Origin of the sequence: Treponema socranskii subsp. socranskii VPI DR56BR1116 = ATCC 35536 (genome assembly GCF_000468115.1) — a bacterium.
Classification (GTDB): domain Bacteria; phylum Spirochaetota; class Spirochaetia; order Treponematales; family Treponemataceae; genus Treponema_D; species Treponema_D socranskii.
The window spans coordinates 1-57,671 of sequence record NZ_AVQI01000056.1; the positions used below are offsets into that span (position 1 = coordinate 1).

The 57,671-nt window shown below is 50.0% G+C and carries 55 protein-coding genes and 1 pseudogene (1 of these 56 running past the window's edge); 35 read left to right on the top strand and 21 right to left on the bottom strand.

Annotated features, from left to right (window positions below; genetic code table 11):
• Positions 1-210, top strand: a pseudogene (locus tag HMPREF0860_RS14035) (hypothetical protein); the annotation flags it as partial.
• Positions 211-336: 126 nt separating this feature from the next.
• Here HMPREF0860_RS14035 and HMPREF0860_RS07235 read toward each other — a convergent pair.
• A complete protein-coding gene (locus HMPREF0860_RS07235; RefSeq protein WP_021331010.1) occupies positions 337-1,206 on the bottom strand; it encodes a TP0183 family DNA metabolism protein in 870 nt (289 codons plus the stop codon).
• Positions 1,206-1,670: an SsrA-binding protein SmpB gene (gene smpB / locus HMPREF0860_RS07240; RefSeq protein WP_021495643.1), complete on the bottom strand. Its 465-nt coding sequence runs from the start codon at positions 1,668-1,670 to the stop codon at positions 1,206-1,208. The genes HMPREF0860_RS07235 and smpB overlap by 1 nt, the downstream gene beginning before the upstream one ends.
• Positions 1,671-1,736: 66 nt before the next feature.
• Here smpB and lepB point away from each other — a divergent pair, with 66 nt between their 5' ends.
• Together lepB and hemW are read left to right on the top strand one after the other, a co-directional pair.
• Entirely contained in the window at positions 1,737-2,432 is a 696-nt protein-coding gene (gene lepB, locus HMPREF0860_RS07245) for a signal peptidase I (protein WP_021330996.1), read from the top strand.
• Positions 2,433-2,436: 4 nt separating this feature from the next.
• Positions 2,437-3,678, top strand: a complete 1,242-nt coding sequence (hemW, locus tag HMPREF0860_RS07250; RefSeq protein WP_021330978.1) for a radical SAM family heme chaperone HemW — start codon at positions 2,437-2,439, stop codon at positions 3,676-3,678.
• Between the two features lie 33 nt (positions 3,679-3,711).
• Here hemW and HMPREF0860_RS07255 read toward each other — a convergent pair whose 3' ends face one another.
• Together HMPREF0860_RS07255 and HMPREF0860_RS07260 are read right to left on the bottom strand one after the other, a co-directional pair.
• On the bottom strand, positions 3,712-5,097 hold the full coding sequence (locus HMPREF0860_RS07255; protein ID WP_021330993.1) for a HAMP domain-containing sensor histidine kinase: 1,386 nt from the start codon (positions 5,095-5,097) through the stop codon (positions 3,712-3,714).
• Positions 5,094-5,870: a response regulator transcription factor gene (locus HMPREF0860_RS07260; RefSeq protein WP_331270937.1), complete on the bottom strand. Its 777-nt coding sequence runs from the start codon at positions 5,868-5,870 to the stop codon at positions 5,094-5,096. The genes HMPREF0860_RS07255 and HMPREF0860_RS07260 overlap by 4 nt, the downstream gene beginning before the upstream one ends.
• Positions 5,871-6,098: 228 nt before the next feature.
• Between HMPREF0860_RS07260 and HMPREF0860_RS07265 the strand changes: the two genes are divergently transcribed.
• The 20 genes from HMPREF0860_RS07265 to HMPREF0860_RS07360 all read left to right on the top strand — a co-directional run bounded on the left by HMPREF0860_RS07265 (position 6,099) and on the right by HMPREF0860_RS07360 (position 24,626).
• A complete protein-coding gene (locus HMPREF0860_RS07265; protein ID WP_021331023.1) occupies positions 6,099-6,296 on the top strand; it encodes a flagellar FlbD family protein in 198 nt (65 codons plus the stop codon).
• A gap of 6 nt (positions 6,297-6,302) precedes the next feature.
• Positions 6,303-7,085, top strand: a complete 783-nt coding sequence (locus tag HMPREF0860_RS07270; protein ID WP_021331024.1) for a motility protein A — start codon at positions 6,303-6,305, stop codon at positions 7,083-7,085.
• A 2-nt stretch (positions 7,086-7,087) separates the two neighbouring features.
• The gene (motB, locus tag HMPREF0860_RS07275) at positions 7,088-7,816 is read left to right on the top strand and encodes a flagellar motor protein MotB (RefSeq protein ID WP_021331026.1); all 729 of its coding nucleotides are present in this window, start codon (positions 7,088-7,090) and stop codon (positions 7,814-7,816) included.
• Positions 7,817-7,879: 63 nt separating this feature from the next.
• Positions 7,880-8,425, top strand: coding sequence for a flagellar basal body-associated FliL family protein (locus HMPREF0860_RS07280; protein WP_021331029.1), 546 nt, complete (start codon positions 7,880-7,882; stop codon positions 8,423-8,425).
• 23 nt (positions 8,426-8,448) lie between these two features.
• Positions 8,449-9,486, top strand: coding sequence for a flagellar motor switch protein FliM (fliM, locus tag HMPREF0860_RS07285; protein WP_021330986.1), 1,038 nt, complete (start codon positions 8,449-8,451; stop codon positions 9,484-9,486).
• Positions 9,479-10,594: a flagellar motor switch protein FliN gene (fliN, locus tag HMPREF0860_RS07290; RefSeq protein ID WP_021495647.1), complete on the top strand. Its 1,116-nt coding sequence runs from the start codon at positions 9,479-9,481 to the stop codon at positions 10,592-10,594. Before fliM ends, fliN begins: the two co-directional genes overlap by 8 nt.
• A 24-nt stretch (positions 10,595-10,618) precedes the next feature.
• Entirely contained in the window at positions 10,619-11,257 is a 639-nt protein-coding gene (locus HMPREF0860_RS13270; RefSeq protein WP_021330969.1) for a flagellar biosynthetic protein FliO, read from the top strand.
• A gap of 1 nt (position 11,258) precedes the next feature.
• Complete coding sequence (fliP, locus tag HMPREF0860_RS07300) at positions 11,259-12,128, top strand: flagellar type III secretion system pore protein FliP (protein WP_021331036.1); 870 nt, start codon at positions 11,259-11,261, stop codon at positions 12,126-12,128.
• A 40-nt stretch (positions 12,129-12,168) separates the two neighbouring features.
• The gene (gene fliQ / locus HMPREF0860_RS07305) at positions 12,169-12,438 is read left to right on the top strand and encodes a flagellar biosynthesis protein FliQ (protein ID WP_021330976.1); all 270 of its coding nucleotides are present in this window, start codon (positions 12,169-12,171) and stop codon (positions 12,436-12,438) included.
• 17 nt (positions 12,439-12,455) lie between these two features.
• On the top strand, positions 12,456-13,253 hold the full coding sequence (fliR, locus tag HMPREF0860_RS07310; protein ID WP_021331001.1) for a flagellar biosynthetic protein FliR: 798 nt from the start codon (positions 12,456-12,458) through the stop codon (positions 13,251-13,253).
• 5 nt (positions 13,254-13,258) lie between these two features.
• Positions 13,259-14,371: a flagellar biosynthesis protein FlhB gene (flhB, locus tag HMPREF0860_RS07315; protein ID WP_038081537.1), complete on the top strand. Its 1,113-nt coding sequence runs from the start codon at positions 13,259-13,261 to the stop codon at positions 14,369-14,371.
• Positions 14,372-14,389: 18 nt separating this feature from the next.
• Positions 14,390-16,567 (top strand): flagellar biosynthesis protein FlhA, encoded by a 2,178-nt coding sequence (locus HMPREF0860_RS07320; protein ID WP_021331019.1) that lies wholly within the window; start codon positions 14,390-14,392, stop codon positions 16,565-16,567.
• Positions 16,560-17,813: a flagellar biosynthesis protein FlhF gene (locus tag HMPREF0860_RS07325; protein ID WP_021331016.1), complete on the top strand. Its 1,254-nt coding sequence runs from the start codon at positions 16,560-16,562 to the stop codon at positions 17,811-17,813. Before HMPREF0860_RS07320 ends, HMPREF0860_RS07325 begins: the two co-directional genes overlap by 8 nt.
• Positions 17,814-17,816: 3 nt before the next feature.
• On the top strand, positions 17,817-18,704 hold the full coding sequence (locus tag HMPREF0860_RS07330) for a MinD/ParA family protein (protein WP_021330989.1): 888 nt from the start codon (positions 17,817-17,819) through the stop codon (positions 18,702-18,704).
• Between the two features lie 323 nt (positions 18,705-19,027).
• Positions 19,028-19,753, top strand: a complete 726-nt coding sequence (locus tag HMPREF0860_RS07335) for a hypothetical protein (protein WP_021495638.1) — start codon at positions 19,028-19,030, stop codon at positions 19,751-19,753.
• 60 nt (positions 19,754-19,813) lie between these two features.
• The gene (gene whiG, locus HMPREF0860_RS07340; RefSeq protein WP_021331007.1) at positions 19,814-20,602 is read left to right on the top strand and encodes an RNA polymerase sigma factor WhiG; all 789 of its coding nucleotides are present in this window, start codon (positions 19,814-19,816) and stop codon (positions 20,600-20,602) included.
• Positions 20,602-22,566: a FapA family protein gene (locus HMPREF0860_RS07345; RefSeq protein WP_021330983.1), complete on the top strand. Its 1,965-nt coding sequence runs from the start codon at positions 20,602-20,604 to the stop codon at positions 22,564-22,566. The genes whiG and HMPREF0860_RS07345 overlap by 1 nt, the downstream gene beginning before the upstream one ends.
• Complete coding sequence (locus tag HMPREF0860_RS13275) at positions 22,547-22,879, top strand: hypothetical protein (RefSeq protein WP_021330992.1); 333 nt, start codon at positions 22,547-22,549, stop codon at positions 22,877-22,879. Before HMPREF0860_RS07345 ends, HMPREF0860_RS13275 begins: the two co-directional genes overlap by 20 nt.
• Before the next feature lie 2 nt (positions 22,880-22,881).
• Positions 22,882-23,556: a hypothetical protein gene (locus HMPREF0860_RS07355; protein ID WP_021331006.1), complete on the top strand. Its 675-nt coding sequence runs from the start codon at positions 22,882-22,884 to the stop codon at positions 23,554-23,556.
• An 8-nt stretch (positions 23,557-23,564) separates the two neighbouring features.
• Positions 23,565-24,626, top strand: coding sequence for an aldose epimerase family protein (locus HMPREF0860_RS07360; protein WP_021330991.1), 1,062 nt, complete (start codon positions 23,565-23,567; stop codon positions 24,624-24,626).
• Between the two features lie 46 nt (positions 24,627-24,672).
• On the opposite strand, the gene HMPREF0860_RS07365 is transcribed toward HMPREF0860_RS07360, so the two are convergent.
• From HMPREF0860_RS07365 to tmk, 5 genes are all read right to left on the bottom strand, one after another.
• Positions 24,673-25,110, bottom strand: a complete 438-nt coding sequence (locus HMPREF0860_RS07365; protein WP_021330963.1) for a DUF3276 family protein — start codon at positions 25,108-25,110, stop codon at positions 24,673-24,675.
• Between the two features lie 123 nt (positions 25,111-25,233).
• Positions 25,234-26,427: a cysteine desulfurase family protein gene (locus HMPREF0860_RS07370; protein WP_021330984.1), complete on the bottom strand. Its 1,194-nt coding sequence runs from the start codon at positions 26,425-26,427 to the stop codon at positions 25,234-25,236.
• A 5-nt stretch (positions 26,428-26,432) separates the two neighbouring features.
• The gene (locus HMPREF0860_RS07375) at positions 26,433-27,545 is read right to left on the bottom strand and encodes a 3-dehydroquinate synthase (RefSeq protein ID WP_021331012.1); all 1,113 of its coding nucleotides are present in this window, start codon (positions 27,543-27,545) and stop codon (positions 26,433-26,435) included.
• An 11-nt stretch (positions 27,546-27,556) separates the two neighbouring features.
• Positions 27,557-28,186, bottom strand: coding sequence for a hypothetical protein (locus HMPREF0860_RS07380; RefSeq protein WP_021330974.1), 630 nt, complete (start codon positions 28,184-28,186; stop codon positions 27,557-27,559).
• On the bottom strand, positions 28,183-28,800 hold the full coding sequence (gene tmk, locus HMPREF0860_RS07385) for a dTMP kinase (RefSeq protein ID WP_021331005.1): 618 nt from the start codon (positions 28,798-28,800) through the stop codon (positions 28,183-28,185). Before tmk ends, HMPREF0860_RS07380 begins: the two co-directional genes overlap by 4 nt.
• Before the next feature lie 75 nt (positions 28,801-28,875).
• On the opposite strand from tmk, the gene HMPREF0860_RS07390 reads away from it, so the two are divergent.
• The 4 genes from HMPREF0860_RS07390 to mutS all read left to right on the top strand — a co-directional run bounded on the left by HMPREF0860_RS07390 (position 28,876) and on the right by mutS (position 38,995).
• Positions 28,876-33,261, top strand: a complete 4,386-nt coding sequence (locus tag HMPREF0860_RS07390; protein WP_038081515.1) for a translocation/assembly module TamB domain-containing protein — start codon at positions 28,876-28,878, stop codon at positions 33,259-33,261.
• 109 nt (positions 33,262-33,370) lie between these two features.
• Positions 33,371-35,800 carry an outer membrane protein assembly factor BamA gene (gene bamA, locus HMPREF0860_RS07395; RefSeq protein ID WP_021495640.1) on the top strand — a complete coding sequence of 810 codons (2,430 nt, stop codon included), beginning with the start codon at positions 33,371-33,373 and terminating at the stop codon, positions 35,798-35,800.
• Positions 35,801-35,874: 74 nt separating this feature from the next.
• Positions 35,875-36,408, top strand: coding sequence for an OmpH/Skp family outer membrane protein (locus HMPREF0860_RS07400; protein WP_021330981.1), 534 nt, complete (start codon positions 35,875-35,877; stop codon positions 36,406-36,408).
• Positions 36,409-36,412: 4 nt separating this feature from the next.
• On the top strand, positions 36,413-38,995 hold the full coding sequence (gene mutS / locus HMPREF0860_RS07405; protein ID WP_021495645.1) for a DNA mismatch repair protein MutS: 2,583 nt from the start codon (positions 36,413-36,415) through the stop codon (positions 38,993-38,995).
• Positions 38,996-39,009: 14 nt separating this feature from the next.
• Here the strand turns inward: mutS and murD are convergent, their stop codons facing one another.
• Positions 39,010-40,560 carry a UDP-N-acetylmuramoyl-L-alanine--D-glutamate ligase gene (murD, locus tag HMPREF0860_RS07410; protein ID WP_021330971.1) on the bottom strand — a complete coding sequence of 517 codons (1,551 nt, stop codon included), beginning with the start codon at positions 40,558-40,560 and terminating at the stop codon, positions 39,010-39,012.
• Between the two features lie 82 nt (positions 40,561-40,642).
• Between murD and queD the strand changes: the two genes are divergently transcribed.
• Positions 40,643-41,044: a 6-carboxytetrahydropterin synthase QueD gene (gene queD, locus HMPREF0860_RS07415; protein ID WP_021495648.1), complete on the top strand. Its 402-nt coding sequence runs from the start codon at positions 40,643-40,645 to the stop codon at positions 41,042-41,044.
• 41 nt (positions 41,045-41,085) lie between these two features.
• On the opposite strand, the gene HMPREF0860_RS07420 is transcribed toward queD, so the two are convergent.
• The 3 genes from HMPREF0860_RS07420 to HMPREF0860_RS07430 are packed head-to-tail and all read right to left on the bottom strand — an operon-like array spanning position 41,086 to position 44,800.
• Positions 41,086-42,495: a gluconokinase gene (locus HMPREF0860_RS07420; protein WP_021331028.1), complete on the bottom strand. Its 1,410-nt coding sequence runs from the start codon at positions 42,493-42,495 to the stop codon at positions 41,086-41,088.
• The gene (gene gnd / locus HMPREF0860_RS07425; RefSeq protein ID WP_021330994.1) at positions 42,492-43,946 is read right to left on the bottom strand and encodes a decarboxylating NADP(+)-dependent phosphogluconate dehydrogenase; all 1,455 of its coding nucleotides are present in this window, start codon (positions 43,944-43,946) and stop codon (positions 42,492-42,494) included. The genes HMPREF0860_RS07420 and gnd overlap by 4 nt, the downstream gene beginning before the upstream one ends.
• Positions 43,943-44,800, bottom strand: coding sequence for a MurR/RpiR family transcriptional regulator (locus HMPREF0860_RS07430; RefSeq protein WP_038081526.1), 858 nt, complete (start codon positions 44,798-44,800; stop codon positions 43,943-43,945). The genes gnd and HMPREF0860_RS07430 overlap by 4 nt, the downstream gene beginning before the upstream one ends.
• A gap of 92 nt (positions 44,801-44,892) precedes the next feature.
• Between HMPREF0860_RS07430 and HMPREF0860_RS07435 the strand changes: the two genes are divergently transcribed.
• From HMPREF0860_RS07435 to HMPREF0860_RS07445, 3 genes are read left to right on the top strand one after another with little or no spacing between them, the layout of a single operon-like run.
• The gene (locus tag HMPREF0860_RS07435; protein WP_021331038.1) at positions 44,893-46,029 is read left to right on the top strand and encodes a Gfo/Idh/MocA family protein; all 1,137 of its coding nucleotides are present in this window, start codon (positions 44,893-44,895) and stop codon (positions 46,027-46,029) included.
• 9 nt (positions 46,030-46,038) lie between these two features.
• Positions 46,039-46,914, top strand: coding sequence for a sugar phosphate isomerase/epimerase family protein (locus HMPREF0860_RS07440; RefSeq protein ID WP_021331039.1), 876 nt, complete (start codon positions 46,039-46,041; stop codon positions 46,912-46,914).
• Between the two features lie 23 nt (positions 46,915-46,937).
• Entirely contained in the window at positions 46,938-48,410 is a 1,473-nt protein-coding gene (locus tag HMPREF0860_RS07445) for a GntP family permease (protein WP_081670788.1), read from the top strand.
• 47 nt (positions 48,411-48,457) lie between these two features.
• Here the strand turns inward: HMPREF0860_RS07445 and HMPREF0860_RS07450 are convergent, their stop codons facing one another.
• The 4 genes from HMPREF0860_RS07450 to HMPREF0860_RS07465 all read right to left on the bottom strand — a co-directional run bounded on the left by HMPREF0860_RS07450 (position 48,458) and on the right by HMPREF0860_RS07465 (position 51,623).
• Entirely contained in the window at positions 48,458-49,207 is a 750-nt protein-coding gene (locus HMPREF0860_RS07450; RefSeq protein WP_021331015.1) for an acyl-[acyl-carrier-protein] thioesterase, read from the bottom strand.
• Positions 49,207-49,971 (bottom strand): imidazole glycerol phosphate synthase subunit HisF, encoded by a 765-nt coding sequence (gene hisF / locus HMPREF0860_RS07455; protein WP_021330977.1) that lies wholly within the window; start codon positions 49,969-49,971, stop codon positions 49,207-49,209. Before hisF ends, HMPREF0860_RS07450 begins: the two co-directional genes overlap by 1 nt.
• Positions 49,965-50,606: an imidazole glycerol phosphate synthase subunit HisH gene (gene hisH / locus HMPREF0860_RS07460; RefSeq protein ID WP_021330968.1), complete on the bottom strand. Its 642-nt coding sequence runs from the start codon at positions 50,604-50,606 to the stop codon at positions 49,965-49,967. Before hisH ends, hisF begins: the two co-directional genes overlap by 7 nt.
• A 120-nt stretch (positions 50,607-50,726) precedes the next feature.
• Complete coding sequence (locus HMPREF0860_RS07465) at positions 50,727-51,623, bottom strand: glycoside hydrolase family 113 protein (protein WP_038082334.1); 897 nt, start codon at positions 51,621-51,623, stop codon at positions 50,727-50,729.
• Positions 51,624-51,794: 171 nt separating this feature from the next.
• Here HMPREF0860_RS07465 and HMPREF0860_RS07470 point away from each other — a divergent pair, with 171 nt between their 5' ends.
• The 4 genes from HMPREF0860_RS07470 to HMPREF0860_RS13815 all read left to right on the top strand — a co-directional run bounded on the left by HMPREF0860_RS07470 (position 51,795) and on the right by HMPREF0860_RS13815 (position 55,088).
• A complete protein-coding gene (locus tag HMPREF0860_RS07470) occupies positions 51,795-52,808 on the top strand; it encodes a FecCD family ABC transporter permease (RefSeq protein WP_021330966.1) in 1,014 nt (337 codons plus the stop codon).
• On the top strand, positions 52,805-53,590 hold the full coding sequence (locus HMPREF0860_RS07475; protein ID WP_021330965.1) for an ABC transporter ATP-binding protein: 786 nt from the start codon (positions 52,805-52,807) through the stop codon (positions 53,588-53,590). The genes HMPREF0860_RS07470 and HMPREF0860_RS07475 overlap by 4 nt, the downstream gene beginning before the upstream one ends.
• Positions 53,591-53,688: 98 nt before the next feature.
• A complete protein-coding gene (locus HMPREF0860_RS07480) occupies positions 53,689-54,819 on the top strand; it encodes an ABC transporter substrate-binding protein (protein WP_021330998.1) in 1,131 nt (376 codons plus the stop codon).
• Positions 54,820-54,860: 41 nt separating this feature from the next.
• The gene (locus tag HMPREF0860_RS13815) at positions 54,861-55,088 is read left to right on the top strand and encodes a hypothetical protein (RefSeq protein ID WP_021331030.1); all 228 of its coding nucleotides are present in this window, start codon (positions 54,861-54,863) and stop codon (positions 55,086-55,088) included.
• Between the two features lie 109 nt (positions 55,089-55,197).
• Here HMPREF0860_RS13815 and HMPREF0860_RS14125 read toward each other — a convergent pair whose 3' ends face one another.
• The 4 genes in view from HMPREF0860_RS14125 to HMPREF0860_RS07500 are tightly spaced (at most 27 nt apart) and all read right to left on the bottom strand, a layout consistent with a single transcriptional unit that may run on beyond the window.
• Positions 55,198-55,809 (bottom strand): LacI family DNA-binding transcriptional regulator, encoded by a 612-nt coding sequence (locus HMPREF0860_RS14125; protein ID WP_231364422.1) that lies wholly within the window; start codon positions 55,807-55,809, stop codon positions 55,198-55,200.
• Complete coding sequence (locus HMPREF0860_RS14130) at positions 55,716-56,234, bottom strand: LacI family DNA-binding transcriptional regulator (protein WP_021331008.1); 519 nt, start codon at positions 56,232-56,234, stop codon at positions 55,716-55,718. The genes HMPREF0860_RS14125 and HMPREF0860_RS14130 overlap by 94 nt, the downstream gene beginning before the upstream one ends.
• A 6-nt stretch (positions 56,235-56,240) precedes the next feature.
• Entirely contained in the window at positions 56,241-57,593 is a 1,353-nt protein-coding gene (locus tag HMPREF0860_RS07495) for a family 4 glycosyl hydrolase (RefSeq protein WP_021331035.1), read from the bottom strand.
• Positions 57,594-57,620: 27 nt separating this feature from the next.
• Positions 57,621-57,671: the 3' portion of a carbohydrate ABC transporter permease gene (locus tag HMPREF0860_RS07500; protein ID WP_021330980.1), read on the bottom strand. Its footprint extends 816 nt past the window's final position; the window shows 51 of its 867 coding nt (coding positions 817-867); the start codon falls outside the window, past its right edge — the gene reads right to left on this strand; the stop codon is at positions 57,621-57,623.

Genomic DNA, 57,671 nt, shown 5'->3' on the forward strand with positions numbered 1-57,671 from the left:
AAGCATTTGCGCGGTGATTTCTGTAAAAACTGTACGGCATTGGAAACCGTTACCTGCAAGGCGGTAAGCCCTCCCGCACTGGGAAGCGATGCTTTTAGCGGCGTAACCTTGTCCGGCGTAGAATTAAAGGTGCCCGCCGCCTCGGTCAGCGCCTACGAAAATGCTCCGTACTGGAAGGACTTTAAAAAGCCGTTTGTGACGCTGCCGTAAGCAATCGGCATACGGCGATGCTCGCTTGAGCTGCGATGGGCTGTCGAAAAAATGATCGATTTTTGAGACAGCCTCATTGCACGATACGATTTGCCGTTCTCGCGCCCCTGTCGTACATTCGCGCAATCACTTTCGTTTCCACTCGATCCGCACGTCGCCCGAGACGATATCGCCGTTCGTTTCTACGAGCGTCGTTTTTATGCCCGACAGCGTCGAACTGTTTTGTACGGTGAGTTTCCACGTGAGGGGCGGGGCGTCCGTCGCTGCGAGGAGGGCGGCTTCGCGCGGCAGTTCGGGAAAAAACGATGCGTTCGATTTTCCCGCCTGCGTTACGGTTACTTCTTTTCCCGTAACCGTAACGGAAATGTTCATCGTCGCCCCGTTTTTGTAGATGATGAATCCGCGCCCGCCCCGGAGAATGACGATTTTATCGATAGAATCTTCGCCGCTCCACGTTCCCGCGATCGAATCGGTCGAGAGAGTAGGGCTCCGATTATCGGGTATGTTTGTGTCGTTCGTCCGATCGGCTTCTTTCGGGTTTCGGTTATTCAAAAGATTTTCGAATATCGACTGCAGAGAGGCTTTCGATTCCATGAGGATTTTATAATACGAATCGTAGGTTTGGGTATACGAATGGATATCCTTTGTCCCTATGTCGGCGACGCAGATCGTGCAGTTCCATTTTCCGCCGGACGGGTCTTTTTTGCCGATGAGCGCGTAAAACGCAAGGGGAGCAGCGGCTTTTGAAAAATCGGGAGCGCCCTGCGCTTTGTATGATTCGGCAAAACCGCTTTGTCGTCTGTCGGTAACCGAAATACCCGGCACTTCGCCGAGCTGCGTGAGGTAGAGGGTTTCCGTCATTTGAATCATATTGCCGTCGGCATCGGAAGATATGACGCCGAAAAAATCGACATTGCGGGAAGGTTGGCTTTGAGCTCCGAATGCGGCGAGCGACAGGACGAAGACCGCCGCCGCACGGCGTAAGGCTCTCTTCATCAGCCGTTTATCTCCCTGCGGAACTCTCGCGCGGCTTCCCGGTCCATGTCCCGAGCGCGGATCGTATCGCGTTTATCATACTGTTTTTTGCCTTTGCAGACGCCGAGCTTCACTTTGACGCGGCCGCCTTTCAAATAAAATTCGAGCGGAACGAGCGTGTAGCCTTTTTCTTCGGTTTTCCGCGTAAGCCGCTTTATCTCGTCTTTGTGCAGCAAAAGCCGCTTCGGCCGATCGGGAGAAGGGGTAAACGCCGACGAATAGGAATATTCGGAAATGTGCAGATTTTGCACCCACACTTCGCATCCTTTGATTTCCGCAAAGCCGTCGGGAAAGGAAAGATTGCCCGCTTTTATCGATTTGACTTCCGAACCGCGCAGTTCTATTCCGCATTCGATCGAGTCTTCGATAAAATAATTGAAACGGGCTTTTCTGTTTTCCGCGATGATCTTTTTTCCGTCAGCCATACCTTTTCCATTATATGAAATCGCCTATATATTGTAAACTCGCGGCGTTTGTGTTATGTTACACGCATGAAACAAAAACTGTACGACTATTCTTTCGACGTAAAAAAACAGCGCCAACGTACGATTGTTTCGGTGATCCTTTTTTTGCTGATCATCTTCGCGGGCATTTCGCTCGTGCGCACTTTTGCGCTCTTTACCGTCCGCTCCCGCTCGGTTTCCATGCAGCCCGATATCCCTTCCGATTCGTGTACCGTATTTACGCCGATCGTGAAAAATCTTTTGCGCGGTGACGTCGTTATGCTTAAGCCCCGCCGCGCATCTTCTCCGTCCGTTTTTATGGCGGCCGCCGACGCGGTATCGCGGTTTTTTACCGCACAGCAGTATTCGCTTTTCGGAAGCGATACGGCAAGCGAACAGCCTGAAATCCGCCGCGTCGTCGCTTTGCCCGGCGATACGATCTACATGCGCGGCTACGTCGTCTTTGTGCGGCCTGCGGGGGACAGCCATTTTCTTACCGAATTCGAACGATCCGAAAAGCCCTATAACGTACACATCGTTTCCGTGCCCTCCGATTGGGACAGCGCGATCGGCGTGAGCGGCAGCTTCGAAGCGCGTACGCTCGGAAGCGGCGAATATTTTGTGCTCGGCGACAACCGTACGAGCGCCGTCGATTCCCGTCTGTGGGGTGCGGTGCATATTGAAGATATAAAAGCGAAAGGGCTTGCCGTGTATTTTCCGTTTGCGAAATTCCGTCTTTTGTAGAACCGTGGGCGTGTCTTTTCCGCTGTACGTGCACATTCCGTTTTGCACTTCGAAATGTTCCTACTGCGATTTTTTCAGCGTACCCTGCAACGAAAAAATCGCCGACGAATATATCGATGCCGTTTTGAATGAAGCGGCATGTACGACTTCGCTTTGGGATATCGATTCGTGGAAGACGATCTACGTCGGAGGCGGGACGCCGAGCCTGCTTTCCGAAAAACAGATCGACCGTCTCTTTTCGGGATTGTTAAAAATGTCCCGCAAGGCGCCGCTTGAAGTGACGATGGAAGTGAACCCTTCCGACGTAACGGAAAGCCTCCTCGATGCGGCGTCCGCTTCGGGCGTAACGCGTATTTCGTGCGGCATTCAATCGTTCAGCGACACTTCTCTTTGCCGCGTGCGGAGACGGAGCCGCGCGAGCGATGTGTACCGCGCACTTTCGCTTTTTGAAAAAAAACGGCTGCACTCGCTGTCGGTCGATATGATTGCCCGTCTTCCCGAAGAGACGGATGCATCGTTCGCTTCGGGCTTACAGACGCTCATCGCGCATGCGCCCGATCACATTTCACTTTATTCGCTCACTGTCGAAGAAGGCACGCCTCTTTGTTCGGAAATCGAAAAGGGAAACATCCTGCACGACATCGATACGTCCGATGCGCTTTGGATTTCGGGGCGCGATCTTTTATGCGGTGCGGGGTATGAACAGTACGAAGTGTCGAATTTTTGCCGCAGGGGAGGCGAATGCCTGCACAATCTCGCCTATTGGAATCTCGAAAGCTATGCCGGCATCGGCGCGGGCGCGACGGGAACTTTTTACGGAAAAAATATGTCCGCGAGATTTACGAATACGCGCGATATCGATTCGTATACGCGCTTTTGGAAAAGCAAAAAAATCGATGCGGACGATTTCCGTTCGCGCATCTTTTTTTCGGACGATTTCCGCACGGTACAAGTGCGTGCGGAGCGGGAACGTAAATTCGCTGAGCTCCCTTTTTCCGTCGAATATATAGATAAAAAAACGGAAGCTTTTGAATTTTTTATGATGGGACTTCGGATGACGCGCGGCATCTGCCGTGAAACGTACGAAGCGCGATTCGGTGCTTTTCCCGAAAAGGCTGAAGCGCTCTTTACAGCGTGGGAAGGGCGGGGCTTGGCTTTACGGCGGAAAAAAAATGGTGCGCACTTTTATGCGCTCACAAAAGAAGGGCTTTTGTTTCTCAACGAATTTTTGGAAGCGCTTTTATAAGGAAGCACTTTGCTCGTTTCCTAAACGTATCGCTTAAACGTCCCGCTCCGCTTTTTTCGGAATCGTTATCGTAAACGTCGAGCCTTTGCCCGCTTTCGACCTTACGCCGATTGTCCAGCCGTGCGTATCGACGATGCTCTTTACGACGGAGAGTCCGATGCCCATGCCTTCTTCCCGACGCGAATCGGTCGCTCGGTAAAACATATCGAATATGTGATTGAGGTCTTTTTGCGCTATGCCGATTCCGGTGTCGCTGACGTTTATGACGCATGCGTCTTCCGTCTCCGTCGCCGAAATTGCAATCTCGTCTCCGTCTTTCGAATAACGTATCGCATTGCTCAAAAGGTTTTCGAGTGCGCGGGAAAAAAGCTGTCTGTCCATCGGTACTTTGCATTCGGGGGAGAGGGCGATCGACGACGTGATTTTGCGTTTAAAAACCGCACCCGTCATTTCGGCGCTTTTTGCGAATTCGGAAACGACGGAAAGGACGCTTTCAGGGACGAGCTTTTGCCGCCAATCCGCGCTGTCGAGCTTTACAAAGTTGATGAGCGTGTCGATCATGCCTTCGAGCTGATTCGTCTTCGTCGAAATGATTTCGAGCGATTTTTTGATTTCGTTTTTGTCGGTGACGACATCGTCCGAAATCGCTTCCGTGTAGCCTTTGATGACGGCAACCGGCGTGCGGAGGTCGTGACTGATTCCCATGATAAATCGCGTGCGCCGCTCGTGCGCGTCGAGGAGGGCGCTCCGCATTTTTTCAAGGTTTTCAGTCAGCGAAATGATTTCGTTGCTCTTTGTTTTCGACTGTTTCGTATCGTCGGTGAGCGGCACGCTCAAATCTCCGTCTGCGATCTTTTGCGTTCTCTGTTCGAGAATCGTGATCGACGTAAATATGTCACGGGAAATTTTTGCGATGATGATGAGTACGAGGGCTGCAAAGCACAGCAAAATGCCGACCAAATAGTTGACGTAGTCCATGCCGCGCCTTTCGTGCTTGGTGAATTTATCGACGCGCGTTAAAATAATGATCGTATCGTTTCGTCCGGCAAAGCGGAAACTCGTAAATTGATAAAAATACGTATCGCTCGTCGAAGATGCGAATCCCCACAGCACGAGCGGAGAGAGAGAAGTGCCCGCTTTGAGTTCGGTGATCGATGAAATTAAAATATCGGCCGAAGTGGAAAGCGAAAAGACGGCGACTTCCACATCCGGCGGCAGGCGGCGGATATAATCGTGGAGCTTATTCCATTCACGCACCGAAAGTTTAAACGTATCGTTTTTGCGCAGCTCTTTATAATCGTGGATGAGCGCGCGTCCCGGCGACGTAAAATAGTGATACGACGGAATAAAAAGCGCGCAGCATATCGGAATGACGATGATCGCTGCGAGAAGGATATGAAATTGGCGCCTGATCGTCATGCGTCTTTTTTCGCTCCTTGCCGCGAGGCGATCGATTCTTTTGAAAAGCAATAGCCGAGCCCGAACACCGTTTTAATAAATTCCGGATTCGACGGATCTTTTTCGATTTTTTTGCGAAGCCGCTGGATGTACACTGCGACGGCGGTTATGTCTCCGTACTGCGCTTTCCACACGTCCGCGTAGATTTTTTCCGGTGAAAGAGATTCGCCTGCATGTTTGACGAGGTATTCGAGGACGGCGTACTCTTTTGCCGACAGGGCGATTTTTTGGGCGCCTTCTTTGAGCACACAGCTGTTTAAAAGCAGCGTGTACGTTCCGAATGAAATCGTCTCTTCTGCAGCGGCTTCGGTCGCTGCCTGTCTCCGCAAGTTTGCCTGAACGCGGGCGACGAGGACGCGCGGCGAAAACGGCTTTGTAACGAATTCGTCGGCTCCGAATCCGAGTGTTTTGATGATGTCTTCATCGGCGTCGCGCGCGGAGACGATGACTACGGGTATCGTCGTTTTGTATTCGGAGCGGAATTTTTCGAGGAATTCGAAGCCGCTCATGCCCGGAAGGTTTAAGTCGAGGATGACGAGATCTGGCGGGGGATCCGACCGCAGCTTTTCGAGCGCCGCTTCCGCCGTCCCGAAAGAAAGCGCATCCATGCCCGCTTTTGACAGGTACATTGCGATGAGATTGGCAATTTCGGAAACATCTTCTATAATAAAAATACGGGCGCCCATAAGCTTTCCTTTTCCGGTTTCGATTTCAAGTTTGATGCAACTCGGCATTCGACCTTTTAATAATTTAATGTAAAACGGAAAAACGCGCAACGGAAACGTATGACCTCGCGCGGTAATAACAGTTTTTTTATATTCAAAAAACGGAAAATTATCCGTAAACAAGTATATCGGCTTAACCGATAATGAAATGACGCGATTTTTTCATTCGACGAAGGGGCAGTCTGCCGATGCGTTGAAATACTTGACGGCTCGAAGCAATCGGAGCATTATATAACGATGATCGAAGTGATGCGTTTAAACGGAAAAAAGTATTGGATTAATCCGCACATGATCGAAAGCATGGAAGAAAATCCCGATTTGACGCTTGCGATGCTGTCCGGCAGAAAAATCGTCGTAAAAGACAAACCCGAAGATATCATCGAAAAGATCATAGCCTATCGGAAAAAGATCGGCATCAATACGCAAGAGGTGTGAGAAAGTATGGATATAGCGACAATAATCGGAATCGTAGGCGGCGGCGCGTGTATCATGGTGTCGGTTATCTTTTCCGGCGGTTCTCTGGGAGGGATTTTCGATGTGCCCTCTATTTTTATGACGATAGGCGGTTCGTATTTTTCGTTGTGGCTCTGCGCTCCGATTTCTCGCTGTATCGGTCTCTTCCGCATTATGGGGCGTGCCTTTAGAATTTATGATTTCGGCGAAAAGCAGATCATCCAAAATATGGTCGCTCTTTCCGAAAAAGCCCGTCGCGAAGGCATCCTCGCACTTGAAGACGGACTTGACGATATCGAAGACGCGTTTATGAGAAGCGGACTCCGGCTTGTCGTCGACGGTACGGACGGGCAGGTTATCCGCGCGATTATGGAAAACGAAATGAATCAGTGTGAAGCGCGCCACATGACGTGGATAGGACTTGTAAACCAGTGGGCGGGTCTTGCGCCGGGTTTCGGCATGATGGGAACCGTCGTCGGTCTTATCGGTATGTTGCGCAATATGGAAGACAAATCGGCTATCGGTCCGAACATGGCAGTCGCTCTTATCACGACGCTCTACGGTTCTTTGCTCGCAAACTGGATTATCGGTCCTATCGCACAAAAACTCATCGGCCATAACGCCGCTGAAATGCGGACGAAGGAGATGGTTATCGAAGGCGTGCTTGCGATTCAAGCGGGAGAAAATCCGCGCATCATGGCGCAAAAGCTGCTCACGTATCTCGACCCCGTTGCGCGGCACGCGATCGAAGCCGACGTTTTGAAGGATTGAGTATGGCGCGGAAAAGCAAACAGCCCGAAAAGCCGTCAACGGCATGGCAAACCACGTACGGCGATATGATTACGCTCATGCTCTGTTTTTTCGTCATGCTGTACAATCCGACGGAAGTCGATATAACGCAGCTTGCGACGATTACGCAGGCGCTGCAGATGCGTGAAACGGAAACGACGGCGGGCGGTCTTTCGCTTGCGACGGGACGGCTTGCGGATTTGGGAAACAATATCAATGCGCTTCCGGCTATGGAAAAGGGACGCTCGCTTGCAAACGCGCGAAAAAAAGCGGTAAGCCTCTTTGCGCCCGATGTCAAATCGAACAGGATAACTATAACGAGCGACGAGCGAGGACTCGTCATAACGCTTGCATCCGACAGCTTTTTTGCCGAAGGAAGCGCCGCCCTCGACATCGACGAAACGCGCGAAACGCTTTTGCGTCTTTCGGAATTTTTCAGGGATCCCGAACTGCGATCGAGGAGATTCCGCATAGAAGGGCATACCGACGATACGCCCGTTTCTTCGTCTTCTCCGTATGCAAGCAACTGGGAGCTTTCGGCCGCCCGCGCCATGAACGTGCTTCACTACCTTGCCGACTTCGGTGTAAACGAGAGTCGGTTTTCGATAGCGGGCTACGCCGATACGCGTCCGATGTTTTCGAACGATACGGCGGAAGGCCGGGCGTATAACCGGCGGGTTGACATAATTATCCTAGACGAAGGACATTTTTGATGGTACAATATACCGTTAAATATTCCTTAAAATGTAGACCGTGCGTTTGTATAGGTGGGGATCATGGCAGACAACGATATTAATTTCGATGAAAGCGCATCCGACGGCGGAAGCGGCGTAAAAGGAAAAGGAATCGGCGGGCTTGTTCCCGGATTATTAAAATGGATACTCATCGCGCTCGGCGCCGTCATCCTCATCGTCGTCGTCGTGTTTGTTACGGTGCGCATCGTTTCGAGCAATACGTCGGCGCAGACGGCGATCCCGATGAGCGACGAATACCATGCGCAGAGGGAAGTGCTCGATTGGTACTCATCGCTCGGAGCTATCAGGACGAGAACGAGCGACGACATTCCCGCAAGCGTTGTCGTCAACGTGTTCCTCGGCTATAAAAAAGACGACAGGGTTGCGGCGACGGAAATAACCGAACGGCGAGTCGAGCTCACCGATTATCTGCGCCGGTATTTTACACAGAAGACGATCGAGGAATTGAAGCCGCAAAACGAACAGAAATTGAAAATCGAATTGCGCAACGCGATCAACGATGAAATTTTAAGCGGTTCGAAGATCCGCGACGTTTCGTTTCAGCAGCTCGATGTCATCGAGCAATAAGACGGTTTGTATCGGGAAAGGCCATGAACGAAGTTCTGTCACAGGATGAAATAGATCAGCTGCTCACCGCGATAAGCTCGGGCGATTCCGATACCGACGATTTTAAGCCGGTCAGCGATACGCGTAAAATCAAGATTTACGATTTTAAGCGTCCCGATAAATTTTCGAAAGAACAGCTGCGCACCGTGTCGAACATGCACGAAACCTTTGCGCGTTTGACGACGACGAGTCTTTCCGCTCAGCTGCGGAGTCTCGTACACGTTCACGTCGCTTCCGTCGATCAGCTCACGTACGAAGAGTTTATCCGATCCATTCCGACACCGACGACGCTTGCCGTCGTCAATATGGATCCGCTGAAAGGAAACGCGGTGCTTGAAATCGATCCGACGATTACGTTTTGCATGATCGATCGCCTGTTCGGCGGACGCGGTTCGACGACCGGAAATAAAAATCGCGATTTAACCGATATCGAGCAGTCGGTTATGGAAGGTATCATCGTGCGCATTCTCGCGAATATGCGGGAAGCGTGGACGCAGGTTATCGATTTGCGCCCGAGGCTCGGACAGATCGAAACGAATCCGCAGTTTGCACAGATCGTGCCTCCTTCGGAAATGGTCGTTCTCGTTACCCTTGAAATGAAAGTCGGCGAAGAAGAAGGTATGATGAATTTCTGCATTCCGTATTTGACGATTGAGCCGATCATTTCAAAGCTGTCCTCGCAGTTTTGGTTCAGTTCGGTGCGCAGAAGTTCGACGACACAGTACCTCGGAACGCTCAAAGAAAAACTTTCATCGGTGGAGATGGATGTCGTCGCCGAAGTCGGTTCCATCGATTTGCCGATACGCGAAGTGCTCTCTCTCCGCGTCGGTGACGTCGTGCGCTTGTCGAATATCCGCGTCGGAGATCCGCTGACGCTCAGCGTAGGAAGCAAAAAGAAATTTTATTGCCAGCCGGGCGTCGTCGGCAAAAAGATGGCGGTGCAGGTAACCGGTAAGTTGGAAGATATTTCGGCGGATGATTTTGAAGAACTTTCTGTAGAAGGAGATGATTCGTATGAGTGATGGTGCAATATCGCAGGATGAGATTGATGCGTTGCTTTCGGGCGTATCCGTAGACGGCCTCAATTCATCCGGCAGAGTCGGATGCGTTCCTTCCGTACAGCTGGATATCGCCGTTCTGCAGAAATTTGCGGATGAACTCAAAACGCCGCTCGCCGAAAATCTCAACAAAATGACCGGCGCGAATTTTTCCGCCGATACTCCCGTCGTCGAGCAGCTCGACCGCGATCGTCTTTTGGCGAAGCTGCAGGAAGTCGTCGTCAATATCCTCGCCGACTTTTCGAGCGGTCTTTCAGGCGATCACCTCTACATACTCGCACCCGAGTTTGCGCAAAAGATCGTCGGACTCATGAATAAAGAAGATAATGCGGACATCGACGATATGGCGCTTTCCGTTATCGCCGAAACCGTGTCGACACACACGAACGACGAAATCCAAGCCCTCGAAAAAACGGGTAAGCTTTCGGGTATTTCGTGCAATCCGCCTACCGCGCGCAACGATCCGAAAGCGATGATACGAGTTCCGCAAAATCAATTTGTCCTTTTCAACTATCCGCTCTCGCTCGACGGGCAGGGCTATACGCTGTGGGAAGCGATCGGCTCTTCAGCTGCCGAGCAGATATGCAGCGCGCTCGGAGGCGGAAGTTCGGCTCCCGATATGAGCACGGGCGGCACGCTCAGCGCCGCCGATATCGCATCCGTCGGAACGATGGCTTCACCCGGTATGAATATGGGGAGCATGAACATGGGACAGGCGATGCCCATGATGGGGCAAAGTATGGGCGGTATTCCGAACGTGCAGTCGCTGCAGTACCCGATGCTTCAAGGCAATATCGCCGGAAGCGGCGAGCAGGGCAATATCGGTCTTATCATGGACGTATACATGGAGATGACCGTAGAGCTCGGCCGCACGAAAAAACAGATCAAAGACATTCTCGGTATGGGAGAAGGTACGATCATAGAGCTCGACAAGCTTGCAGGGGAGCCGGTCGACATCCTTGTCAATCACAAGCCGATTGCAAAGGGCGAAGTCGTCGTCATCGACGAAAACTTCGGCGTGCGTGTTACCGAAATCCTGTCTTCGCTTGAGAGGGTGACGGAACTGCACTGATACTTTTACAGGGTGGGGGAACAGTTGCAATACTCAAAATTATTAAAAACGGCGGTGTTTTCGTTTTTACTGCTTGCCGTATCTTTTCCGCCGTACGCGCAAACGCAGGTGACCGAAGATATGCGTATCGAAAGGACTGAAACTGCGGCCGTCGACGAATCTTCGCTTCCGATAGCCGATCCCGCACTTTCGCCTGCCGCAACGGAGCGGCCCGCATCTACGCTTTGGCTTTTTATCCGCATGATACTTGTTCTTGCCGTAGTGGTTGCGTGCGTGTATGCGGTCGTCTATCTTATGAAGCGCAGCATGAATAAAGACATCGGGGAGGGCGATCAATTTTTGCGCGTCGTCTCTTCCGTGTCGATCGCTCCCGGAAAATCGGTACACGTCGTTTCGCTCCTCGACGATAAAGCGTATTTGATCGGAGTTACCGACAATGCGGTCAACCTTATCGGTGAAGTTACCGACAAAGAGACGATTCACGCGATGAACCTCTATGCGGACACACGTCAAAATGTGAGGCGTCCGCGGAACTTCGGCGATATCCTTTCGATCTTTATGCCGCAGGGAACGAAAAAAGGCGAAAGCGTTTTCAGCGGCGACGGCGATAAAGCGCGCGATATGCTTCGAATGCAGCGAAGCCGCCTCGATTCGGAAAACTGATATGAGAGCTTCATCTATTTGTACCGGAAAAAAAGCGTATCGAATGCGGACGAAGCGCATCGTCCGTGCGGCATTCGTCCTCGCTCTTCTTTTGTGCGGTGCAGGGCTTTCCGCTCAGCAGAATAATAATTTTCCCGAACGGTCTGCAAGGGGGACGACGGAGATGAATCGCAATGTGCGAAATCCTGTCGTGCCGAACGTCGATATAACCCTTACGCAGCCTCAAACGGGCAGGGAAGTTGCGTTTTCGGTGCAAGTGCTCCTTTTGCTTACGGTACTCACGCTCGCGCCGAGCATTTTGATTTTGACGACGTGCTTTTTGCGTTTTTCGATCGTCCTCGATTTTATTAAACGCGCGCTCTCTCTGCAGCAAGTGCCGCCGACCGCCGTACTCAACGGAATCGCGTTTTTTATGACGGTCTTTGTCATGTGGCCGACTTTTACGAGGGTGTACGATAATTCGTTCCGTCCGCTTTCGAGCGGAGAGATCGGCGTCGAAGAGGCGTACCGCGAAGCCGAAGCTCCGATGCGCATTTTTATGTATACGCAGATGGCCGAAGATACGAGCTCCATTTCCCTTTTTATGTCTATGGCGAGGATGGATCGGCCGAATACGCTCGCCGACGTTCCGACGCATATCCTCGTGCCCGCTTACATTTTGCATGAGCTTACCGTCGCGTTTAAAATCGGCGTACTGCTTTACATTCCGTTTATCATCATCGATATGGTCGTCGCGAGTATCCTCATGTCGATGGGCATGATGATGCTGCCGCCGGTACAGATTTCGATGCCGTTTAAACTGATGCTCTTCGTCCTCGTTGACGGATGGGGACTTTTGACGCAGCAGCTTTTCGTTTCCGTTTTGCGCTGAAAAAATCGGTGATTCGATTTTAGGAGGATGATAAAAAGCGATGTCGATAGGACAGCTTGTCAATTTAATTCGCGGCGGCGTATTTGAAATCTTTATCCTCGCATCTCCCGTACTCGGCGCCGCTCTCCTCGTCGGGCTCGTCGTTGCGATCTTTCAAGCGACGACGTCGATTCAGGAACAGACGCTGACGTTTTTGCCGAAGGTTTTGACGATTCTTGCGATGTTGGCTCTGCTGGGGGGCTGGATGTTTACGCATCTCAGAAATTACACGGTTTCTCTTTTTAATCTCATACCGCTCATGGCGCGCTAGAGATAAGGACGAAAGCGGTGATCGATCGTATCGTAAGTCATGCGCCGATATTTTTGCTCATTGCCGTCCGCTGTTTTGCGCTTTTGATGACGCTGCCGCTCTTTTCGATGCGTTCGGTGCCGAGGGCGGCGAAGATCGCGCTTGCAGGCTATATGGCATACGCCCTCGTTCCGCACGTCGATTTTTCATCCTACGCTCCGTATATTTCCTCGAGTGGTCTTTTCGATTTGTCGTATGCGTTTTTACTTGCGGGAGAAGCGATGATCGGACTCATCATCGGTTTTTTTATCACGATCCTTTTTTCCGCGTTCAGCACGGCAGGTCAATTTTTTGCGTTTCAAATGGGCTTGAGCGCATCCGAAGTGTACGACGCGCTCGCGCAAGTCGAAAACCCGCTTATGGGGCAGTATTTGAACCTCGTCGCGATGCTGCTTTTTTTGCAGAGCAAGTGGTTCCAAAAATTATTTTTGCGCGGGCTCGTTTCAAGTTTTGCGTCGATGAACGTGTTTGCGCTCCTCGAAGCGAAAGAGCGTATCGTACGATTTTTGGTCGGAAGCCTTACCGAGCTTTTTTCGGCTTCTCTCGTCATAGCGCTTCCGCTTATGGGGACGCTTTTGCTCATCAATATCTGCATGGGAATCCTTGCGCGGGCCGCTCCTCAGATGAATCTTTTGTCCGAAGGGTTCGCGCTGCTTTTGCTTACGTCTTTTTTCGTCATCACGGCTCTCATGCCCCAGCTTTGCGATTTTTTCGAACGCTCGTTTAACGCAGGCATCACGTCTCTTATTGCAATCATTTCGGGAGGCGCTTCGTGAACGATATGCTTCCCGTACCGCCGTATCTGTATATCGACCTTCAGTGGTTCGCCGCGGAAGACGAAGGCAGAACCGAAGAACCGTCGGAATACAAGCTTGAAAAAGCGAGAAAGGAAGGCCGCGTCGCAAAAAGCGCCGAACTCAACAGCGCTTTCGTCATGCTTTTGTGCGTGGTGCTCCTCATCGTCTTTGCGCCTTCGATGCTGAAAGAATGTGCGGCCATTTTCCGCTATTATTTTTCGCGCTGCGCTTCATCGAGCGTAAACGATCCGGCGATCGCGCGCGCATTTTATTATTTTTTTTTGCGCCTCGTACTGCCGATCGGCATCATCGGCATTGTCGGCGGAGTTGCGGGAAATATCATCCAAAACCGCCGCTTTATCTTTACGACGAAGACGATCGAACCGAAGTTTCAAAAAATCGTTCCGAACTTCGTTCAGTATTTCCGCAATACGCTTTTTTCGCTGCGCGGACTTTTTAATGTCGCGAAATCGCTCGGCAAAGTGACCGTCATTTCGATACTCGCTTTTATGCTGCTCCGTCGAGACGTTCCGATACTCATGCTCGAAATTCAAAACGGAAGTATCGGTATGGCGATCGGCCGCATCGGTGTCATGAGCGCTGAAATTTTAATAATGGCGGCTCTTGTCTTTCTCATCATCGCGATTCCCGATTATTTTGTACAGCGGCGCGAATTTATGGAACAGATGAAAATGACGAAGCAGGAAGTAAAAGAAGAATACAAAGAATTCGAAGGCGATCCCGAAGTAAAAAACAGGCTGCAGCAGGCCGAGCGCGCCATCCTGCAGCAAAACATGCCGCAGGCCGTCAGGGAATCCGACGTCGTCATTACAAATCCGACGCACTTTGCCGTCGCGTTAAAATACGATGCGGCTGCCGGTTACGAAGCCCCGCGCGTTACGGCGAAGGGCGAAGACGAAGTCGCGTTTTCCATGCGCAGGATAGCCGAAGAAAACGACGTGCCCGTTGTGGAAAACCGCCCCGTCGCGCGCGGTCTCTATGCAAACACGAATGTTGGTGATATAATACCTGAAGAATATTTTAGAATTATTGCCGATATCTATGCTCATGTTATGAATTTGCATAAACGGCTTTAGTAGGCGGGTGGGGGACTGATGCCTGATGAAGCAAGACGCATTTCAAATCAAAGCGTTTTAAATTTTTTGCAGCGCAATATCGTCGGTGTCGCAGTCGTCGTCGTTGCGCTCTTTCTCGTTATACCCATGCCTCGAATCCTCATCGATTTTTCGATGGCGCTCAATATCGCGTTTTCGATCGTCGTCCTGCTCATCGTTATGTATACGCCGCGTGCGACGAATTTTATAACATTCCCGCGCGTGCTTTTGTTTATGACGCTTTTCGGGCTCGGCATCAACATCTCGTCTACGCGCCTCATCCTCGCAAATCCCGTAAACCCCGCGGGGCTTTCGAAAAGTCAAAGCGTCATGGTGCAGGCCTTTGCGAATATCGTTACCGGCGGAGGCGCGGGCGCGACGCCGGTCGTCATCGGCTTTGTGATTTTTATTATTTTGATCGTCGTGCAGGTCGTCGTCATCACAAAAGGGGCTACGCGCGTATCGGAAGTTGCCGCGCGGTTTTCCCTCGATTCGATGAGTACGAAAAAATTCGATATCGGTAACCGGCTCAACAGCGGCATCATAACGGAAGAGGAAGCGCAAAAAGAACAGGAAGCGCTCGACCGCTCGGTCGATTTTTATTCGACGATGGACGGCGCTTCGAAATTCGTTTCGGGCAACGTCAAAGCCGGCATCTTTATCACGGCGATAAACATCTTCGGCGGCTTTGCCGTCGGTATGGCGATCAACCGCATGTCGGCAGGGGATGCACTTTTATCCTATGCGAAGCTTACGATCGGCGACGGTCTTATGTCGCAGATCCCTTCTCTCATGCTTTCGTTTGCGACCGGTCTCATCGTTACGGGAAGCAGCACCGACGAAGCTTTCGACAAACAGCTTTCGAAAAACTTTTCGATCGACGGGCACATCTACGAAATCGTCGGAGCGGCTCTCGCGTTTATGGGCATCGCGTTTATCGGAAACGGCGCGGGAGCGACGGTGCTTTTGGTTTTGCTCGGAGCATTTTTCTTTTTTATGGGATACCGCATCGCTTCTTCTCAAGTGCGCGAAAAAGCACAGGCGATGGCGGCTGCGACGGCAAAGGAAAAGACGGGCGGCATAAGCCCCACGGATGCTGCGGCGATAGCACCTCTCGACACGTTGTCGCTCGAACTCGGCTATGCACTCATTCCGCTCGTCGACAAAGAAAAAGGCGCGGAATTGCTCGAACGGATCACGCGCATACGGCACGAAGCGGCTCTCGATATGGGACTCATCGTTCCGCCGATCCGCATCGTCGACAATATGACGCTTGACCCGAACGAATACAGTTTTAAAATACGCGGTATCGAAGCGGGACGCAGCACGATCAGACTCGGCTACTATATGTGTATGAACAACGGTACGGTAACCGAAGAGCTGCAGGGAGAAAAAACGAAAGACCCCGCTTTCGGCATGAGCGCGATTTGGCTGCCGGAAGAAAAGAGAGCGGAAGCCGAGCGGAACGGCTATACCGTCGTCGATCCTCCGACGATCATCGCGACGCATTTGACTGAAATCATCAAAGTGCATGCGGCGGAAATCATCGGTCGGCAGGAAGTGTCGAGGATCATCAACAATATCAAAGAAACGAATCCGGTCGTCGTCGACGAAGTGCTCAACAACGAAAAATGCAAATTTACCTACGGCGATATCGAAAAAGTTTTAAAGATATTGCTGCAGGAGCGCGTTTCGATACGCAACATCGTTATCATCCTCGAAACGCTTGCCAATTTCGGGCCTATCACGCACAACGCGTGGGATCTCGCCGAAAAGGTGCGTGAAGCGCTCGGACTCCAGATATGCAGACAGTACGCGGACGAAGACAATACGCTGCGCGTTATGAGCTTGTCGCAGGACTTGTCACAGCTCTTACTCGATCACGTCGCAAAGAGCGCAGGCACGGAGCCCTTTGTCGCTCTCGATCCGGTCGATTTGCGGGTGTGGGAGCGCGCGATCCACGGCGCCTACAATGCGCTTCGCAGCAAGGGCCGGCTTCCGATCGTTATGTGTTCGTCGGTCGTGCGCCGCCTCGTGTGGAATATGACGAACCGGGAAATGCCCGATATCATCGTCATTTCCGACAGAGAGATCATTGCCGCGGGCAGGAGCATAAAAGTCGAAGTGCTCGGAGAAATCGCAGAAGATAAAGCAGGAGTGACGATACAGAATGTATAGCGCAGACAGACGGGATGTACCCGTATTGAAGATGACGGGGCGGACGCTCGACGAATGCAAGGCGAAACTCTTCGAAAAATTCAACAACGAGTATACGATTCGCGGAAAGCGTACGATGCTAAAAGGCGGGTTTTTCGGTATCGGACAAAAAGAAGTCGTCGAAGTTTCTTATACGGTAGACCGTGAAGATGAGATTCCGAAAAATACGGCCGCCCATTCGGCAGGGATTCCATCACGGGAAACGGATGCGCTCGATGCGGCCGCCGCGTTCAATAAAACCAAAGACGAACTTTTGCGCGCGGCTCAGATGACGGCGATCAATACCGCGATGAATACCCGCCTTTCCCAAATGGAAGATAATCTTTCGAAGCAGTTGAAAAACATCGCGTTGGCCGCTTCGGAAAAACATCCGTCGATCAAAAAAATCGAAAGCCTTTTGGAAGAAAACGAATTTACGTTTTCATACATCAATGAAATAACGGAAAAATTGCAATCGAATTTTACGCTCGACGCGCTCGAGGATTTTAAAGCCGTAGAGCGCAAAGTCGTCGATTGGATCGGAAAGACGATTTCGATCGCGCCGGAAAAAATCCAGCGGCCGCCGCACGTCGTCGTTATCGTAGGTCCCACGGGAGTCGGTAAGACGACGACGCTCGTAAAGCTTGCGACGAAAATGGTGAGCGAAGCGAAGAGAGAAGAGCGGAGAATTCCGTCGTTCGCGTTTATCACGACCGATACGATGCGTGTCGGAGCTTACGAACATCTCGCTTCGTACAGTACGATCCTTAAAACGGAACTCGAAAAAGCGGAAACGGTCGAAGATTTAAAAAAGCTCTACGACGAAAAGCGCGAAAACTTCGACGCTATTTTTATCGACACGAGCGGCTACAGTCCGAACGATACCGAAAACATCGGCAAGATGAAAGCCGTTCTCGATGTGCGCGGAATGAAACCCGACATATATCTCGCCGTCGCCGCTTCTACGAAAGCGAAGGATTTGGCGAACATCATGCAAAATTACGAACAGTTCGGATATAATTCCGTCATCGTGACGAAGTGCGACGAATCGAAGCAATACGGAAATATCATCAGCGTACTCCACGAAAAAAACAAAAAAATTTCGTACATCGCCGACGGACAAAAAGTCGTACGGGATATCCACCGTGCGGATGTCGTTCAGTTTCTCATCAGGCTTTCGGGCTTTGATGTCGATCGCGTACATATTGAAGATGAATTTGGAGAATAAGATATGGAAGAACAGGCAGAAGGTTTGCGTGAATTGATGAAAGAAGGCGTTCAGGAAAAAAAGAGGGCGTCTTCGGCAAAAGATGCGCACAAAACGCGCATTCTCGCGATCACGAGCGGCAAAGGCGGCGTCGGTAAATCGAATATAGCCGTAAACATGGCGATAGCTTATGCGCAGGCCGGCAAGCGTGTCATTTTGATCGACGGCGATCTCGGCATGGCGAATATCAACGTACTGCTCAATCAAGTGCCGCCGTACAATCTCATGCACGTCATCGACAAAAAAAAGACGATGAAGGAGATTATCCTCGATACCGAATTCAATATCAAATTCATCGCAGGTGCAAACGGGCTTTCAAAAATCGCAAACCTCTCCGTCAAAGAGCTTGAAGATTTTGCAAAACAATTCGCGTCTCTCGGTTCCGCCGATATCATCATCATCGATACGGGAGCGGGCATCACGAACAATGTTTTGCAGTTCGTCGCCGCCGCCGATGAAGTGTACGTCGTTACGACGCCCGAACCGACGGCGATCACCGACGCATACGGCATTATTAAAATCATCACGACGGAAATCGTCGAGCATCCGGTCAACTTAAAGCTGCTCGTAAACCGAGCGCATTCTGCGGACGAAGGCAAGCGCATCTCCGAACGCATCATCACGATCGTGAGCCAGTTTTTGAATTATAAGGTCGATTACATCGGCTTTGTGTACGACGATCCGGTCGTGCAGGCTTCCGTTATCCGGCAAAAACCCTTTATCGTCATCAATCCGACGTCGAAGCCCGCGATGTGTATCAAGCACATTGTCGGCCGCATCGAAAAAACGGAACCGATGGAAAGCGAAGGCGTATCGAATTTTTTGAAAAAGTTTTTGCGCAGAAAAAAATAACCGTATGCCGCAAGCGGGGAAAGCCGGGGTTTTAATACGTTTTGCACTATGCCGGCTTATTAAAAAATCGGCGGCGCCTCTGAAAATTCGATCGTGTTTTTAGAGATGCCCTTGTATGGGTTTGCAGTGCGTCTTCGAAGATTGAAGTTTTTAGAGGTTCACTTTTGTTGCTGTATGATATATAATAAAGGCGGTATGTGCACCGGCCGAGCGGATCGATTATTATTAATAAGGATCTGCGTCCTTTGAGTTTGCGGCGGCGCGCACGGCTAAAAACTTTTTTGAAAGTCGTAACTTTCTGCAAAAGTTTTTAGGGAGGTGTAGTGAGGCAGGTTCGATTCATCGCAGGTTTTGCTCTCGGCGGTTTCCTCATCTCTTTTTTCTTCGGCTTTTTTTCTCACGGCGGTATAGGGCGTATGCTGCTTTTCGCTTTTATTTTTGCCGCAGTGTTTGCCGTTGTGGGATTTGCCGTGCAGTTTATCGGTACGACGTTTTTGAATATCGACGGCGGGACGGATGGCGCTGACGTGCACGGAACGACGGGAAACAATGTCGATATCGTCGTGCAGGACGAAGAGCTTCCGACCGAAGACGGTTCTCCTGAGTTTTATGTCGGTGGAAATCACCAGATGCTGAACAAAGAAGATTACAGCGGGGAAAAAGGGGGACGTTTCGCAGGTGCTTCGGACGGAAGCGAAGGTATCGATACGATTCACGCGGCAAACGGAGCGGCTTTGGCCGATGCGCAAACCGGGCAATCGGATGACGGTTTTGTTCCCGTAGGGCTGCATGAGAGCGCACGGACGATTTCGGGAAAAGAGACGGGAGTCAATTCGGACGACGGTTTTTCGCTCAAAGACGATACGCTCGACGACTTGCCCGATCTCGAAGATTTGGCTCCGTCCGGAGAGATTATCGAAGATACCGCTTTTTCCGCAGCTTCGGATACAACGAAAAAATCCGATAAGGCGAGTAAATACAGTGAAAAGGATACGACGCTTATGGCGAAAGCGATAAGCACTGCACTTGCAAAGGATAAAGAAACTTAAAATCAAGGGGAGTGCTAAAAGCCGAAGTTTTTGGCGCTTCCCTTAATAAAGGTGCATACTATGGCAGACTCGGTAAACGACGAAAAAGAAGAAGACAGACTCTGGGAAGAATACCGAAAGACGAAATCGCAGGCGTTGCGTGACGCGTTTATACGGCAGTATATGCCGCTTGTTAAATACGTCGCGGGAAAAGTGTCCGTCGGTATGCCCGGCAGCGTCGAATTCGACGACCTCGTCGGCTTCGGTCAATTCGGTCTGCTCGATGCGATCGAAAAATACGATCCGTCGAAAAACGTCAAATTCAAAACCTACGCCGTTACCCGAATCCGCGGAGCGATCTTCGACGAGCTCAGGCAAATCGATTGGGTGCCGCGTTCCGTCCGTCAAAAATCGAGGGAGATAGAGGACGCCATCAATACGCTTGAATCGCGGCTCGGACGGACGGCGAGCGATGCGGAAATCGCAGAATCGCTCGGCGTGAGCGAAGACGACTATCACCGCATCATCATGAAAGTGTCGGGCACGAGCGTGCTTTCTCTCAACGACGTGTGGCATAACGGGGACGATGCGGCGAACACGTCGATCGGCGACAGTATCGAATCTCCATCGAGCATGAATCCCGATGCGATCGTCGAACGCGAAGAGATTAAAAAAGTGATCGTGCAGGCGATCAACGAATTGCCCGAAAAAGAAAAGATGGTTATCGTTTTGTACTATCATGAAGATTTGACGTTTAAAGAAATCGGGCAAGTTCTCAACGTAAGCGAGTCGCGTATTTCCCAATTGCACACAAAAGCGAATCTCAGAATGCGTGCAAAATTGACGAATCTCAGGAAAGGAATCATGTGATGGTATCGCTCGAGAAAATACGTGCGGATATGCAGCGCCTCTTGGAACGTGACAAGATGCTGCACAACGTCGACGTAAATGCGGAAAGTATCGACGAAGCGCTGGCCGATGCTGCAGTCCAGCTCGACACGAAAGCCGCCGATCTCGAATACGAAGTCGTCGAAAAAGGAAGCAACGGTTTTCTCGGTTTCGGAAAAAAGCCGTGGCGTCTGCGTATTTATCAAAATCCCAATACGCTCTATGCGAAAAACAAATCGGCAAAAGACGATCTCTTCGGTGAAGACGCAGGGGGAGTAGAAGCGAAAATCGTCGACAGAGACGGTGCGTATTATATCCGCCATTTCGGTGACAGAATTATGCTCAAAGTACGGCTTCCTTCAGGGAAAGGACATGCCGTTGACGGCAAAGACGTCATGCAGGCGCTCGTGCGGCCGGATACGATTTCCGTAGAAGACGATCTCGTAAAAAAATACGTCAAACAGGGGACGTCCGGCCGCTATGAAGAAGTCGGCTCGTATAAACACATAGCTGCAGGCGATGCGAGCGTTTCGGTGAACATTTCAAGCGACGAAATGAAAGCGGACATCGTCGCATCCGCACCTTCGATGAGCGGCGCCGACGTTTCCTATTCGATGATCGAGCGGGCTCTCCGCGCGCAAGGCGTCGTCACGGGATTTGACGAAGATAAAATCGAAGCTTTTGTCGACGATCCCGTCTACGAAACTCCGTACGAAGTTGCATCGGGAACTCCCGCTCAGGACGGGAGGGATGCATACATCGCTTATGATTTTGAAACGGATCCGAAAAAACTTCGCGCGACGGAGTCTGCAACGGGGCAAGTCGATTTTAAAGAGTTGAACCTCATACAAAACGTCATCAAAGGCGGACGCCTTGCACAAAAAATTCCCGCGGAAAAGGGAAAGCCCGGCAAAACGCTTTTGGGGCGCTATACTGAAGCGAAAAACGGAAAAGATATTCCGATTCCGCTCGGACAAAACGTTTCGCTTGCGCCGGACGGCATGACGGTGATCGCCGATACCGACGGTCAGGTTATGCTCTTTGCCGGAAAGATTACCGTTGAGCCCGTACTCCAGCTCATGAGCGTCAACATCAAAACGGGAAACATCAAATTCCTCGGCTCCGTCATCATCCGCGGGAGCGTTGAAGACGGCTTTAATGTGGACGCTTCGGGCAATATCGAAGTCGGCGGGACCGTCGGCAACTGCAAAATCAACGCCGGCGGAAACATCATCGTGCAACAGGGCATATTCGGTAAAAACGGCGGCACACTGACGAGTAAAAAATCGCTGTGGGCGAAATTCATACAGGCGTCGAAAGTCGAAGTCGATGAATCGGTCATCGTTACCGACAGCATTATGAATTCCGAAGTGATGGCGATGAAGAGCATCGTTTTGAGCGGAAAAAAAGCGCAGATTATGGGCGGACACTTGTTTGCGACGGAAGAGATTTCCGCAAAGAGCATCGGCTCTCCGGGAGGGGGCGCGGAAACGATACTCGAAGTCGGCTTCGATCCGCGTGCAAAACAGCGGCTCGACAGCCTGCAGGAAAAGCAGGGCGCGCTTGTCAAAGAGCTTGAAAATCTCGAACTCGATATTTCGACGCTCGAAAATCAAAAGAAAATACGCCGTTCGCTTCCGAAAGAAAAAGAAGACAATCTTACAAAACTCAAAGAGCGCAAAGTGCAGATCGATTCCGAATCGGCGGAGATGACCGAAGAGATTCAAACGCTGCAGGAGCACTTGCGCGAATTGAAAGCGGTCGGAAAAGTAAAAGCATCGGGAACGGTGTACGCGGGAGTGAAGATCTACGTGCGCGACGTGCTCGACGAAGTGCATAACGAAGTGTCGGGCGTAACATTTTATTTTGAAAACAATTTCGTCAAGCGCGGCAAATACGAAGCCGCTTCGAAAATAAAGGGACCCGATGGCTATACAACCGATTGATTTGCAGACGATGTATTCTCAAATGGCAAATATCGCGCAAAATGCCGCGCAAGCCCAAGACGGCGGCAGATTCGCCGAAGCGATGCAGCAGCAAAACATCGTGCGGCAAAATTTGGAAGAAGCCGAGCGCGTCTCCCGTCCTGCATCCGATGAATCGGAAGCCCAATCGCGCGCCGTAAAAAACGACGCTTCTTCTTCTCACGGGGAGAAGGAAGAGAAGGGCAAAGACGGAGGGCGCGAAAAAAAAGACGAAAGGCGCGAAAAAGCCGTACAAGAATCCTATATCGGGCAGCACATAGATATTACGAGGTAGGCGTGCCGGGAGTTTTATTTGCGATTGTCGCGATTAATATCGTTTTATGGGGCGTTTTTATCGTCCGCTTTAAGCGCCTTTTTTCGGCCGACGACGTCATCGAAAAGACGAGAGCCGAAATGGACAATATGATCCGCGATATCAACAACAATACCGTTCGCGCGATCGATATCATCGACGACAGAACAAAGCAGCTGAAGCGCCTTATCGAAGAAGCGGACAGACGCATAGCGCTTGCACGGAGCGAAGAAGCGAAAAAGCTTACGGCATCCGCTCTCCGCGATACGCTTGAAAAAAAATCGGTTTCCGAAGTCTCCCGCCGCGCTGCGAATACTTACAAAAAAAACGTTCCGCGTTCCAGGCCTTCCCCCGATGCATCCTATGCTGTAACCGGAGAAGCGGAAGCGCTTGCGGAAATGCAGCATTCTCTCTTTGACGATACTCGTACTTCGGTGCGCACAAAGGCTGAAATGAACGTGACGGATGACGGAGCGTCGTATGCGAAAGTGCCGGTTATAAAACCCGATGTGTATTTTTCGGAAACACCGATCGTACCGAAAAAGAATTTTACGAAGCAAGTGCTCGAGATGGCGGAGATGGGGCTGACGATCGAACAGATTGCAAAGCAGCTTTCGTGTTCGAAAACCGAAGTGCAGATGATACTTGATATGCAATAGGAGAAGATATGAAAACAATGGTGCAAAATTTCGGCGTGCTTTCCGACGGAACGAAGGTTTCTCTTTTTACCGTCAAAAACAAGCGCATGTCATTTTCCGTTACGGATTACGGCTGCAGGATTACGAGTATCGTGCTGCGCGATTCTGACGGAAGAGAAACGGACGTCGCTCTCGGTTATTCGACGCTCGAAGGTTATATTTGCGATGAGAGCTATTTCGGCGCCTTTGTCGGGCGCTTTGCAAACAGAATTAAAGGCGCCGCCTTTACGCTTGACGGCAAGCGCTATACGCTCGATAAAAACGACGGACGCAATATGCTGCACGGAGGTTTTGACGGCTGGGACAAAAAAGTGTGGAAAGCGAAAACTATTTCGACCGAAAAATGCGCAGGAGTCGAGTTTACGCGCGTTTCAAAAGACGGCGAGCAGGGGTTTCCCGGAAATATGAGTGTAAAAGTGCGCTACATCCTCGACGAAAAAAATAACCTCACGTGCCGCTATACGGCATCGACCGATAAAGCCTGTCCCGTAAACCTTACCAATCATTCGTATTTTAATCTTGCAGGAAAGGGGACGATCGAAAATCACGTTTTAAAACTCGACTGCCCCTCTTATCTTGAAAGTACGAGCGCTTTGATTCCAACGGGAAAAATTCTTTCCGTAAAGGATACGCCGTACGATTTTTTAAAAGAAAAACGAATCGGACGCGATATCAAAAAAACGGGGACGGGCTACGACGACTGCTTTGTCACGCGAATCTACGACGAAAAAAACGGAAGGAGCGGAGTTCCCGAATCGGCAAAGAAAATTATCCGCGTTGCGGAATTGCGCGATCCCGAATCGGGGAGGGCGATGACGGTCGACACAAATGCGGAAGCTATACAGCTCTATACGGGCAATATGCTGAAAGCCGTGCGCGGCAAAAACGGACGCATCTACGGCAAACACAGCGCGCTCTGCCTTGAAACCGAATGTTTTCCGGATTCACCGAATATCGCTCAGTTTCCGTCCTGCGTTTTGCTTCCCGGAAAAAAATACGAATCGGTTACCGTATACGGATTTCACGCGTAGAAAAAGCGAACGATAAAGTAGGGACGGCAGGGGAAAACCGATAGTTTTATTGTTCGCTTTCAGCGCCGTTTTGCAGGGCGGCATCATTTGCTTTATCCGCGCCGCTCCGCTTCGATACGATGTGAACTCTGCCCGTGCGCTTGATGCCGTCGTCGCGCTTCGCTTCTTTTTCGCCGTCTTTTACGTAATACAGTTTTTTTGCGTACTTCGCTTCTTTTTCGGCTTTTTTTTCGCGGACGGCTTTGACGCGGGCTCTGCGCGCTTTGTCGATAAACGAAAGCGATTTATCCATGCCCTGTAAAAACTTCTGCATATCTTCGGCGAAAATCGCAATCTGATGGCGGTCGAAGTCCGCTCCGTCGCGGCTTTTGCTTTCGACGATTTGAAGAAATATATCGCCGGTTCTGTTTTCTTTGACGTTAAAAAAATACGACCGGTTGTCCAAATATACTTGCGTTGTAAAGAGTTCTCCGCGTGCGCCCATAATCCGTCCTCTGTTCGCTTCACAGTATCATAAAAAGAGCGCTTGGGCAACTGCGCCGGAAACCGTATTCTCTAAAAAATCACGTGTACGTAAAAAATCGGCTGCACTCCAGGCATCAGTCGATTATGCGAATTTTGCGGCGATTTCGCCCGCCTTTACTGCAAGCGCTTTCATTGCGCTTTCGCTCGTACGGGGGCCGAAGCTGAAGCGTACTGCACCTTCGCGGACGGATGCGCTCACGTTCATCGCCTGTAAAACTGCGCTTCCGCCTTTATGCTGCCCCTTGTGCGAAGAACACGCACTTCCGGTCGAAACGCAAAATCCCTCGGCGTCGAGCGCGCGGAGCATCACTTGTCCCGGAATGTTTTTAAAAGACGCCTGCACAATCCACGGAGAATATTCGTCTTCGTGTCGGACGTCGAGCCGCGCTTCGGGGATAATCGTACAGCCTGCAATTTCGGAAAGGTTTCGTATAAAAGATTCTGTTAATTTTTTTTGCGTTTCAAAACGCGCGCGTGCTTTTTCGTTTGTATTCGAAATGCAGTAGCGTTCGAGACAGTGCGCAAATGCGAGAGCACCGTATACGTTTTCCGTTCCGCTTCGTATATTTTTTTCCTGTCCGCCGCCGCGGAAAAAAGATTCGATCGTGTCGGCAAGGTAGAGTATGCCGATTCCCCTGGGTCCGCCGATTTTGTGGGCGCTGAAGGCCGCGCTTGCGATGCCTGACTGTGAAAGTTCGAACGGAATTTTTCCCGCCGCCTGAACGCAGTCGACGTGCAGTTTCGCTTTTCGTTTATTTCCGCTTTCTTTTGCAAGCGCATCCGCTATGTCGTTGATCGGCTGAATCGCGCCCGTTTCGTTGTTGACCGCCATGACGCAGACGAGGGCGGTATCGTCGGTGAGTTTTGACAGCACCGCTTCTTTCGTTATGATGCCGCCCGTTGTCGCCGGAATGCGGACGACGCGCCATCCGCATTTTGTCAACGATTCCGCCTGTTCGCGGACTGCCGGATGCTCTACGGAGCTTATGAGTACGGTGCCTTTTTGCGGTCGGTTCAATACGGAAAGGAGGGGAATGCAGTCGCTTTCGGTTCCGCCCGACGTAAAGTAAAGCGTTTCGGACGGCACGCCTAAAGATGCGGCACATAGTGCACGCGCTTTTTCCAAAAGCCGTTTCGCTTCTTTTCCGACGGAATGCATGCTCGAAGGATTTCCCCACGCCGAAAAAGTTTCCGCAAGAGAGGCTTCCAAAATATCTTTATCGGAGGGTGCGGTCGCCGCCCAGTCAAAATAATGATCGATATCGTTTCGTTCCATACGCACTATTTTAAAACGTTTAAAATGACATCGTCGCCGACGGTTTCGGAAACCGTTTCGGTCAGACCTTTTTGTAAAACGAGGCGGATGCCGCCGCCGGTATTTTTTTTATCTTTGTGCATGATAGAAAGGAGTCTCGCTCCCGCAGCACCTCCTTTTATAATCGAAGGCACGGGATCCGTTTCCCAACCGTAGCGCTTGAGGACGGAGAGCACTTCGTCTTTATACGCTCGGCTGCACAAACCGATGTTGCAGCTGAGAGCGGCGGCGCGCGATATGCCCCACGCGACCGCATCTCCGTGCGTGACGCTCCCGAAACCCGCAAGCGATTCGAGTGCGTGGCCGAAAGTGTGACCGTAATTCAAATACGTGCGGATATTTTGTTCGGTAAAATCTCGCTCTACGACGGAAGCTTTTGCCGCGGCGCATTTTTTAATAATAAAGTTTACCGTCGCTTTATCGCGCGAACATATCTTTTCGCTTTCGTTTTTAAATACGTCGTAGAGTTCGGCGTCGTACAAAAGCGCGGTTTTAAACGCTTCGGCGAGTCCCGATCGATACTGGTTTTCGGAAAGCGATTGTACGAATTCGGGAAAAATGTATATCGATTCGGCGGGGTAAAACGAACCGATCATATTTTTATAATTATTAAAATCGCATCCGGTTTTTCCTCCGATCGCCGCATCGACCATCGAAAGCAGCGTCGTCGGCACGAACACGCAAGATGCGCCCCGTTTAAAAAGGGATGCCGCAAAACCCGTTATATCCGAAATGACGCCTCCTCCGACGGCGACGAAACTATCCTTTCGCGAAAATTCCGCATCGATCGCATTTTTTACGATAGTAAGGACGCTTTCGATAGTTTTGTATCCTTCGCCCGAACCGAGTATGACAAGTCTGTCGTCTCCGCAGATTCCGTCGTCGAACCTTGCGATAAAAGGCGCGAAAAGCGCGAGCGTTGCGACTTTTGCGTCGGTGACGAAAAAGCGTCGGCGGCCCGTTTTTTCTCCGGGCTTAAAGAGATCGATAAAGTCGGGAGATGTTTCCGCGAAGACTATACCGGTAGAATCCGTGCCCGGGTGAACGGGCGGATAGGAGATGCGTACGATAGTATCCATAAGAAAATATTTTAATAGCTTTTCGTGTCCATTGCAAGAAAAGCGTCGCGCACTTTTTGTACGCGTGCGATTTCCCGTGCGAGCATTTTTCCGTAATCGAGGCTGCCGTTTTTTATGCGTTCGCGTTCGTCTTCCCAAAACTGTCGTTCGGTGATAAATAAAAAATCGAACGAAACGGCATTCGCTTTTTCCGCCCACAGCTCGGCTTCTTTCCAATAATAGAGACCGGCCGTATAGCACGAAAGCGCTTTTTCCAAATCGCGCACGTATTCGTCTTTCCACGGCGCGTCGTAAAAATATGCGGCTTTTTTATCGTAGGTTCTGCCGAGTCTCAAGTGCTGTTCGATGAGTTTGAGATTCAAATGCATTTGAAAGAGGTAGCGGTATTTTTCCCATTCTTTTTTCGTTTCGATTTTTAGGCCGGCGTAGAGCGGATTGCAAAAGTCCGCCTGTACCGCTTTTTCAAGCCAATAGATGTTTTCGATGCAGTCGTCGGGATACTGCTGGTAGTGGATGTGATAGAGGCGATAAAAATCCTCTTTGTATTTGACCATATACGCGCTTAGGGGCACAGAGATGCCGAGGGAAAAGAGGAGCAAAACGGCGACGATGCGCGCGATATGCGGAAAATACTTTTTCACGATTTCAATATCGGCAGATTTTCAAAGTAACTCCATATCTTTTCCGCTGTTTCTTCTATGGGACGCGATGCGTCGAGCGTAATTATGTTCATCGCTTCTTTTTTTGCAAACTCTTCGATGACCGCATCGTAGCGTCGGGCGGTATTTTTTTGAAAATCGGCTTTTTCGTAGATTTCTTTTTGCCCTGCGCGATGTACGACGCGCTCGAACGAAAGGGAAGGGTCGATACGGAAATAAAAAAGCGCTTCGGGAAGCGGGAACGCGCTGTTTACGAGGTGAGGAATGTCGTCTCCGAACGAAGCCGACTGATATGCGAGCGTCGAAAAGATGTAGCGGTCGCTTACGGCGATTTTGCCGTTTTGCACGTGCTCCGTGATGCCGCCCTTGCCGTAGATGTGTTCGCACCTGTCGGCGGCAAAGAGAAAGGCCGCCGTTCGCTCGTCAACCGAAAATTCACCTTTGAGCATACGGCGTAAAAAAAGTCCCGTCGGGAGTTCCGTCGGTTCGGCCGTCGCAAAGATTTTTTCGCCGAGCTTTTTTTTGAGGATGCCGAGTTGTGTCGACGTGCCCGACCCGTCGATGCCTTCGAATACGATAAAATTATGCAATATCATAGAAAACGCCTGCACTTTTTCCGATATTTTGATATGATGGGGACGGTGATTTCGCTTTGAGGATTCGGCGGCGGCATGAGTAAAAAATCGGTTATCCGCAGTGTATACATTTTGATTTTTCTCATTATACTCCTCGCATCATTTGCATGCGTCCGTCCGATTTATCGTGTGCTCACCGAAAACATTTCGCACCGCGCACAGGCGATGCGGACAATGCTTGAAGATACGACAGGCCTTACCTTTTCGTATGCGTCGCTGTCGCCGTCCATTCTAACGGTTTTCAATATAAAAGGTATAGTCCTCAGTTCCGTGTCGGACGGCAAAGCGCTCGTGTCGATCAGACGGATTACGCTCCGCTACCGATTATTGAAATTGCTTCAAGGCGACATAGACAGCGCATTTAAAAGCTTGACGATAGACGGCGTTACGCTCGATTACGACGATGGGGCCGACAGAGCGATTATCGAAAAAATCGCATCGTTTGCAAAATCCGGGGGCGTAAAGCGGAGCGGCAGACGTACGGATTTTTCGTTTATCGGCATCGACTTGCCGTTTTCGCTTTTAATAAAAAACGTACGCATTCGCTATCGGAGTACGGATGCGGATGCGTCGTTTACGATACGCTCGGCAGAGGCCGTGTACAATGAAGCTTTCCGCTCGCTCGGTGTGAGCGTACGCGGCGGTGCGGACGTCGTTTTGCACAGCGCAAACGGCATGCGCATTTCGGGAAAGTATTCGCTTTCGAGCTCCGTCCGTCACGGCTTAAACGGAAGCTCCTTTGTCGCACGCTTTTCGAATATTACAGGCGGTGATTTCTCGTTCGGCAGGTTGAGCTTCCGCGCATCCTACGACGACCGCGTCATTTCCGTGCGCACCTTTCAATCGGCTTTTCCGTTTATGGTGAGCGCTTCGTACGACATCGATTCGAAAAAAGGGCGTGCGTCTTTTGCCGCCGAACGCTTTACGCTTTCATCGTTTATCTCGTCCCGACGGCGTGCGGATTTCGTGCGCCGCATAGGAAGCGTGTTGCTTACGGCAAAGGGGTCTGCCGAATACGATGCCGAACAAAAATCGCTTTCGTATACAAGCGGCGGCAGCCTTTTCGTTCCCGAAACGTTTGTGCCCGGCGCCCTTTCCGTGCGTTTCGATGTGTCCGGCACAAAAGACGAAGTTTCGATTCCGCGCCTCGTCGCTTCGGGAAAAAACTGCGATGCGGAAGCTTCGCTTTTATATCGCTTCGACGGTATGCGTCTTTCGGGCACCGTCGATGCAAAGCGTATCGCCCTTCCGAACGGGAACGTGCTTTCAGCCGAATTGTATTTCGACCCGCTCGATCGGGGTTTTGTGTGCTTCGCTCCCGAAGTGCGGCTCGGAGAAAAAAACTTTACCGCACTCGAAGCGCACGTGATACCGAACGGAAATTCCGTCGATTACAGTTTTGAGCTTTCCGACTACGCGCACGCCGAAGCGGACACACCCGGCTCGCTTCGGATAGACGGAAGTTATCTTACCCGCACGAACTATATTCAAGCGGGGATCGACATCAACAATTTTTACCTCGACAGCGCGGTCGAAGCGGGAGCGTTTTTTTTAACGGAAGGCACTTCCGCCTCGCTGTCGTCGTTTGCGCCGCGCCTTGCGCCTTACGTGTTTACCGGCGAGCTGTACGTTTCGTCCGATTTGAAATCGGTTTCCTACAACGCGCCCTATGCGCTTTTTGTGAATACACAAAAAGAAAACGAAGCGCTTTTTTTGTCCTTCGACGGAAACGAATCTTCACTGCAAGTATCGCAGCTCAATGTCGTGTACAAGGGAGATACCTTTTCCGCTTCGGCCGAAATCGACCGCGCACCCGATTCGTCGGCTTCGTTTTTTACGCTCGACGTGCGGCACAAATCGATTCCGTATCATTTTACCGGAAACATCATGCCCAATGTCGTCAGCGTGTCGGGCGATTACAACCTCGCCGCCGAGTTCCAGCGCTACGACAACGGCAGTATGGAAGGCTCTCTCGCGATGGAAAATTTTCCGCTGCAGGTAGCCGGTACGATTTTTACGTTTTCTACGGAAGCGGGCTTTGCGTATACGAAAGACGAGGGCTTTGCCGTACACATCGCGCGGCTCGAATCGGAAGACGCCGGCGGAAAATTTTCTTTTTCTCCGCACGTGCTTTTGTCGGGCACGATTTCGAAGTACGGCGCTGTTTTCGATTCGATTTCGTATACGGATTCGTTTTCTGCGCTTACGGGTTCGTCTCGGTGTACCGTCAACATACGCGATTCCGGATTCAATTCGGCGCATTTCGATATGACGATGACCAATCCGCTTTCGAAAGAATCGGTGACGGCGAGCGCGGAAATCAACAATCCCGACAGAGTGCCGTTTTCCGTCGAAATGCTTAAAAAAAATTTATATTTCAACGCCGAGATTTTATGCAATAGTATCGATTTGAACCGTTTTGCGGTGGAGCAGAGCGAAAATAATCGGTTGACTGCATCGGTGACGGCGACGGGAACATTCGAAAATCCCTACGTTACGCTTTCCGTCGACGACGCCGATGTGATGTTTGCGGGTATACTGCTTTCCGCAAAGGGAAGCGCGACGCTCGAAGAGCGAAATCTCTCGGTCAATTCGATGTACCTTTCATACGGCAGGCTGCTCGTCGACAACGTAAGCGCGGATTTTTCATTTTCATCGTACACGGGAAGTGCGTCTGCCGACATAACGACGACGGTCATAAGAAAAAGTGTCAAAGTACCGCTTTCGCTTACGCTTTCGGATACGCGATTTCAAGAAAACGCATCTGTTCCTTCATCTTTTGTCGTAACGATTTCGTCGCAGGGAGCTTCCGGCTCGCTTTTTACAAAACCGTTTCCGTTTTCGCTCTCGTTTTTATATGCCGAAGGAAATGCGTTTGTCTCTTCGTCTCCGTCGCTCGGGATTTCGGGCAGCATTACCGATAACGGACGCGTCGATTTGCGCATTTCGGACGATAAGCCCTTTCACTGTACTATCGACGGAACGATCGCGTCGCAGAATCTCGACATACGCGTGTCCGATGTTTCCGCCGATTTGGCCGCGCTTATGTCGCATATTTCGAATGACATCGTCACGATATACAACGGTGTCCTGCTCGGCTCTGCAAAGATAGGAGGTCTGCTTTCGGATCCCGAATTCAGCGGTTCTTTTTCCGTTGAAAAACCGGACTTCAATTTTCCTAAAGTCATTCCGTCGCATATTACGCAAGAACGCTTTTTTTTGCTGATGGATCACAATGAAATAACACTTCCCTCAGTAACGATGGATGTGCGGGGCAGGAATGTTGATGTTGCCGGTACGATATCCTTTGACCGCTGGGTGTTTGATCGGCTTGAAGCGACTGTCCGTACACCGCCGAATAAAACCGTACCTGCCGATTTGGATATCGATATCGCGGAGTTCATCGGCATGGCGGGCGTCGATTTAAATCTCGCAATCCAAGATAAAATTTTCGATGTAACAGGGAAAGTGTATGTCGAAGACGTAAGAGCGAAATTCCGTATGTCCGAATTGCTTGGAGAACGCGAGGCGAATTATATCATTCCGACGAGGGCAAACGTCGATGTCGCCTTCGGTCCGCACGTCAATCTCGTATTCGATCCGCTGCTCAGATGCGTATTTGCACCGGGCGATTCGATCAACGTCAAAGCCGATCAGACGACCGATTCGTTTTCGATATCGGGCGATATGCATCTGCGCTCCGGCGATATAGCGTATCTCAATCGCAATTTTTATCTCAGACAGGGACTGCTCCGTTTCAGCGATACGGACGAAGGCTTTAATCCGCGCATTACGGTGCGTGCCGAAGTACGCGAACGCGATACGAACGGCGGCGACATACGCATCATTCTTTCGGCGGAAAATCAGCCGCTTCTCGATTTTAATCCGCAGGTTTCGTCGATTCCGGCAAAATCGGAAACGGAAATACGCACGCTTTTGGGGCAGATCGTCTCCGCCGATTCTGGAAATATGAGCGATATCTTCATCGCGACGACGGATTATGTCGTTCAGTCGACGATCGGACGTGCGATCGAAAACAAGTTGCGCGATTGGCTGAATTTTGATATATTTTCCGTCAGAACGACCGTTTTGCAGAATACGCTGCGGATGGGTTTTTCGGGGGACTTGAGCCGCAGGGATTTGTCGGCCGGTAACTTTCTCGATAATTCGACTGTTTATATTGGTAAATACTTCGGAAGTGTATTATACGCGGATGCCCTTATGCATTTAGTGTACGATAAGACGAGGGTCGACGACAGTACGACGATGCAGGGGATAACGTTTCAACCGGAATTCGGCTTTGAACTCGAAGCGCCGTTTGCAAATATCAGGTGGGATATGACCCCCGATATCACTGCAATATTGAATAATGTGATTGTTCCTTCGACGGCGTTGACGCTTTCATGGCGACTTTCGTTTTAAGCCTTTCGAAAGCCGATTCGGAGTCCGTGAAAGAGGATACGTAAAATCGGTTCTTTGCAGAACGAGCCGGAGGCTCTAACTTTCTGCAAAAGTTTTTATGGGAGATGTTATGCGTTTTAACCGCAAGATGTATATTCGTTTCGTGCTTTCGCTTTTTATTGCACTCAGTGTATCTTTATCCGTGTTCGCCGAAGAAAGCGAAGACGAAGGATGGTTTTGGGGTAAAACGATTTCCGAAATTACGTTTGACGGATTGAAAAACGTCAAGCGCTCCGAACTTACGGGCATTACAAATGCGTTTATCGGACGTCCGTTTACGGAAGAAGTCTACACCGATTTGTCCGACCGCCTCTACGCGCTCGATATGTTCGACGATATTACGCCGTTTGCAAAGCACGATCCGAAAACGGCGGATAAAATCCTGCTCGTCTTCCAAGTAAAGGAGCGCCCCGTCGTTCAATCGATACGTTTTTCCGGCAATTCGAAGATCAGAAACGGAGAGCTGCGGGATGCCGTCACGGTAAAGACCGGCGATATATTTGTCGAAAGCAAAGTGCTCCTCGACGAGCGGGCGCTCCGCGACGTGTATCTGAAAAGAGGCTATACCGATGCGACGATTTCACACAGCGTTGAAGAGATGCCCGACGGAGTCCGCATTACCTTTGTCGTAAACGAAGGGGCGAGTACGGTGATTTCGGCGATACGCTTTTCCGGCAATACGCTCGTTTCGGAGCGTACGCTCAAAAGCAAAATGACGCTCAAAGAAGCCGGCCTTATGAAGGGGCGCGCATTTCAGCGTTCATCACTCGAAGCGGACAAACAGGCGATCGTTTCGTATTATCAGGATCGCGGTTATGCGGATGCGCGGGTGCTCGATGTCGTGCAGGAAACGGCTTTCAACGAAAAAAAAGGCCGCAATGAATTGACGCTTACTTTTGTCATGCAGGAAGGGCCGCAGTACACGTACGGCGGCACGACGATAAGCGGAAACGAAATATTTTCGAAAGAAACGCTTTTGTCGTATATCAAATTAAAGCCGGGCGCCGTTTTCAATCAGACGAAGTATCAGGAAGGCTTGCAGGGCATCACGAGTCTTTATGCCGAAAACGGCTATATGACCAATCAATATGCGCCCGCAGTCAATAAAGATGCCGAGCGTCATACGATTTCAGTCGCGCTTTCGATCGTCGAGCGTCCGAGAAGCCACATCGAAAATATTATCATTAAGGGCAATAACAAAACGAAAGATTACGTGATCCGGCGGGAGATTCCGCTCGAACCGGGCGACGTTTTTTCGCGCGACAAAGTGATGAAGGGGCTGCGCAACCTATACAATTTGCAGTATTTTTCGAGCGTCGTTCCCGAACCGATGCCCGGCAGCGAAAACGATCTCGTCGATTTGGTCTTTACCGTCGAAGAGCAGTCGACGACGACGCTCGAATTCGGCATGACTTTTTCGGGTGTTTCCGATCCCGACGATTTTCCGATATCGCTGTTTGCACGCTGGCAAAATTCGAATCTGCGGGGGGAAGGGCGTTCCGTTTCTGCCGGAACGAATATTTCAAATACGTCGCAGAGCGTTACCGCCTCCTACGGACAGAGCTGGCTTTTCGATTTGCCGATCGGTATCAACGAGTCTATATCGTTTTCGCATTCGAAAGAATCGGCGCTGCGTCTGCAGATGCTCGGTGACGGAACGGTTGTCGATGACGAATACTATATGCAGTTTGAATCGTGGGGTATTACGTTCAGCTCTTCCGTAGGACGAAGGTGGCTGCCCGACTTTGCGATTTTACAGATAAACGGGGGACTTGCGACATCGCTCAACGATAACGTATACGACGAGTCGGTGTACATACCGCACGATTCGAGCGTCAATCAAAATGCGAACAGGCTCGGATTGACCAATTCCGTATGGGGCAGCGTATCGCTGGACAACCGCGATATCAGTTACGATCCTTCGCGCGGTTGGTTTGTCAGCCAGCGGCTCGGCTGGTACGGCATTATACCCGGTCTTGAAAAGGAATTTTTCCTAAAAAGCGATACAAAGCTCGAAGGCTATTTTACGCTGTTCAATATCCCCGTTACGAAAATGTGGTCGTTTAAAGCCGTATTCGCCGCGTATACGGGGCTTACGATGATATTCCCCGTACCCGGAACCCTCCTCGGCGATTCGAACAAAGCCTATATCGACGGCATGTTCAACGGACGCGGGTGGACGAATATCTATAACAAAGTCCGCGGCAAAGCGATGCTCAGCAACCGTATCGAGCTGCGCGTCCCGATATTTCCGAATATCGTCGGCGTAGACGGATTTTTCGATGCGGCTGCGATCACGAGCGACGTGAAAACGATGTTTAACAATCTGTCGGTAAACGATTTTTATTTCAGTTTCGGCCCCGGCTTGCGTTTCCTTTTGCCGCAATTCCCGCTGCACCTTTTGTATGCGTGGACGTTTAAACACAGCGATGCGAAGGGATGGTACTTCAACGATCCGAACGGCGTATTTGTGCTTTCGTTCAACATAACGAACCGCTGATTGACGGGGAGCTTCCGAACGCTGACGTTTTTGAAAGTTTTCCGTCTTAATAATTAATAATTTTGGAGAATGCGATGATCGATCAAATAAAAAAAATACTGATTGCCGCTTTACTTTGCACTCTCGCTTCGGCTGCCCGCCTTTCGGCACAGCAGATTACGAAATTCGGAGTGGTCGATACGGCGAAAGTGTATAACGCGTATTTTCGCAATTCGTCGGCAGTGCGCAATTACGAGCGGAAAAAAGCCGAGTATCAGGAAGAGATCAATAAGCGTACCGAAGAGCTGCGCGCTCTGCAGCAGCGAAAACTCTCTTACGAAGATTCCGGCGACGAATCGAACGCGGTGCGTATCGAAAGCCAAATCACGCAAAAGACGGAATACCTGCGCGAGTACACGAATGCGAAAAACATCGAGCTTGCGACGATGCAAAAATCGCTGCAGGATTCCGATTCGTTTTATCGCAGGCTTTACGGCGTACTTGCCAAAATTGCGGAATCCGGCGGCTACAGCATGATTTTAAGCTTACAGCAAAACAACGCGATCCTGTGGTACAGCCCCTCCGTCGACGTTACCGACCAAGTGATTTCGGAACTCGGAAACAACTAGCGGCATGAAGACGGAAAACTCGCCGACGCCGCTCATGGCGCAGTATGCTTCCATAAAATCGAAGTATAAAAACGAAGTGCTGTTTTTCCGTCTCGGCGATTTTTACGAAATGTTCAATAAGGATGCGATAGAAGTATCGCGCCTTTTGAATCTGACGCTGACGCACCGCGGACCGACTCCGATGTGCGGCATTCCGTATCATGCGGCGAAAGTGTATATCGCCCGTCTTTTGCGTCTCGGAAAAAAAATCGTCATCTGCGAACAGGTCGGAGAAGCCGCGCACGGTAAAGGTTTGACCGAACGCAAAGTCGTCGAAATCATCACGCCGGGTACGGCAGTCGAAGCGGAATATCTCGACGGAAGCGTCGACAACTATGCCGCATCCCTTTCCGTATCTCACGGCAAAGCGGGATTCGCGTTTATCGACGTGACGACTTCTTCGTTCATCGCGACCTCTTGGCCGGCGTCACAGATGGCGGAGCATTTTCCGAAAGAGCTTTCTCGCTCGTCCCCGCGCGAACTGCTTTTGCCCGAATCGTTGAAATCGTCTTCCGTCGTCCGGGAAGCTCTTTCCGCGTTTCCTTCCCTCGCACTTTCGTATTATCCCGATTGGCATTTCAACGCGAACACGGCGTATAAAAAATTGACGGCGCAATTTAAAACGGCTAACCTGCAGTCTTTCGGACTGCGAGAAGATTCGGCCGAAGTCGCGCCTGCGGGTTTTTTGCTCGACTACCTTGAAAAGACGACGAATACCGCCGTTCCGCACGTGGACGGCATACGCGTGTACCGGGACAGCGAATACGTCGTCATCGACGATTCTTCTATGCGCAATCTCGAAGTTACGGCGAATCTCCGCGACGGAAGCACACAGTACAGTCTGCTCGAATGCGTCAACTACACGAAAACCGCGATGGGAAACCGTATGCTCCGATCGTGGCTTTTGTATCCGCTTACCGATCTGAAAAAAATTTCCGCACGACAGGAGCACGTATCCCTTTTTACCGACGACAGAAAACTCCTCGGCGATATACGGAGCCGTCTCGAGCCCATCCTCGACATAGAGCGGCTTGCCGGCCGCATCGCAATGGACAGGGCGCATCCGAAAGATCTGCAAGCCCTTCGCGGAAGCCTTGAGGGGTGGCGGGATGCGCGCGGGATACTCCAAGAGCGAGATTTTTCGCTTGTCGATTTTTCCCGCGCGGAGTGCATCATCGAAATTATTAAAGAAGCGATAAACGACGATCCGCCGACGACTCTTACCGAAGGGAAAATCATTAAAAACCTCTGGTCGGAAGAACTCGATCACTGGAGGAGCGTTCACGACAATTTCGATAAAATACTTTCCCGCTACGAAGAAGAAGAGCGGCGGAACACGGGGATCGCCAATTTGAAAATAAAATATACGAATGCGTTCGGCTATTTTATTGAAGTGAGCAAGGGAAAGCTTTCGGCGGTTCCGCCTCACTTTATCATGCGCCGTGCGCTCGTAAACGGCGACCGCTATACGACCGAAAAGCTGCAGGAGCTCGAACACGAGCTTACCGAATCCGATACGAAAGTGCTCGAACTCGAACGCGATCTCTTTATTGAAATCAGAAACTCTCTGCACGAATACGTACCGTATCTCATGCAGCTTGCAGGCGAAATCGCCTATACCGATGCGTCATCCTCTTTTGCGCACGCCGCCGTTTTGCACGCTTGGACGAAGCCTGAAATCACCGACGGATGCGCGTTCGAAGTGGAGCAGGGCAGGCACCCCGTTGTCGAAGCGCACATGGGGGCGGGAGAATTCGTGCCGAACGATTTGGCGATCGGAGACGACGGCTTGCCTTCGTTTGCGCTTATCACGGGGCCGAACATGGCCGGTAAGTCGACATTTCTCAGGCAAAACGCGCTCATCGCGCTGCTGGCGCAGACGGGCTCCTTTGTGCCGGCTAAAAAGGCGAAGCTCGGCATCGTCGACAGAATTTTTTGCCGCGTCGGTGCGACGGACAATCTCGCGCGCGGAGAATCGACCTTTCTCGTGGAGATGACGGAAACCGCGAACATCCTCCGTTCGGCGACGAAAAAATCGCTTGTCATTATGGACGAAGTCGGGCGCGGTACTTCTACGGAAGACGGGCTTTCGATCGCTCAGGCGGTGTCGGAATATCTGCTCGACAGTATCGGATGTAAAACGCTCTTTGCAACGCACTACCACGAGCTTACCCGCATGGAACATCCGTCGCTGAAAATGCTCTGCATGGACGTGTCGGAAGAAAACGGGACGGTCGTGTTTTTGCGGAAAGTAAAAGAGGGAGCCGCCGAAAACTCGTACGGCATCCACGTCGCGCGCTTGGCGGGCGTGCCGCAGTCGGTGATCGACCGCGCGAGCGTCATCCTCGCGCATATTCAAAATCTTGCGGCGAACAAACCTGTACTCGATTCCGTTCCCGATGTCCGTTCCGTTTTCGAAACGCCCGGCCTTTTCAGCGATGAAGAGATCGTACTCGACGAAATACTTTCAGCCGACACCGACAATATGACCCCTCTTGCCGCGCTGCAGGCCGTCGCCCGCTGGAAAAAATCGCTTTCCGGAAAATAATAGGTCGAATCGATTTACGGGAATATGCGTTTTACTTCTTCCATGAATTTAGAGCCGCGTTCGAATTCGTTCGTAAACATGCCGAACGATGTCGCACCCGGAGAAAAAAGGACAACTTCGTTTGCTTCCCGCTCATCGTCGGCGCATTCGTTCGCTTTGAGCGCACCGAGCAATTCGCCGAGGGAATCGTAGGGGCCGTAAAACGGAATGCGTGAGGCACGCAGCAATTCCGTCAATTTGTCGGTCGCCGTTCCCGAAAGCAAGTACAGCGCTTTTACCCGTTTTTGCGCATCGTGTGAAAGCGCTTCGGAAAGCGCGTTTTGTCCCAATCCTTTATCGGTTCCGCCCGCGATCAAAATTACGGGTGCTTTAAACGACCTGACGGCGGCTGCGGTCGCTTCGGGAACGGTCGCGCACGAATCGTTGTAAAAGTGAAAGCGCATATTCTTTTGTTTCCATACGTGGAAATACTGCAAGCGGTGCGGTATGCCTTTCCATCGGCTTAAAATATTTGAAATGTTTTGCGCTCCGATCCCTGACAGCGCCATAACAAGCGCCGCGTTTAAAACGTTTGCCCTCATGTGGCGTCCCGGAACGGATACCGAACGGAGCAGCGTTACAGGCATATCGTTTCCCGGAAGCCGGGCTCTTCCCAAAAATTTTCCGTCGGTGTCCGTATCCTGCCATGCGCCGTATACGCCTGCAGGAAGCGCTCTCACGCTGTAGCGAAAAACCGTCGCCTTCGATTCGCGCGCAAAAAAATCACCCCACGAAAGCCCCGCTTCGGGTTCGGGTGTTTCTTTATCGTCGGCGTCCGCATCGAAAATCGAACAGTTGTTTTTTTCCTGATCGGCGTAGATGAGGCGCTTGTCGGCGACGTAGGATGCCATATCGCCGTACCAATTTTGATGGTCGGGTACGATCTTCGTGATGAGCGAAATGCGCGGTTTTAATAATTTTCTTCCGCGCAGGTCCGCGAGCTGCCAGCTCGAAAGTTCGAGTACGACAGGCGTCGTTTCATTCGTCTTTTCCAAAAACGAAAGCGGACTTACGGTGATGTTCCCGCCGAGGAAAGCCATGAGACCCGCCTGCGAAAGGCCGAAATAGATCGCGCTTGCAGTCGAAGATTTTCCTTTACTGCCCGTCACCGCGATGATCGGCGCTTTCGTAAACGCGAGAAAGATGCTCATATCGGTTTCTATCGCTTTTGCACAAGCGAGATAGGCATTGCCTTCGTATTTTACTCCGGGATTTTTAATAACGCAGTCCGCAAAGCGGAAATCGTCGAGACGGTGTTCTCCGAGCCGATAGGTGAGCCGTGTCCGATTGAGCGAGGCATCGTTGTTGAGCGAGTCGACGGTCGGTTTCAATTCACGGGCGGTTTTCATATCGGTCGCAACGACGTATGCTCCATACTTTAAAAAAAATCTGACGGCCGCTTCTCCGCCTCCGTTTAAGCCGAGTCCCATAACGGTGATATGTTTGTTTTTTATGTCGGCGAGGGATGAAAATACGCATCCTTCGGGATATACGTGAGGACCGACTATTGTACTTTTAGAATTCATAATCGATAGACATTAACAGAAAAACGTATAAAGTGCAAATGGCTCTTTGTCCTTTGAGGGATTTTATGCTATACTTACCGTTATGTTTGAAGTACGCGTCGAAGCGAATTTTTCGGCAGCGCATTTTCTCCGAGATTATAACGGAAAGTGCGAAAGCCTGCACGGCCACAATTATACGGTGTTCGCTCACGTACAAGGTACGGCACTCGGAAGCGGCGGAATGCTCATCGATTTTGGAAAATTGAAAGCATCTCTTCGAGCCGTATGCGCAGAGCTCGATCATACGAACTTAAACGATAACGCTGTCTTTTTGCAAAATCCGAGTGCGGAACGCATTGCAAAATATATCTACGATGCGCTCATCGCCGAAGTGCGGCACGCGGGTGTCGATCTGTCGTATATAGACGGAAAAACTACCGCCTTTTTGTCCGCCGTCGACGTGTTTGAAACCGATACGAGCCGCGCTCGCTACAGTCCGGCATAGGGCAAGATGCGATTTCGATTTTTACTCGGCGCAATTTCGACTTAATGATTTCGGTAGCACTCCCTATAAGCGCGGTATTTTTTTCGGTATATGTCGCGCAATGCCGGATCTGGCTCTATCCTTCGCCGCACCTCCGGCTCAAAGGATAGAGGCGAACCGATTTTTCCGAGCAAGTATAAGCCGATAACGGCGCAGCCCATAACGGAGCTTTGGTTGGATTCGTCGATCGTCATCGGAACGTCGAAAAGGGAGGCGCATATCTGCATCCAAAATTCCGAATGCAAAATTCCTCCGGACAATTTTATTAATTTCGGATAACCTGCCGTATCGGCAAGGATTTCATAACAGTGGTAGACGCTGAACAGTACGCCTTCCAATACCGATTGATAGAGATTGTAGACAGTGTGTTCGGGTTTGACGGATAAAAATCCGCCGCGCCGCTTTTCATTCCAGCCCGGACATCGTTCGCCGAATAAAAACGGCAAAAATACGGGCGTATCGTTTGCATGCGACAATTCTTTTTCGATGTCGGCATAATGCGCATCATTCGGAAAAAACGTTTTTTTGCACCAGTCTTGGCAATTACATGCGCCGCTCACCGCAGCTCCAAGTAAATGAGATGAAAGCGTAAAATAGCTCCACAAACTTGGCGCTTCGGGAAGAAGCGGACGGTTTGTCGTCATGCGGATGGCCGCGCTCGTGCCGACGGAAAAAGTCATAATGCCTTCTTTAAGCGCACCCGCTCCGATTTGATTGAGTGCTCCGTCGGGGTATGCGGGAACTACGGGTGTCCCTATTTTTTGTCCGAGTAACAGCGCGCCTTCTTTTGAAAGCGGAAACGTTTTTTCCGTACCGACGATTTTCGGCAAAACCGATTCATCGATAGCGAGCGAGGAGAGCAGCTCGGCATCGTATGTGCGCGAATCGATGTTGACCAGTCCCGTTCCCGACGCCATGGCAAGCGTCGTAACCCATGCGCCTGTTAGACGGTATGTATTGTATTCGCCCTGTCCGCCGATTTTCACATGCGATAAAAGCGTTCCGTTTTCTTTTTTATGCATGAGCTTAAAATACGGATACGTAGAATTGACAAGGCAGCCGGTTTTTCGGTAATACGCTTTTTCAAATCCGCTTTCGCGAAGTCTTTTACACAGTTCGCCCGCACCCGTATACGACCATAATTCGATGGGAGACAAAAGAGCGCCGTCAAGAGATGTGAGTGCAAGGCTGTGCCACGTCGTGCTTTGCAGGATGATGTCGGCTTGTACGCCACCTGCGATTTCTTTTGCTGCCTGCACGGTTTTTACAAATACAGCCTCTCCGTCATGCGTGCCGTTTGAGTCCTGGACAAAACCGTAGGGCTTTGTCGCGATACGCCCCATTGCGTTTTCCGTGTCGTAGAGCATCGCTTTAGCGGATGTCGTACTCGATTCGAGGATGAGCAGTTTCATACGGAATACGTCGTTGACGCCGTGGCACCTCCGTGCCCCGTCCAATCCGTGTGAAAGAAATTACCGCGTTCGCTGTCTGTGCGTTCATAGGTATGCGCACCGAAATAATCGCGCTGCGCCTGCAGCAGATTTGCCGGTAAATTATTGCAGCGGATACCGTCGAACCACGAAAGAGCAGCCGAAAGAGAAGGAACGGGGATGCCGTTTATCGCCGCAAGCGCGACTACCTTTCTCAGAGCTTCGTGCGAATCGTTTAAGATTGTGCTGAAATACGGATCCATGATGAGGTTTTGCAGATTGCCGTTTCGGGCATAAGCATTTTTGATTTTATCCAAAAACACCGAACGGATAATGCACCCGCCTCGCCACAGCATTGCGATGTTTCCGAGGTCGAGATTCCAGTCGTAATGCGCTCCTGTTTTTTGGATGAGCTCGAAGCCTTGCGCATATGAAATTATCTTTGCTGCGTACAATGCGTCGTGCAGCGATGTAAGCATATCGCTTTTTTCTTCTTCAGTCGGAGCGTGAATTTTTTTGGGGGGAAACAGTTTTTCGCATTTTATGCGCGCGTCTTTTTCCGCGCTCAGACAACGGGCGAACACCGATTCGGTGATGAGCGTAAGCGGTACGCTTTCGTTGAGGGCGGTAATATCCGTCCACTTGCCGGTGCCTTTTTGTCCCGCCGTATCGAGGATATTGTCGACGAGGAAGCTTGAGTCTTTGTCTTTGTATGTCAAAAGCTTTCCCGTAATCTCTATTAAATACGAGCAGAGATCTCCTTTATTCCAATCGGTAAAGACTTTGCTTATTTCGGGGGCTTGCATGCCGCCGTATTTCCGCATGATATCGTATACTTCGGAAATAAGCTGCATATCGCCGTATTCGATGCCGTTGTGCACCATTTTAACAAAATGTCCTGCCCCTCCTTTGCCGATCCAAGCGCAGCACGGTACGCCGTCTTCGGCTTTTGCCGCAATACTCTGAAAGAGCGCTTTTACTTCCGGCCATGCCGCTTCGTTTCCGCCCGGCATAATCGACGGCCCGTTGAGGGCGCCTTCTTCGCCGCCTGAGACGCCCGTACCGATATAGAGCAGCCCTTTTGCTTCCGCTTCTTTTTCGCGGCGTTCGGTGTCTTCGAAATACGAATTGCCCGCGTCGATGATGATGTCGCCTTTTTCCATAAGGGGAATGAGCGATCGGATCATTGCGTCGACGGGCTCTCCCGCTTTTATCATCATGAGGACTTTTCGCGGCCTTTCAAGAGATGCGATAAAATCCTCCAAGCTGTGCGTAGGGATAATGCGTTTTCCTTTTGCCCGACCCCTTGCGAAGACGTCAACCCGTTCGGGCGTTCTGTTGAAGACGGCAACGGTAAAGCCGTTGCGTTCCATATTCAATACGAGATTTTCACCCATGACGGCAAGTCCGATGACACCGATAGATGCTTTCATACTTTCCTCCGTGCTATTGTGCTGCGCATTTTATTAAGACTCTTTAATCCGGAATCTTTTAAATTATTCATTACTTCCACATACAAAACGTTTATTAAAACCGCTGCCGCGATTCCCCCCGAAAACGATTCGGATACGAGGGAACTGTGTACGGGACTTACCTGCAGTACGATATCCGCAAGCTTCGCAAGCGGAGAATTGTCATAGCTTGTAAGTGCGATAACCTTGCATTTCGTGTGCCGTAATTCGTTCGCTATGGAAATAGTATCGTAATTGTTGCCCAAGTGGCTGAATACGAGAGCGGCATCGTTGCCGTTCGATTGAGAAGCGAGCATGAGCTGCATGTGAAAGTCTGCAGCCGTTCGGCAGGTAAGACCCGTACGCAGCAATTTATGGAACGCATCCTGTGCGTTGACGTTTGATCCGCCCAAGCCGAACAGCAGCACTTGCCGCGCGTTTGTCAAAGCGGATGCCGCTTGCGCTACGGCTTTTTTGTTGAGAAGTTTACGGCTCGCTTCAAGCGTGCGGATCGTGTGTGCGAACACACTGTCGGCAATATCGTCGTTTGCTGCGACGGGGATTTCAAATATCTGCATATTTGCGGTAACGCTCTCTTTTGCAAGCGCAAGCCGAAAGTGCTGATAACCCGAATATCCTATCTTTTTTACAAAACGCACGAGCGTCGCTTCGCTTGTGCCGATCTTTTTTGCAAGCTCCGTAATACTCGATTCTGCCGACTTACCTCCCCATTTTAAGAGAAAGTCGGCAATGATTTTTTCTTTACCGCTGAATGACGCATAAGCGCTTTTGATATCGTACATGACACTGACAAGGGTACTGTTGCTTTTCTTCATATCCGTTCTTACCGGCTTCAGTATATCATGAAAAAAATTTTTATGCAAGGAATATTTTTTTCTTGACAAAAATATTCTTAGGGGTATATACTATGACAGGATCCGGTGAGGTACTGATATTTTATAGAGGGCCGTATATGTTCGAAAAACTTAAAACAGGTATTATCGGTTGCGGTAAGGTTGGCGATTTTCATGCAAAAGCATATAGAGATCTTGCAGAAAGCCAGTTTACAGCTGTCTGTGATGCAAGTAAAGAACGTGCAGATTTATTTGCTGAAAAATATCATGTGAAAGCATATACCGATGTGGCACAAATGTGCCGAACCGAACATCTCGATGTTGTGAGCATATGTACACCGCATCCTATGCATGCAACGCCCGCAGTAGAGGCCGCCGACTGTGGTGTAAATATTTTGATAGAAAAGCCTCTTGCATCCAGTCTTGCAGACTGTGATGCGATTATCGCTGCGATAGACAGAAACAAAGTACAAGCAGGAACGATGGTACAGCGCCGTTTTTATAGGCCGTGTATGCGTATTCATAAAGCGATAAAAGAGGGAAAAATTGGAAAGCCGATAGTCGGTATAGTAACGATGCTCGGTTGGCGAGATAAGGCATATTATGAATCGGATTCGTGGCGCGGTACATGGAAAGGCGAAGGTGGTGGAGTTCTTGTCAATCAGGCACCGCATCAGCTTGATTTGCTTTTGTGGTACATGGGCGAAGTTGATGAATTATACGGCGTATGGAAGAATTTTAACCATCCGTATATAGAAGTAGAAGATACAGCCGTTGCTGTTATTAAATTTAAAAACGGGGGGCTTGGCAATATAATCGTAAGTAACAGTCAGAATCCTGCCTTATATGGAAAAGTACATATATTTGGAGAAAATGGCAGTGCCGTTGGCGTACAGACTGACGGCGGAGCGATGTTTATTGCAGGTATGTCCACGATTACTGAACCGCCGGTCAACGATATGTGGACGGTACGCGGTGAGGCAGAGTTGTTGGATTCGTGGAAAAAAGACGATTGTGATTTTTTTAACAGTATTGATTCCATGTATTATTATCATCGGGAACAGATAAAGGATTTTTTATCTGCCGTTCGAAATAATACCAAACCTCTTGTCGACTGTAGAGACGGTAGACGTACGGTAGAATTGTTTGAGGCAATTTATCGCTCTTCAAAATTAAATACAGTTATTACGTTTCCGCTGAGAGCAAAGTAAGGATAGTGTATGAAACTTTCGTACAATGAAGCATGTGGGCTCGGCTGTTCTACATTGGAAGAAGATTTAATATATTGCGAAAAAGTCGGTTTCGATTATATTGAAATCCGGCTGGATATGTTGCGGAAATATCTTGAGAACCATTCGAATCATGAGCTCAAGTCATTTTTCAAATCAAGTCATATAAAACCTCACGCATTCAACGCTCTGTATATTTATCCTGAATTTCTGAGTCCTCAAGATGAGCCGAGTAGACAACAATTACTTATGGATGAATTTAGACTCGGTTTGGAGATCGGCAAAACAATCGGATCTCATTATTTTATCGTTGTACCGCCACTCCAGCGAGATCCAAAAGGCGGACCATATAAAGGAAATTGGCAAAATACATATAATGCCTGTGTAAATATTTTAAAAAAATTATCTGAATATGCGGAACCGTATGATATGAATTTATGTTTTGAACTCGTCGGATTTGAACGTTCTAGTGTCCGTTCGATTGAGCAGGCCGATATGATTATTCGCGCTGTCGATAAACATAATGTCGGGTTCGTTTTTGATTCTTATAATATTTATTTAAATGGCGGATTAAACGATTTTTCAGCATTGTACAATGTACAACCTGAGAAAATTTTTGCGGTACATCTTGTCAGCGGCGATAATGTGCCTGTTCAAGAGAGAGGTCAAGATAAACGGTGTTTTTGCGGGCAGGGTGTTGTTGATATAGACGGTTTTTTAAAAACGTTGAAAGCGCTCGGTTATAACGGCATGATATCAATCGAAACTTTTCGTCCGGAATATTGGCAAAAAACTCCGCAATGGATTATTGAGAATGCATATCGTAGTACACGAGCAGCCGCCGAAAAAGCCTGCTGTTTAAGATGACAAATAGAGAATAAAAGCGTTCGATGAACGCAGATAATAAATTTTTATGGAGGATTTATATGACACCGATTGCCTTTATTATTATGCTTGCTGTCGCAGTTGTTATTCTGACTTTTTTAACACTCAGATTAAAGATGCATCCTATTATGGTCCTGTTTATTACCGCTACTTTCTGCGGACTTGTTTCTGGTAAAGGGCTGGTAAATACATTCAGTTCCATTACAAATTATTTCGGCTCCACGCTTGGTGCTATCGGTATTATGATTATCTTTGGTGCAATTATTGCCGCAGGTATCAGTGATACCGGTGCCGCGACAAGTATCGTAAATTTCTTTATCCGTTTGTTTCGGGGTAAACATCTTGAGCTTGCGCCGTCCCTTACCGGATTCATTATGAGTATTCCCGTATTCGGTGATATTGCTATTATTTTAAATGCACCGATTTCTGCCGTTCTTGCAAAACGCAAAAATATGAGTATGGCACAAATGGCTCCTTTCGTTAATTTAGGGCTTACGCTGACACACGGGCTTGTTCCCCCGACTCCCGGAATTTTGGCGGTTTCTGTCTTGCTCGGGGCGGACATCGGTACAGTAATCCTGTGGGGGCTGGTATGTTCCTGTATATCGTTTGCCATTTGTTATCTGGTATTGTGTCCTATTTATGCGAAAGGTGAATATATCGAGCCTCTTCCAGTGTATACGGAAGGAATAGAATCTGTTCCAGATACATCCTCGGTTGAGCAACTGATCATTAAAGAGGATAATACTCCTAACGCACTGACAGCATTTTTACCGTTGCTTTTACCTGCGTTTATGATTGCAATCGGTTCTATCGGTAAGCTGAATGCTGTAAAAGATTCCAGTGCATATATTTTTTTCAATACATTTGGCAATACGGTTCTTGCATTATTTTGTGGTATTATCTGTGTGGGTTTGCTCGTATTCGGAAGAAAGCAAAAAGTTATTGCGAAAGCAAATGCTGATGGAATCGGTTATACGGTATCGGATAAAAGCAGCTGGTTTGAGATTGTGATGAATAATTGGATAGGAAGAGCCATCTATATTGCTATTAGTGCACTGCTTATTACAGCTATGGGGGGAGCGATGGGCGGTATCTTGCGTGAAAATGAAGCGATTAAGACAATCGGAAATATAATCGGATCAACCAGCTTTCCTGCAATTCTTGTTCCTTTTCTTCTTGCCGCAATATTGATGATCGTATGCGGCTCTATGACGACAGCCTCCATGACTGCTGCCGGTATCATGGCCGGTATGATTTCCGTATTGAATATAAGTCCGGTTACTTCAGCTCTTGCTATCGGTGCGGGATCAATGGTCGGCTGGCACATTAATAATAGCGGTTTTTGGATATTTACGTCTTTGTACGGGTTTGATACAAAACAGGGATTGAAATATTTTACAACTACAAATGCTCTCGGTGGTATTGTGGCATTTATCTTTTTGGTAATCTTTAATTTTGCCGGATTAATCCCCTGAATACGCTTGCCGCGGCGGATAGTATGTTTACGCTGTCCGCCGATTTTTTAATAATACAGTTCGCTTTCAAAGCACGTCGCGTTTTTTTGTTTTCCGACAACGGTTATCTTTTTCGCCTCATCATCAAAGGCTGCAAACATCGTTATCGTGTCGCCTTTTTTCGCTTCGTGCGAATAATTTATGCGGAAATCGGTAAAGTTTTTACGCTGGTACTCTTCCGGTAAACAGTCGATCGCGAATGCACCGTAACGGGAATTGTTCATGTGTCCGTTTGCGTCTATGTCCGACCAGCAGATGGGACGGCTCGCGCATTCGACGAGGTTTTCGGGGATCGCGATTTTTCCCGGCGCCATGCAGTCGTGTTCTTCTTTTCGCACCGGTTCGGGACGCAGGGTAAAATCCTTCGTGCGTATGATGCGGTGCGATGCGTAATCGACAACGAACCACGAACTCGAACCGCTTACGAGGGGCGTGCCGTCTCGGTCTTTTATTTCGTACGCTCTCATGAGCTGCAGCGCTTCGGGTTTTTCTTCCCACGTGGCGATTGTGACGATGTCGTTTGCTTTCGGCATTTTATGAAAACGAAAGGCGATGCGCGAAAGGAGAATCGCATAATTTCGTTCGGCGAGAAACGTAAACGAAATGCCGCGCTCGTAATAATCTTCGATCGCCGTATCGGTCGTGAGCCGCAGCAGTTCTGAAAAATTGAGATTCGAAAGCATATTGCATTGACAAAAATGCAGCTTCATTTCGCTGTAAAAAGTTCCCTTATCGTCATAGCGTTGATGATAATCCATTACAACCTCACCGGAATATGCTGCGCGTCTAGTTCCCGTTTGATGCGGGCGATCGTATAGTTTCCCGAATGCACCATCGTTGCGATGAGCGCCGCGTCTGCTTTTCCTTCCGTAAACGCATCGGCGATGTGCTGCACGCATCCCGCTCCTCCCGAAGCGATAACCGGAACGGAAACGCTTTCGGAAATCATGCGCGTGAGCGAAAGTTCGTAACCGTTTTGCACACCGTCGGTATCGATCGCGTTTAAAACGATTTCGCCCGCTCCGAGCGAAACCGCTTTTTGCGCCCACTCTTTTGCATCCAAATCCGTTTTCGTCCTTCCGCCGTTGATGAATACGCGGTAGCCGCTCGGCATCGCTTCATCGCGCGAAGCGTCCATGCCGAGGACGATACATTGATTTCCGAAAACGCGGGCGCCATCCCTGATAAGGTCGGGATTTTTTACCGCTTGCGAATTGAGGCTCACTTTTTCCGCTCCGGCAAGAATGGTCGAGCGTATGTCGTCGATCGTTGCGATGCCGCCTCCGACGCAAAAGGGAATAAACACTTGGTGCGCGACGCGTGCGACGAGGTCGAGTATGGGGCCTCTCCCGTTTGCCGACGCCATGATATCGTAAAAGACGAGTTCGTCTACGCCTTGCCGCCAGTATTCGGCAGCCATCGCAACGGGGTCTCCGATATCGCGGTTGTTTTGAAATTTGATGCCCTTTGTCGTACGCCCGTCTTTGACGTCGAGGCAGACGATAATCCGTTTTTTCAGCATACCGCTTCTCCGCGGCAGTAATTTGCAAGGAGTTTAAGACCGTTCGCGCCCGACTTTTCAGGATGAAATTGAAAAGCCGCGACGCTGCCGCTTTCGATGACTGCCGGAACGATGCCTCCGTAGTTCGTGTAAGCTTTGACGACGAAAGCATCCTCGGGCTGCATGACATAGGAGTGCACGAAGTAAAAATCGGAATGCTCATCGACACCGGCAAAGAGGGGAGACGCACCGTTCGCGTACATCAAATCGTTCCATCCCATGTGCGGCACTTTGAGGCGCGGCGCTTCGTCGTGCGAGGCTTGCCACAGCGATGAAAATTTAATAATTTTCCCTTTGACGAGACCGAGACAGACGGTATCCCCTTCTTCGGAGTAATCGAAAATGATCTGCGAGCCGAGACAGATGCCGAGAATGGGTTTGTGCGCACCGCTCCAATCTTTTAAAAACGAATCGAAGCCCGTACGCGAAAGCTGTTCCATCGCATAAGCGGCTTCTCCTACTCCCGGAACGATGAGGCGGCTGCAGTGCGCGAGTCCGCTCGGACGCTTGGAAACCGTAAACGGAAAGCCCAGCGATTCGAGGGCGTGCTCGACGCTTTTGATATTGCCTGCGTTGTAATCGACGATTCCGATCATAGGAGCATAGTAGTATGAACGGCGGATTTTGTAAATTACCTTGTCACCGATCAAAAGCAGCACGCGAAACGGTCGGAAGATTTTATACTTCCGTAATATAAAAAGAAAGGTTTGCGATGTTTAATACAGCTCTTTCATCCGATAAAAATTGTCGTACATCTTTTGCCAGCGCGGATTGTTTTGATGCGGAACGCAGTCTTCCTGCCAGCACCACCAAAAGTATCCGCCGACATAGCGGTCGTTATACGGGGTCATGAGGTAATACGCATCGGCTTGTTTGTTAAAATCGTTTCCCGCCTTGTGCGCAGACGCAAAGCCGCATTCGCCGAAGGCGAGCAGCGAATTGGGGAAAAGCCGGTACAGGTTTTCGAATACGGTGTTCCAGTCTTCGTGTTCGCCGTCGTTGTCTTCGTCGTAATAGCTGACAAGCACGTAATCGAGCGCGGCTTTCATATCCGCGGGAATGTACTTTGCAAGCCACGCTTCCATCGTCATGCTTTGATCGCCCGGCTTGAACATATATGCCGTAAGCGCCGTCTTATATCCGCTCGAGTGCAAATATGCCCACGCCGCGTAGACTTTTTGCGCATTCAATGCGTTCGTACCGCCGAGCCATCCTTCACCGTTGATTTCGTTGCCGACTTCCCAAATATCGACATACGGAGCGAGGTGCAAAGCGCAGTCGACAAAACGCGCGGTATACGCTTTGACGGTTTTATAGCGTTTCATATCTTCGGAATCGCAGGGACACAACATGATGTACGCGACTTCGTGCAGGCGGGAAAGCAGCGGAATAAAATCAGCCGGCTTTATATCGGCATCGATGACGACGCGCGCGGCGGGTTTTACGGGAAGCGCCCGTACGGCATCCGTAACGGCATCGATTGAAGAGGATGAAAGCGCATCGAGCGTTATACCGTACAGCGGCGCGGATTTTTTTTGCAGCTCTTCTGCGGCTGTCGGATAAGCGCCAAGGCTCACCGCCGCGATAATCAAAAACAGCGTATGTCGCATCATAATTTTCCGTCCTAATTTAAAAAACCTATACAGGTAAAAGATACAAGGGTAATCATCGTCTTGACAGGATCGGCGGAAAAGAATATCGTTACCTTCTGCTAATTGAGAAAACTGCGCGCGATGATCTTCGAGGGAAAATTATTAATTATAATGTAAAAGGAAAACATAACTATGAATTGTACTGCCGGACAGCGCAAGATCATCTTTGCCGCTCTCGCCGTGCTGCCGTTTTTTACCGCCCTCATCTGTCTCGGATTCGGACGCTATGCGCTTGGCCTTTTCGATACGGTGCGCATCCTCTTTTCCGGCATAACGAAGGCTGAGATCACTGCGGTGGAACGCTCCGTCATATTCAGCGTCCGCTTGCCGCGCATCATTTTGGCGGCTTTTGTCGGAGCGGGTTTGAGCTGCGCCGGTGCCGCTTTCCAAAGTTTGTTTACGAATCCGCTTGCAACGCCCGATACGCTCGGGGTGGCGAGCGGCGCATCGTTCGGTGCGGTATCGGCGCTCCTTTTCCGAAGCAATTTGATCGTCGTACAGCTTTCGGCTCTTGTATTCGGACTTGCCGCCTGTGCCGCCACCTATTCGGCAGGACGATTCCGCGGACGCAGTTCGGTCGTCATGATCGTGCTTTCGGGCATGGTCGTCTCGGCTCTCTTTCAAGCCTTTGTGTCCCTCGTCAAATACGCCGCCGATCCGCAGGATATTTTGCCGTCGATCACGTATTGGCTTATGGGCAGTATGTCGGGTGCGAGCTGTAAAACGCTTTTGCTCGGGCTTCCGTTTATCGCTGCGGGAACGCTCATCATCTTTGCGCTCCGCTGGCGGCTCAATATTTTGTCGCTGAACGAAGACGAAGCGAGATCGATGGGTATGAACATCCGCAGGATGCGTTTCCTCGTCATCGTCGCCTCATCTCTTATCACTGCGTCCGCCGTGTCGATGTGCGGTTCCGTCGGCTGGGTGGGCTTGCTCGTTCCGCACATGTCGCGTATGCTCACGGGCAGCGACAACCGCACCGTCATCCCCGTCAGCATCAGTTTGGGGGCGGTCTTCGTCATCATTATAGACACCTTTGCAAGAAGCGCGAGTGCAGCCGAAATTCCGATTTCGATTTTGACGGCGGTTATCGGTGCACCGTTTTTTATCGCGCTTTTACGAAAGACGGGAGGGGCGTGGACATGACTTTTTGCGTACGGGACGGATGTTTCGCTTACGGCACCGAGCGCGTACTCGATCGCATTTCGTTTTCCGTCGAAAGCGGAGAAGTGTTGTGCGTACTCGGTCCGAACGGCGCCGGCAAAACGACGCTGCTCAAATGTATGACGGGATTATTAAAATGGGATGAGGGCGAAACTCTTATCGATGGCAGAGTTCTTGAAAGCCGGCATCAAAGAGATCTGTGGCGGCGCGTCGCATACGTTCCGCAGGCAAAGGGGATCGCGTTCGGTTTTACCGCCTTCGACATGGTGCTGCTCGGCAGAAGCGCTCACCTCGGCACTTTCGAACAACCTGATGAAAAAGACAAGCGCATTGCCCTTTGCGCAATGGAAGACACGGGTATCGCATCCCTCCGCGATAAGCTCTGTACCGAAATGAGTGGCGGGGAACTGCAGATGGTGCTCATCGCGCGTTCTCTTGCGGTAGAACCCGAAATGCTCGTATTCGACGAGCCCGAATCGAATTTGGATTTTAAAAATCAATTGATAATTCTAAATACGATCTATCGTCTTGCAAAAGAACGGCGTATTTCGGCCGTCGTCAGCACGCACTATCCCGCTCACGCGATGAAGATCGCCGACAAAGCGCTCATCCTGAACAAGGACGGCGAGAGCACGAGCGGCGCGGTCGAAAAAGTCATCACCGAAGATTCGATGAAAAAGGCTTTCGGCGTACAAGTGTGCATCAACGAATTCGAATATCAAAACGCAATATACAAGGACGTCGTCCCGCTGTATTTGGTGTGAGTGTGTTAATAAAATTGAAGGAACGTGTGCGTCTTCGCGCATGATTAAAAAATTTTTCGAAAGTTGTACCTTTCTGCAAAAGTTTTTTTGGAGGAATTATGAAAAAGAATATTGTCCGTATCGGAACGGTTTTTGCGTGCTTGGCGCTTTCGGTAATCGCGCTTTCCTGCTCGAAACAGGGGACGGCAAAAGAAGAGGCGACGCGCACCGTTATCGATCACGATGACGAAAGGGTCGATATCCCGGCGAACGTCAAACGTGTCGTCGTCGCCGATGTGTGGCCGCTGCCGTCGGTCATCACGGTATTTTTGGGAAGCCCCGACCGCCTCGTCGGTATTCCGCCCGCATCGATCGGAGCTGCAAAAGCGGGACTGCTCGGAGAACTTTTCCCGTCGTATTTGCATATCGATTCGCATTTTTTTGCAAACGATACGCTGAACGTCGAAGAAGTGTTCGCGCTCAAACCCGACGTCGTATTTACGACGGCTCACCGCTTACAGCAAAAAGAGGCGATCAAAAAGGCGGGACTGTCTGTCCTTGCCGTCAGCGTGAACAAGTGGGATTACAATATCCTCGATACCTATGACGGCTGGATAGACCTGCTCAGTCAGGTTTTCCCGGAAAACGATAAAAAAGACGCGGTAAGCGCATACAGCCGCAAAGTTTACGATACGATTCAATCCCGCGTTTCCTCCCTTTCCGAAAGCGACCGCAAAAAAGTGATGTTTTTGGTTATGTGCAATGAAAAGACCATCGTTACGAGCGGCAAGCGTTTTTTCGGACAGTTTTGGTGCGATGCCGTCGGCGCGAAAAACGTCGCGGAAGAAGTCGGAGCTGAAAACAGCAGCGCCGTCATCAATATGGAACAGATCTACAAGTGGAATCCCGATATCATTTTAATAACCAATTTTACATCTCAGACGGCCGACGATCTGTACAATAACAGGACGGCAAATTACGATTGGTCGCCGATTAAAGCGGTGCAAAACCGTACGGTGTACAAAATGCCGCTCGGAACGTACCGCAGCTATACGCCGAGTGCGGACACGCCGGTAACGCTGTACTGGATCGCAAAAAAAGTCTACCCCGAACTCTTCGGCGATATCGACATCGAAAAAGAAGTGAAGTCGTATTTTAAAGATATGTACGATATCGATTTGACCGACGAGCAGATAAAGCGCATGTACAATCAGGATTCGAAAGGAGCGGCCGGAACGAGGGGCGCGTAAAGATCGTTATCCTGTGCACGGAAAGCGCCGATAATTACAGTATGAAAGATATGTTTTCGACGCTTTCACTCGCCGGATCCGTGCTCACGGACGCACGCGTCATCGGCACGGCGATCGCTGTATTTTTAGTTATGGACTTCGCCGTCTTTGTCGCAAATTATACGAAAAAGCCCAAACGGAAAAAACGTCGGCGGGTCGAAGCGGAGGCGGTAACGCAAAAAGCGGAAGCGGCTTCGGAATCGGATGAAACGGAATCTTCGTCCGCATAGTACAAAAAAACGATTATTATCGGAGCAATCATTTTTTTCGTATGTATATGCATATAGCTACAATAGCATACGATATATAATTTACAAGCTGCTATACTATCGGGCAAGCTCAGACCCGTTTCGCACAGTCTAAGCGCGCAACGGAATCGCGCAAAATCAAGCGCACGGGAAAATGAACATTCGGTTTTTCTACGGGCTGTTTTTTAATGAGCTTTACGAGCATATCGACGGCGGCGCAGCCGCGCTGAAACACATCCTGATAAACCGTTGTAAGAGAAGGATTTACAACTTTTGCATAAATATTGTCGTCGAATCCCGCTATGGAAAGATCTTCGGGAATGCGCAAACCCTGTTTTTGAAAGTACGCTAAAGCTTCGGCCGCATAATAGTCGGCGGAAAAAAACAAAGCCGTAAAAGGCTTTTTATCCGCGCATAAAAAATTATAAACGTCCGTCCGTTCGGCGCAGTCTTTCGACAGCGGAACAAAATGATTTTCGGGATTCTTTATGCCGCTGTCCGTCAAAGCCTGCATAAAACCTTCCAAACGGTCGCGATCGCCGCCGACGGGATCTTTGCGGTCGGCTAAAAACGCTATCGCCGAGTGCCCCATTTCGCGCAAATACCAAGTCATCTGATAGGTTCCCTGCCAATCATCCAAGCCGATATTATGATAAACCAATCCGTCGTCATCAAAATAACAATCGATAAAAACAAGGGGCACATCGGTTTTTTTTGGACAACGGAACAGATTTCGATCGGAACCCAAAAAAGCAGCAAGCCGTCGAGCTTCCAATTTTGAATGAGCTTAAAAATTTCCTGCGGCTCCCGCGCCGCATACAGCATCATATAATAACCGCTTTCCCGGATTTTCCGTTCCAAGGCGCCGATCATCGCTCCGGTAAACGGATCTTCAAAAACGGTTTCATCGCTTCGCGGATCCATATAAACGATTACACCGATTATGCGCGAAACACTGTGCGCAAGCAGTACGGCACCCATATTCGGCGTATATTTTTCGGCTTCGATTGCGGATTGAATTTTTTTAAGTTTTGCGGCGGAAACCTTTGCCGTCCTTCCGTGTAACACATTGGAAACGGTAGTCGCACTGACTCCGGTTTTCGCCGCAATTTCTTTTATTGTCGCCATGTTTTTTTATTTTAAATAGCCGAGCCACTTTCGCTGCGCGTTAATCATATGGTCAACCATAGGCTTAACGACGGACGCCGTGTTGACGACCGGGTTTGCAAGCAAAGCCTGAACGACAAGGTTTTTGTCCTTTTTCAAAACGGCTTCGGCGGTTAAATCGTACACGCCGCAGTAATTCCGAAGCAAAGCCGCATACCCTTTGGGCAGCTTTTTAATCGGAATTCCGTTAACACCGTTTTTATCGATAACGGCGGGAACTTCAACCGTAATCCACGAAGGAAGCTCTTCGATAAGCCCGTTGTTTTGAATATTGACAGCCGATTCTTCATAGCCGGAATTCTTAATTATACCGTCGATTATCGGAATAACGCGCTCGTGCGTTTCGAGCTTTATTTGAGCGGGTTTTTCGCGCAGTTCGACTTTATAAAAATCGTAAAAGTCGAGAATTCCGCGATGGTCGACAAGATCCCACGCCCAGCCGATGTATTCGCCGAAGTGGCTGTCTACCGTTATCGGAAGCAGGCGGTAGGTTTCCAAAATGAATTTATGCAGGCGCCGGTCTGCCCATTCGTAAGCGCTTTTTCCTTTTGACTGCCGGCGGTAAAAGCGTTCGGTTTCTTCGAATTTTCCGGTTTTGCGATACATGTCCCACACATCGCTGTAGCCGGATTCGTAATGAAAAAACTTATCGGCTTTTTTAAGCACTTCCGGATACAGGTTTTTGCCCGTTTTTTTGTTTTTAATTTCGAGCATGCAGCTGAAGTGATTCAAACCCGCCGCTTTAAAATAAATATCGTCGAGCTTCATATCGAGCATCGGCGGAAGCCATCTGCCGAGCCAGCCGATTTCGTGGCACATGCCGACAAAATGCGCTTTTGGGAACGCTCTGTTTACCGCCGTACAAATCGCGGTCATCGGGTTTGAATAGTTGAAAATCCATGCGTCGGGGCAAATTTCAACCGCATCTTTTACGATTTCCAAAATCGGCGGAATAATGCGCAGCGAATGGAACACGCCGCCGGGGCCTCCGTTTTCGCCGTATACTTGATGAATACCGAACTGCTGCGGCACTTTCCAGTCCTGATCCCACAGTTCAAAACGGTTGCCGACTTCGATCGATGAAATAATAAAATTCGCGCCTTTAAAAGCGGTTCTTCTGTCGAGTTCGGCTTTAACTTTAAAATCGAGCTTATTCTTTTGTATAAAAGCATGCGCCGTTTCGTATACCGTTTTCAGCGTATGAGCGTTTATATCGTGCAGTACGACTTCGGTTCCTTTTAACACTTTGCTGCAAAAAATGTCGCCGAGCGTACCGTACCCGAATTGAGCGCTGCCGGCACCGACCAACACAATCTTCATATAAAAACCTCCATAAAGATGCTCTTATTATTTTATTGAACCTTCAACCATTCCCTTGATAATATAGCGTTGCGCAAA

Bases quoted from the DNA above. Each gene is read 5' to 3' on its own strand.
- HMPREF0860_RS07235 (WP_021331010.1), bottom strand. From the start codon at position 1,206: ATGAAGAGAGCCTTACGCCGTGCGGCGGCGGTCTTCGTCCTGTCGCTC.
- smpB (WP_021495643.1), bottom strand. From the start codon at position 1,670: ATGGCTGACGGAAAAAAGATCATCGCGGAAAACAGAAAAGCCCGTTTC.
- lepB (WP_021330996.1), top strand. From the start codon at position 1,737: ATGAAACAAAAACTGTACGACTATTCTTTCGACGTAAAAAAACAGCGC.
- HMPREF0860_RS07255 (WP_021330993.1), bottom strand. From the start codon at position 5,097: ATGACGATCAGGCGCCAATTTCATATCCTTCTCGCAGCGATCATCGTC.
- HMPREF0860_RS07260 (WP_331270937.1), bottom strand. From the start codon at position 5,870: ATGCCGAGTTGCATCAAACTTGAAATCGAAACCGGAAAAGGAAAGCTT.
- HMPREF0860_RS07265 (WP_021331023.1), top strand. From the start codon at position 6,099: ATGATCGAAGTGATGCGTTTAAACGGAAAAAAGTATTGGATTAATCCG.
- HMPREF0860_RS07270 (WP_021331024.1), top strand. From the start codon at position 6,303: ATGGATATAGCGACAATAATCGGAATCGTAGGCGGCGGCGCGTGTATC.
- motB (WP_021331026.1), top strand. From the start codon at position 7,088: ATGGCGCGGAAAAGCAAACAGCCCGAAAAGCCGTCAACGGCATGGCAA.
- HMPREF0860_RS07280 (WP_021331029.1), top strand. From the start codon at position 7,880: ATGGCAGACAACGATATTAATTTCGATGAAAGCGCATCCGACGGCGGA.
- fliM (WP_021330986.1), top strand. From the start codon at position 8,449: ATGAACGAAGTTCTGTCACAGGATGAAATAGATCAGCTGCTCACCGCG.
- fliN (WP_021495647.1), top strand. From the start codon at position 9,479: ATGAGTGATGGTGCAATATCGCAGGATGAGATTGATGCGTTGCTTTCG.
- fliP (WP_021331036.1), top strand. From the start codon at position 11,259: ATGAGAGCTTCATCTATTTGTACCGGAAAAAAAGCGTATCGAATGCGG.
- fliQ (WP_021330976.1), top strand. From the start codon at position 12,169: ATGTCGATAGGACAGCTTGTCAATTTAATTCGCGGCGGCGTATTTGAA.
- flhB (WP_038081537.1), top strand. From the start codon at position 13,259: ATGCTTCCCGTACCGCCGTATCTGTATATCGACCTTCAGTGGTTCGCC.
- HMPREF0860_RS07320 (WP_021331019.1), top strand. From the start codon at position 14,390: ATGCCTGATGAAGCAAGACGCATTTCAAATCAAAGCGTTTTAAATTTT.
- HMPREF0860_RS07325 (WP_021331016.1), top strand. From the start codon at position 16,560: ATGTATAGCGCAGACAGACGGGATGTACCCGTATTGAAGATGACGGGG.
- HMPREF0860_RS07330 (WP_021330989.1), top strand. From the start codon at position 17,817: ATGGAAGAACAGGCAGAAGGTTTGCGTGAATTGATGAAAGAAGGCGTT.
- whiG (WP_021331007.1), top strand. From the start codon at position 19,814: ATGGCAGACTCGGTAAACGACGAAAAAGAAGAAGACAGACTCTGGGAA.
- HMPREF0860_RS07345 (WP_021330983.1), top strand. From the start codon at position 20,602: ATGGTATCGCTCGAGAAAATACGTGCGGATATGCAGCGCCTCTTGGAA.
- HMPREF0860_RS13275 (WP_021330992.1), top strand. From the start codon at position 22,547: ATGGCTATACAACCGATTGATTTGCAGACGATGTATTCTCAAATGGCA.
- HMPREF0860_RS07360 (WP_021330991.1), top strand. From the start codon at position 23,565: ATGAAAACAATGGTGCAAAATTTCGGCGTGCTTTCCGACGGAACGAAG.
- HMPREF0860_RS07365 (WP_021330963.1), bottom strand. From the start codon at position 25,110: ATGGGCGCACGCGGAGAACTCTTTACAACGCAAGTATATTTGGACAAC.
- HMPREF0860_RS07370 (WP_021330984.1), bottom strand. From the start codon at position 26,427: ATGGAACGAAACGATATCGATCATTATTTTGACTGGGCGGCGACCGCA.
- HMPREF0860_RS07375 (WP_021331012.1), bottom strand. From the start codon at position 27,545: ATGGATACTATCGTACGCATCTCCTATCCGCCCGTTCACCCGGGCACG.
- tmk (WP_021331005.1), bottom strand. From the start codon at position 28,800: ATGATATTGCATAATTTTATCGTATTCGAAGGCATCGACGGGTCGGGC.
- HMPREF0860_RS07390 (WP_038081515.1), top strand. From the start codon at position 28,876: ATGAGTAAAAAATCGGTTATCCGCAGTGTATACATTTTGATTTTTCTC.
- bamA (WP_021495640.1), top strand. From the start codon at position 33,371: ATGCGTTTTAACCGCAAGATGTATATTCGTTTCGTGCTTTCGCTTTTT.
- HMPREF0860_RS07400 (WP_021330981.1), top strand. From the start codon at position 35,875: ATGATCGATCAAATAAAAAAAATACTGATTGCCGCTTTACTTTGCACT.
- mutS (WP_021495645.1), top strand. From the start codon at position 36,413: ATGAAGACGGAAAACTCGCCGACGCCGCTCATGGCGCAGTATGCTTCC.
- murD (WP_021330971.1), bottom strand. From the start codon at position 40,560: ATGAATTCTAAAAGTACAATAGTCGGTCCTCACGTATATCCCGAAGGA.
- queD (WP_021495648.1), top strand. From the start codon at position 40,643: ATGTTTGAAGTACGCGTCGAAGCGAATTTTTCGGCAGCGCATTTTCTC.
- HMPREF0860_RS07420 (WP_021331028.1), bottom strand. From the start codon at position 42,495: ATGAAACTGCTCATCCTCGAATCGAGTACGACATCCGCTAAAGCGATG.
- gnd (WP_021330994.1), bottom strand. From the start codon at position 43,946: ATGAAAGCATCTATCGGTGTCATCGGACTTGCCGTCATGGGTGAAAAT.
- HMPREF0860_RS07430 (WP_038081526.1), bottom strand. From the start codon at position 44,800: ATGAAGAAAAGCAACAGTACCCTTGTCAGTGTCATGTACGATATCAAA.
- HMPREF0860_RS07435 (WP_021331038.1), top strand. From the start codon at position 44,893: ATGACAGGATCCGGTGAGGTACTGATATTTTATAGAGGGCCGTATATG.
- HMPREF0860_RS07440 (WP_021331039.1), top strand. From the start codon at position 46,039: ATGAAACTTTCGTACAATGAAGCATGTGGGCTCGGCTGTTCTACATTG.
- HMPREF0860_RS07445 (WP_081670788.1), top strand. From the start codon at position 46,938: ATGAACGCAGATAATAAATTTTTATGGAGGATTTATATGACACCGATT.
- HMPREF0860_RS07450 (WP_021331015.1), bottom strand. From the start codon at position 49,207: ATGGATTATCATCAACGCTATGACGATAAGGGAACTTTTTACAGCGAA.
- hisF (WP_021330977.1), bottom strand. From the start codon at position 49,971: ATGCTGAAAAAACGGATTATCGTCTGCCTCGACGTCAAAGACGGGCGT.
- hisH (WP_021330968.1), bottom strand. From the start codon at position 50,606: ATGATCGGAATCGTCGATTACAACGCAGGCAATATCAAAAGCGTCGAG.
- HMPREF0860_RS07465 (WP_038082334.1), bottom strand. From the start codon at position 51,623: ATGATGCGACATACGCTGTTTTTGATTATCGCGGCGGTGAGCCTTGGC.
- HMPREF0860_RS07470 (WP_021330966.1), top strand. From the start codon at position 51,795: ATGAATTGTACTGCCGGACAGCGCAAGATCATCTTTGCCGCTCTCGCC.
- HMPREF0860_RS07475 (WP_021330965.1), top strand. From the start codon at position 52,805: ATGACTTTTTGCGTACGGGACGGATGTTTCGCTTACGGCACCGAGCGC.
- HMPREF0860_RS07480 (WP_021330998.1), top strand. From the start codon at position 53,689: ATGAAAAAGAATATTGTCCGTATCGGAACGGTTTTTGCGTGCTTGGCG.
- HMPREF0860_RS13815 (WP_021331030.1), top strand. From the start codon at position 54,861: ATGAAAGATATGTTTTCGACGCTTTCACTCGCCGGATCCGTGCTCACG.
- HMPREF0860_RS14130 (WP_021331008.1), bottom strand. From the start codon at position 56,234: ATGGCGACAATAAAAGAAATTGCGGCGAAAACCGGAGTCAGTGCGACT.
- HMPREF0860_RS07495 (WP_021331035.1), bottom strand. From the start codon at position 57,593: ATGAAGATTGTGTTGGTCGGTGCCGGCAGCGCTCAATTCGGGTACGGT.